Raw genomic sequence first — 57671 nt, forward strand, 5'->3', positions numbered from 1 at the left:
ACGGCTTGCACATGCTCAATGCTTAATCGGCACAGCTCATCACTGCGAAACCCGCGCCAGAAGCCCAGCAGAATCAGCGCAGCATCGCGCTTGGCCCGCAGCAAGCGCGGCTGATCGTGATGCTCGCTGGCCTGTTTGGCTTCAACGTCCAGGGCAGCGATTACTTGCTCCAAGTGCGAGAGCTGCAAAGGCTCGGCCTGCCGCTCCCGCGCCGGGTGCACGGCGCGGATGCCCTTGAGCACCTTGCGCACCACCGGCGCCTTCGTCGGGTCGGCAAACCCTTGGCTGGTATGCCATTGCGCCAATGCCGAGAGCCGCAGCTTCAAGGTATTGACCGCCAACACTCCGGCATGCGCCACCAGGTAACGCGCCACGCTGTCACTGGTGGCCGGCAGGAACCCTCCCCAACTGACTTCGAAATGCTCGATGGCCGCGCGGTAGCTGCGGCGCGTGTTGTCACGGGTGGCGGCGTTGAGATATCGGTCCAGGTCGCTCATAGGCGTCTTTTCGTACTGCTGACAGGTGGATGGCGGAGGAAAACACAGATAACACGGGATAATACGCCAATATCCCATCTGTTAAATCATGAATTTAAACGAGTTTTTAATCATGATATGGTACGTATCTACATACTATGTACCACATTACTAAATCGACGGAGACCCCATGGCTCGCGGCGGCATAAACAAAGCAGTAGTGCAGACGGCACGCCTGGCGATCCTCGCCCGTGGCGAAAACCCCAGCATCGATGCAGTGCGTATCGAAATGGGTAATACCGGCTCGAAAACCACGATTCATCGCTACTTGAAAGAGCTGGACGAAAGCGAATCACGACAAACCATCACCCAGGCGCCAATTGACGATGAGCTTGGCGAACTGGTCGCACGCCTGGCGCAACGCCTGAAAGAGAAGGCCCAAGAACCGATCGACCTGGCCCTGGCGCAATTCGAGCAACACAAAGCCGCCCTGCTCGCCCAAGTAGAAACCCTGGAAGAGGCGCAGACCCAGCTCAAACAGCAATTTGATATCCAGGCCGCAGCCCTCGCCGAAGAAAGCGCGGCGCTGCAAACCGCCAGTACCAGCCTGCAGACCGAGCAGACCCGTAACGCCGGGCTGAGCCAGGCGTGCAGCGACTACGAGCTGAGGCTCAAGGACAAGGACGAGCAGATTCGCTCACTGGAAGAAAAACACCTGCACGCCCGCGATGCGCTTGAGCATTACCGCAACGCCATCAAGGAGCAGCGCGAGCAGGAACAGCGTCGCCATGAAGGCCAGTTACAGCAGGTTCAGGCCGAATTGCGCCAGGCACAGCAAAGCGCGCTGGTGCGCCAGGATGAAATCACCCAGCTGCATCGCGATAACGAGCGTCTGCTGAGTGAGCAGCGAGTGACCGCCAAGGAATTGAATGCGCTGCAGGAGCAAACTCGTCAGGACCAGGCTCTACAGCTGAAACTCAAGGAGCAGCTCAGCCAGATCGACAGCGAACGCACCCTGCTCCAGGAACGCCTGCGCGTGGCCGTGCAGGACAGCCAATCACGCCAGGCAGCACTGCTGGAACACCAGCAGCACAACAAAGCGCTTGAGCTGGACCTGGTCAAGGCCCAGGCAAGCATCGAAGCCCTGCGCTTGGCGGCCGTCGTTGCAACGGCGCCAGAGGCAGCAGAGCCAAGCTGATCAATCCGCCACAGGCGTGCGCATGGTGACGAATTCTTCCGCCGCCGTAGGATGCACGCCGATGGTTTCATCGAAATGCTGCTTGGTCGCGCCCGCCTTGAGCGCGATCGCCAGCCCTTGCACGATTTCACCCGCATCCGGGCCGACCATGTGGCAACCCAGCACTTTGTCGGTGTCGGCGTCGACCACCAGCTTCATCAGGGTCTTTTCCTGGCAATCGGTGAGGGTCAGCTTCATCGGCCGGAAACGGCTTTCAAAGATCTGCACGTTGTGGCCGTTCTTGCGTGCATCTTCTTCTGTGAGACCGACTGTGCCGATATTCGGCAGGCTGAACACCGCCGTCGCGATATTGGCGTAATCCACCGCGCGGTATTGCTCGGGCTTGAACAACCGCCGCGCCACGGCCATGCCTTCAGCCAGGGCCACCGGCGTCAGCTGCACACGACCAATCACATCGCCAATTGCCAGGATCGACGGCTCAGCAGTCTGGTAGAGATCATCCACCGCGACGAAACCGCGTTCGTCCAGTTTGACCCCGGTGTTTTCCAGGCCCAGGTTATCCAGCATTGGGCGGCGGCCGGTGGCGTAGAACACGCAATCGGCCTCCAGCACGCGGCCATCCTTCAACGTGGCTTTGAGGCTGCCATCGGCTTGCTTATCGATGCGTTCGATGTCGGCATTGAACTGCAAGTCCAGGCCGCGCTTGGTCAGCTCTTCTTGCAGATGTTTGCGCACCGAACCGTCAAAGCCGCGCAAGAACAAGTCGCCGCGATACAGCAATGAAGTGTGTGCACCCAAGCCGTGGAAGATGCCGGCGAACTCAACGGCGATATAGCCACCACCCACCACCAGCACGCGCTTGGGTAGCTCTTTGAGGAAGAATGCCTCGTTGGAACCAATGGCGTGCTCGCGCCCTGGAATCTCAGGGATCTGCGGCCAGCCGCCGGTGGCGATCAGGATGTGCTTGGCAGTGAAGCGCTCACCGTTAATCTCCACCTGATGGGCATCGACCAGGCGTGCATGCCCTTCATGCAGGGTCACGCCACTGTTGACCAACAGGTTACGATAGATGCCGTTGAGGCGGTTGATCTCGCGATCCTTGTTGGCGATCAAGGTCGCCCAATCAAAGTTCGCCTCGCCCAGGGACCAGCCAAAGCCACTGGCCTGCTCAAAATCTTCGGCAAAATGCGCGCCGTACACCAACAGCTTCTTTGGTACACAGCCGACGTTCACACAGGTACCACCCAGGTAGCGGCTCTCCGCCACGGCCACCTTGGCGCCAAAGCCAGCGGCAAAGCGCGCCGCGCGAACACCGCCGGAACCGGCGCCAATTACATACAGGTCAAAATCGTAGGCCATTTCACTCTCCTCGGCAGGACACCAGCATACCGACTTACATGGGGCTGAAAAACGAAAAAGCCACCCGAAGGTGGCTTTCGCTTAAAACGTACCGGCAAGCGTGAATCAGTAAGCCTTGCCCGTCTTGTAAAAATGCTCGTAGCAGAAGTTGGTCGCTTCGATGTAGCCCTCAGCACCGCCGCAGTCGAAACGTTGGCCCTTGAACTTGTAGGCAATCACGCAACCGTCTTTGGCTTGCTTGAGCAGAGCGTCGGTGATCTGGATCTCGCCGCCCTTGCCTGGCTCGGTCTCTTCGATCAGTTTGAAGATGTCCGGGGTAAGGATGTAACGACCGATGATCGCCAGGTTCGACGGTGCATCTTCCGGCGCTGGCTTCTCGACCATGTCGCGTACGCGGATCAGGCCATCGCCAATATCGTCACCGGCGATAACACCGTACTTATTGGTTTCGGTTGGGTTGACTTCCATCACGGCAACGATGGTGCAACGGTATTTCTGGTAGAGCTTGACCATCTGGGTCAGCACACCGTCGCCTTCCAGGTTGACGCACAAGTCATCCGCCAGGACCACGGCGAACGGTTCGTCACCGATCAGCGGGCGGCCGGTAAGGATGGCGTGGCCGAGGCCTTTCATTTGAGTCTGACGGGTGTAGGAGAACGAGCACTCGTCGAGCAATTTACGGATACCGACCAGATATTTTTCCTTGTCGGTGCCTTTGATCTGGTTTTCCAGCTCATAGCTGATGTCGAAGTGGTCTTCCAGCGCGCGCTTACCACGACCCGTGACGATGGAGATCTCGTTCAAACCGGCATCCAGAGCCTCTTCCACACCGTACTGAATCAGTGGCTTGTTCACCACTGGCAGCATTTCTTTGGGCATGGCTTTGGTCGCTGGCAAGAAGCGAGTGCCGTAACCGGCTGCTGGGAACAAGCATTTCTTGATCATATGAGTCCTTACAAAGGGCTGTGCGTACGGAATTCGGCGCAGTCTAATCAGGCCGCAGTCACCTTACAATGGGTCCTGCTGGCGTTGCGATGTCATCATAGAGAAAAAATGTCGGCGTAAGTTCCGCTGATCCTGCAAAGGGTGTCACCAGCGGTCAGTCAGAACCCGACTTGGCCCCTTGTTTAAAAGGGCTGCAATGGTTTTAGCACGCTTTTGCCCCTCAGGCACTGGCCCGCAACAACTTGCGCCCTGCCCCGGCATTTGGCGCTATCATGAGCGCCTTGAACCAAGACCACGAGATTGCCAACAGATGTCAGAACCCAAAGGTGTAAACGGCTACCTGATCACGAAGCGAGCAGACGGCTGGCACTTGATCAATTTTCACGGCGACAGCGTTGCCGGTGTATTCGAGACCGAAAGCATGGCGATTGCCGTCGCCGAGGTGTTTGTGGATGAAGCCGGCCATGCATCGAGCAAGCGGCCGAAAACCAAGTAAGCCTGGTTGCACTGCTTTGAAAGCCCCGTTAAGCGGGGCTTTTTTGTGGCTGTTGCCCAGGCCTCATCACCGCCACCGCCCGAAGCCCGGCTAGTTGTTTCGCGCTATTAATGTCTATTGATTTTCACGGTATGTCATCTCATTCTTACAGCCATAACCCCAACTAAATTATTCTCATTTAGCAGCATGTAGTTCATTTCTTACAGCCAAAATAAAAGTTTTGGCAAAGTGCCATATTCTTCCTATAAGTCGTGATACTGCCTGCCCACACCAATAAGCGAATGTGACGACTTACTTTTTAAAGCCGCCATCACACAATCGCTTCCGCCTCAAACGTGCGCCCCAATGGCAATACAACTAGTTGGAAAGTTTTAACTTCTGACTGGTACTCGACTGACGATCAGCCGAGTTTGCTGCCGGCCACTCTTGAGGTGAAACGTCAGCCCCACGCCAACAGGTGGCGGGGCTCTTCCATGACATTTTTATGTGGGCATCTGCAAATGAAAACTACGTTCAAAACTGCACTGTTAACCATCGGCCTGTTCGCGGGTTCCATGTCCGGCGCTCAGGCGGCAGATGGAACAGTTACCTTTCTGGGATCGGTCCACTCAGGTGCCTGCTCCATCAAGCCTGAATCGGTAGATCAGACCATTCACCTGGGCGCCATCGCCAAGCATCAATTGCAGGCAGGCGGTAAGTCCGAAGCTCGCCGTGTGCTTATTGAGCTGGAAGGTTGCGACCTGACGGACCTGACCGATAACACCGTGACCACGACCTTCACCGCAGCCCCTTCGACCGACGTGCCTGGGGCCATCGGCACCGTCGGCACCGCAGGCCGCGTCGGCATCATGATGACCCACGGCGGCAGCCCTATCCAACTGGGTGTGGCAACCACTCCCCAGGCCATTTCCACCGGTGACAACACGCTGGAATTCGGCGCCTTTGTTCAAGGCGCGGCGACCGGCGACATCGTGCCGGGTGACTTCAGCGCGGTCACCAATTTCACCTTGGCTTATCAGTAAGTAGCCCCCCCGCCACTTCAGGGTGGCGGGGGGAACGGGTGGGAGATAACGGTGAAAAAACTCATAAGTCTGGCGATGAGCTCGTCATTGGCGGTGGCCATCAGCCCTTGGGTGTTCGCGCAGGAGCCTGCGCAAGGTGAAGGTGTCATCACGCTCGGTGGCAGGGTCGTTGACTCCGCGTGCGGGTTGGAACTAACCAGTGCCGATCAAACCATCGAGATGCCCGCCGAGCCCATTGGCCGGCTCTTGCGCAATGCGCTGGGCGAACCACACCCCTTTGACTTGCGCCTGGTCAACTGCTCATTGACGCGCCCAGACCCTTCACGCCCGGGTGCAACGCTACCCGACTGGGAGCATTTGCGGGTCACGTTCGACGGCCCGCGCGACCGGGACGGTCGCTCTTTTGCTGCCTTCGGCGATTCACAGGGCGTTGCCTTTCACATCTGGGATTCGGCCGGCCAGGAGAGCGTGCCGGGCGAGCCGATGGCGCCGCACCCCTTGGCCGAAGGCGACATGACACTTCACTACACGTTGCGGCTGGTAGGTAACGGGCTGCCCTTGGCGCCGGGCGCTCACCGCGTCGCCGTGCGGTTCAAGTTGGAATACTTTTGAACATTGATGGGTTGCTTTCATGCTGAATGCGTCGAAGATCAAACATACGCTGCGCCCCACGCTGGTTGGCGGGCTGATGTCACTGGCAGGCACAGCCTTGGGTGCCGGGGATATCGAATTCAATACCGACGTTCTTGACCTGAATGATCGCACCAATATCGATTTGTCGCGGTTTTCGCGCAGCGGTTTCATTCTGCCCGGCACCTACACGATGCTTGTGCAGCTCAATGGCCAGGCGCTTTCCGAGCAGTCGGTGGCGTTTTATCCCCCCGATGATGACCCGAAGGGTAGCCAGGCCTGCTTGTCCGCAGAGCTCGTGGCGCAACTGGGCCTGAAGGCGATCGAAGCAGCCAGGCTCACAGGGTGGAAAGGCGACGAGTGCCTGGACCTTCAAGGCTTGCCAGGTGCCGAGGTGACTGCAGACCTGGCCACCTCAACATTGAGCATCAACCTGCCCCACGCCTACCTTGAGTACAGCGCCCTCAACTGGGATCCGCCTGCACGCTGGGATGAAGGCGTACCGGGACTGTTGATCGACTACAACCTGACGGCGCAGTCCAACGCCCAGAAAAACGAGCGCACCCGCAACCACCTCAGTGGCAACGGAACGCTGGGGGCCAATGCCGGAGCCTGGCGCCTGAGGGCCGACTGGCAAGGTCGCGTCGACAGCGCAAGGGACCGTTCCGCCGGGGAACAGAAGCTGGAGTGGAGTCGCTATTACGCTTACCGCGCCATTCCTTCACTGAAGGCGCGGCTGGTGGTTGGCGAAAACTACCTGTATTCGGACCTGTTCGACAGTTTCCGCTTTACCGGTGCCGCGTTGACGTCGGACGAAAGCCAGTTGCCGCCCAACTTGCGCGGTTACGCCCCTGAAGTGGTGGGGTTGGCCAAGACCAACGCCAGGGTGGTCGTCAGCCAGCAAGGGCGCGTGTTGTATGAAACCCTGGTGGCCGCTGGCCCCTTTCGCATCCAGGACCTCAATGACGCTGTCACCGGTACGCTGGATGTGCGGGTAGAGGAGCAAGACGGTTCGGTACAGACCTTCAAGCTCAACACCGCAGGCGTCCCCTACCTGACGCGCCCTGGGCAAGTTCGATACAAGCTGGCGAGCGGGCGGCCTTCGGACCTTCAATATGGCGCTGACGGTAACTTTTTCGGCACTGGGGAGTTCTCCTGGGGTGTGAGCAACGGCTGGTCGTTGTTCGGCGGCGCCATCACCGACAACAACTACCGGGCCGCCACTATCGGCGCAGGCCGCGACCTGTTGGCATTGGGCGCGTTATCCCTGGATATCACCCAGTCCCGGGCTGAGGTGTGGAATCAAACGCTCTCGGGTAAATCCTACCGCCTGCAATATTCAAAGAACTTTGAACAATACGACAGCCAGGTCACCTTCGCCGGTTATCGGTTCTCCGACAAGAACTTCTTGAGCATGAGTGAATACCTCGACGCTCGTCATTACGGCAGGAACGGCGAACTGGCGGGCCGCGGACAATACGACGAATTCGGTCAATATGCCGGTGAATTCAAACCTATTGGTGGCAGCAAAGCGCTGTATACAGCGACTGTTAACAAACAATTTCGCGACTTGGGCGCCACGGTCTACGCCAGTTATAACAAACAAACTTACTGGTCGCGGCCAGCTACCCAGCGCTGGAACTTGTCGGTGTCCCGCTACTTCAATGTGGGCACCGTCAAAAACATGAGTTTGTCACTCAATGTTTATCGCACGCTGGATTACAACTACAAGGATAACGGCATGGCGCTGACGGTCAGCCTGCCGTTGGGACGCAGCGGCACGCTGTCGCTGGACGCCAACCGGGCCGCAGGCAAAAACGGCTTTTCCACGCGCTACAGCGATCGCCTCGACGAGCGCAACAGCTACCAACTGACCGCCAGCGATAATTCGGCCAGCGGCTATCTGAGCCACATGGGTGATCAAGCAGACCTGACGCTCGCCGCCAGCCGGCAACAAGACAGTCGCACCAGCCTCAGCCTGTCAGCCCGCGGCGGTGGCACGCTCACGTCTCACGGCGCAGCCCTGCATCGCACCAACAGCATGGGCGGTACCCGTTTGATGGTGGATACCGGCGGCGTGCCTGACGTGCCGGTGCGTGGTTACGGCTCGCCGACCCGCAGCAACGCCTTTGGTAAAGCCGTCATTGCCGATCTGAGCAGCTACCAGCGTACGGCGGCCAGCGTCGATCTGGAGAGCCTGCCGAGCAATGTCGAAGCCACTCAATCTGTCACCCAACTGACCCTTACCGAAGGCGCCATTGGTTATCGCGCTCTGGACGTGATTGCCGGTGAAAAAGCCATGGCGGTGCTGCGGCTGCCCGATGGCAGCTCGCCGCCCTTCGGTGCGACGGTCCAGAACGCCAAGCAGCAGGACACCGGCATCGTGAATGACGGCGGCAATGTCTACCTCAGCGGCATTCAAGCCGGCGAACAGATGGTCGTCAGTTGGGGCGGGAACGAGCGCTGCACCCTCACCCTTCCGGATGTCTTGCCTACTGACGGCCTGAGCAACGCCCTGCAACTGGACTGCCGAATCGCAGCCACCGACCAACCCTTGTCCGCGCCGGCAGAGCTGACCGGCAAGCCCACCGCTACGGAGACCACATCCTCATGACCCTGTGCAAACGCGTCACCCTCTCGACCCTCACCCTGCTGACGCTCGCCTTGAGCCACAGTGCCAACGCCGCGATCGGCCTGGACCGTACCCGCGTGATTTTCGACGGCGGCAAGGACGCCACCAGCGTGAACATCACCAATAACAATACCCAATTGCCCTACCTGGCCCAGGGCTGGATCGAGAATGAAGAGGGCCAGAAACTCACCACGCCCTTGATCGTGCTGCCCCCGGTGCAGCGCCTGGAGCCGGGCAAACAGAGCCAGGTAAAAGTCCAGGCCCTGCCGGCGGCCAAGTCGTTGCCCCAGGACCGAGAGACGGTCTACTACTTCAACCTGCGGGAAATTCCGCCGCGTACTGACAAGGCCAACACCCTGCAAATCGCGCTGCAAACCCGGATCAAATTGTTCTACCGGCCTCAAGCCATTACGCCCAGCCAGCAAGACCTGTCCAACCCCTGGCAGGAAAAACTGACCCTGACCCGGCAAGGCGAGCATTACCGGGTGAATAACCCGACGCCCTACTACGTGACCCTGGTGGATGCGCGCAGCACCAAGGAGGGCAAGACCGTGGCCGGTTTCGAGCCGGTGATGGTGCCGCCCAAAGGTACGTTGATCCTCGGCCCCACCGCCAAGGCCCTAGGCCCTACCCCTCACTTGGCCTACGTCAATGATTACGGCGGCCGTCCGCTGCTGGCCTTCACCTGCAGCGGCGAGACGTGCAAGGTCAACCTGCAAGCAGCACCGCCCAAACAGTAAGCCTGCCGCTGGAGTCAGCCATGAAGTTTCATTACATAAAGGCATTGGGCGGCCTGTTACTGGCCTTTGGAGGGAGCGCGCAGGCCGAGGATATCGAGGGCATGAATGGCGTGCTGAATATTTCCGGGTCCATGCACGAAACCCCGTGCAGCCTGGAAATGACCTCACTGCATCAGACCATTGAACTGGGCGACGTCTCCACCAGCCAGTTACGCCGGCCTGGCGACCAGGCCAACCAGGTGGCTTTTCAGTTGCGCTTTACCGAGTGCAACCGCACCGCCGGCAGTATCCGCAGTGAACGCACCGGCAACCTGACGTGGAGCGCCTTTCAACCGGTGCTGTCGGTGGCGTTCCTCGCGCCTGCCGATGACGACGATTCGCGCCTGGTCAAAGTGCAAGGCATCACCGGCCTGGGGCTGCAGTTGACCGACGCCCTGGGGCGGGACGTACAACTGGGCCAACGCGGCGAACCGCTGTTCTTGCCCCTGGGCGGTAATACCAAGACCTGGAACGTTCGGCCCACGCGCACCGCTGCGCCATTGACCAGCGGGGCGTTCCGGGCCGTGGTGGATTTCAGGCTCAATTATGAGTAAGGGCAGAACCATGGCTAAGTCATACGGCCCCTGGGCCGTGTTAATGGGCAGCGGCTTGCTCTGGGCGCTCAGCCTGGGGGCGCAGGCCGAGACCAATCTGACCATCCGCGCGGTGATCATCGCGCCGCCGCCGTGTGTCATCAACAGCGGCAGTACGCTCGACGTGCCTTTTGGCAACGACCTGCTGACCTCGCGAGTCGACGGGGTCAATTACCGCCGTGGCGTGCCGTACACCGTCACCTGCAGCGCCCCTTTCAGCAACGCGCTGACCCTGGAACTTCGGGGCACCGGTGCCGCATTCGACAGCCGCGTGCTGGTCACCCGCAAGCCGGATCTTGGGGTAAAGCTGTTCGTCAATGGCGCCGATTGGCCACTGAACACGGCGGTGAACTTCACCTACCCCAACGTGCCGGTGGTGCAGGCGGTACCCGTCAAACGCCCGGGCAGCACGCTGACGGGAGGCGCATTCGATGCGGCCGCCACCCTCGTGGTCGATTATCAATGAAGAGGAATGACCAATGATCTGTTGGCCGCAGCGAGCGTTGCTCGCCTTGTGCTCCATGGGCCTGTGCAGCGCTGCATCGGCCAACCTGACGTTCAGCGGCACACTGAATGAGCCTCCCCCTTGCACCATCGATGCGGGCAACACCATCGAGGTGGATTTTGGCGATGTCGGGATCAAGCGCGTCGACGGTGTGCAGTACCGAAAAGGCGTGGGCTACACCATCAACTGCGGCACCGACACGCTGCCATGGGCGTTGAAATTGAGTGTCAACGGCACGGCAACCACGTTTGACGGCGCGGCGGTACAGACGAGTGTGCCGGCGCTGGGCATCCGGGTTTTCCAGAACAACCTGCCTTTTTCACTCAATACGCCACTGGATATCAGCCTGTCATCGCCACCCGTATTGGAAGTAGTGCCGGTCAAACAGCCCGGCGCAACCCTGGCGCCCGCAAGGTTTAACGCGGTGGCCACGCTGTTGGCCGAATACCAGTAGGAGTCGAATCAATGGGACATACACACCGTGCAGCGCTGGTATTGGCCTTGAGCCTGGCCGCCGACACCAAAGCAGCGGACAACCTGAGTTTCAAGGGCAACCTGGTCCAGGAGGCCTGCACCCTGCGACCGGGCGACGAGGCCGTCACCCTGGAGCTCTGGGACGTTACCAGCAAGCACCTTTATCTCAACACCCGCTCACAGGGCAAGGATTTCAACCTGCACCTGGAGAACTGCGACACCACCATTGGCGCCACGGTCAGCATCACCTTTGGCGGCAGGGAAAACACCGCGTTGCCCGGCATGCTCGCACTGGATGGCGGCAGTGGCGCCTCAGGCATCGGGGTGGGCATAGAGACGCCGAGCAACAAGCCACTGCCGCTGAATTCGCCCAGCGATGCGCAGGTATTGATAGATGGCAGCAATGTGATCGCGCTGAAAGCCTTTGTGCAGGGCGAGCCGCAGGCCATCAGCGACCAGACCATCGGCCGAGGCGCGTACAGGGTGACCTCGACTTTTACGTTGGACTATCCGTAGCCGTTGTTGGGCTTGAACGGCTTGGGCAAACCTTAACTCTCTTCCGGATGGTCACCCACAGTGACATCCGGATAGAGGAGCAATGAGAGATCAAAATGAAACGACTCTATGGAGCGATAGTGCTTCTCGTCCTGCTGAGTGTGACTACGACCGTGCGAGCAGCGGATTGCCGCATTAATGGCGGTGCATGGAAATACGTCGGCGACGGCGGGATCCTGAACCTGGAGGTCCCCGTCAACGTTAGCCTCGGTTCGGACAGCACTCGTATCCTTCTCGAAGGCGCATGGCTGGAATGCCGATTTACGCCCTCCCATGCTCACCCTACGCGCATAGACTTTTGGGGGACCTCTGCACAAGCCGGGAACCCCTGGGTACCCGGGCCGAAATTCAACAATCAGGGCACCGGCCTACGCATAAACGGCGCGTTTTATAACACCCCGGTGCCGTTTAACATCCGGATCGCGACCATGCCTAACAACTTTGTGGCGTATCCCATCTATGTAACCCCCTATATCCTGCTGCGCAACGACCCCAGCAACCCGATCAGCGTGGTAATAGGTGACATTCTGGGCGCGCTGAATCTGCACCAGACGAATAATTACAGCTTTGGAAGCACGCGCCTCGTCCTCACGTACAAAGCCGCCAACAACTTCGGCATCTCGCCGTCGACCTGCACCATCAACAATAACAACCCCATCGAGATCAACTTCGGCAATGTGCAACAGCGGGCCATCGGCACCGACCCCCTTACCACCTCGGTGCGCGCCAACCGCAGGCTCACCTATTCATGCCCCAATGGTGGGATCAACACCGACATCACCATCACCTACAAAGGCATTTCGACGTCGTTCGACGACAGGCTATTGGTGATGAGCAACCCGAACGTGGGCACCGCCCTCGTGCGTGCGGGCTCAGCGGTGAAGGTCAACGGTTCATTCCGCACCCGCATCACCAACAGCATGGGAGGCGATGATGTGACCTTTTCGCTCGTACGACGAGCGGGCGACTTCCCTGCTGCCGGAGCGATCAGCGGAAGTGGCGTGCTGGTAATGGGCGTGCCATGACTATTACTGGCTGACTTATAGGGTGTGCAAACGCAGTACGGGTAACCTGCCACTGCACACCCGATGGCAGTTCGCTATAATCGCCGCCAACGCCCCACGACAGTGTCAGCGCCCTCTATTTCCTCTCGACGAAGATCCCTTATGAACAAAATCCTGGCACTGACCGCAGTACTGGCACTCGCCGGCTGCACCACCGCTTCCGACACCTTGCTGAAAAATGGCGAACAAGGCTTGACCATCGACTGCTCGGGCGAGGCCAATTCATGGGCCAGTTGCTACGAGAAAGCGGACGCATCCTGCGCGGGCACCGGTTACCGCATCGTCGGCACCAATGGCACGCCGGCGCTCAAGGAAAGCGACAAGACCCTGGGCCAGGACGTGGGCAACTTCAAAGGCCGCAGCGTGGTGGTGGTCTGCAAGTAACGCTGCTACAGATGCACTTCGGCGAACTTGATCCCCAAGCCACGCAGGATGTCGATCAGGTCATCCAGGCGCGCGAATGACTCGACCTCATCCTGCTCGTCCACCAGGAAGTAGCTGCGCCCGCCGCTCTTCTTGAAAAATACGATCCACTCGCCCAAGTCGGCGGGGTTCTGGATGACATGGGTGGCCGAAATCTGCCCTTCGGCATGGCGGGCTTTGACGTGTTCTCGTTTCATAACGGGCTTTCCAGAAAAACAAATGCCGCTCAAACCCAGGGTTTGAGCGGCATCTTTGTAGTGAATGCCCGACAGTTTAACGGATGCAGGCCGTCCCTGCAGGGTGATGGCTTTTTTATCGGGTTTACGGGGTGGGCCTGTGGCTCAACCGGAAATGCACTCTTCCCCTGCCTTCTTCACGTCGCCCGGGCGGATGGGCACATTGGACATGCTTTCATAAAGCTTGATGCTGCTACCGCTGGAGCGGTCTTCGATTTCAAAGATTGCCGAAGGGTCTGCCGAGAATTTCTGCGGCACGATCACCTGAATGCCGTCTTTATGAGGCTCGATCTGGGGCGGCCGACGGGTCGCCTCCAATTTGCGCACCACACACGCCGCATATTCCTGCGGCTTCTTCCCTGAGATGACCACCAATGTTGGCGGGGTCTGCTTGATATCTGCAACCGAAGCACACCCACCTATCGCCAAGGCCAGCACCAACACACTCCACTTCATACAAAAACCTCCGATAAAGACCCTACGACAGCGGGGATGGTAATTTTCTCCCACCAACGTAGGATTTATCTGTGATAACTCGGTAAATAACTGTTTTAAATTGTCGAAGTCGTCGACGACGGCCCGATAATAAACGCGCTGGGGCTGATAAACTCCATCTTAACCTACGTATCGTTCTGATTTTTCAGAAAAAGCCCTTCTGGAGACACCCCATGAAATTCATCCACCAGCGTGAGCACCTCAACGAGGGAGACATTGTCGTTATCGAATGCTCGCAGACCTGCAATATTCGCCTGATGAGCGATGCGAATTTTCGCAGTTTCAAAAATGGTGGCCGCCATACCTACCACGGCGGCGCATTTGATAAATTCCCGGCCAAGATCACCGCGCCGAGCACCGGCTTCTGGAACATCACCCTGGATGTGGTGACCCGTCGCGCCATCAGCGTGACCCGCAAGCCAGCGTTGTCCCACAAGATCCGCATCGTTCGTCGCACCAGCAGCAAGCTGAGCTGACCCGAACACCTGACAGGAAAAAAGCTGTGACCACCCCAACCAAATACGTCATCAAGTACAAGCTCAACGGCGAGCGCCGCTTTGAATTTGCCCAGTTGCACAGCAACAGCGTCGACGAAGCCAAGCAAGCCTTGGCAAAAATTCATGATGCCAGCGACGAAATCACCGACATCAATGTGAGCAAGGCGCTGTAAGCCATGCCGGGCCCTACCGCCGATTTGTTTGCCGATGATGCCCTGCAACAGCCTGCCGGGCGCGAGCAAATTGGCGAAGAATCCTATGTGCTGAGGGGCTATGCCCTGCCCTGGATCGAGCGGTTATTGCCTGAACTACGACGTGTCCTGGCCCAATCACCGTTTCGGCAGATGGTCACCCCCGGCGGCTTTACCATGTCGGCGGCGCTGAGCAGTTGCGGCGAGCTGGGCTGGACCACCGACGCCCGTGGCTATCGCTACAGCCCACTCGACCCGCGCAGCCAGCAACCCTGGCCCGTCATGCCCGACACATTGCGCCAGCTGGCGGTGGCAGCGGCTACCGAGGCCGGTTTCAGCGGTTTTCAACCCGATGCCTGCCTGATCAACCGTTACGTACCGGGGGCGAAAATGTCCCTGCACCAGGACAAGAACGAGCGCAGCTACAGCGCGCCCGTGGTCTCGGTGTCCCTGGGGCTGCCAGCGATTTTCCTGTTCGGTGGCCATGCGCGCAGTGACAAAACCCAAAAGGTCTCGCTGTTTCATGGTGATGTGGTGGTGTGGGGCGGCGTTGATCGCTTGCGCTTTCATGGCGTGATGCCAATCAAGGACGGCGTGCATCCGATCATGGGCCCGCAGCGCATCAACCTGACCTTTCGCACCGCTGGCTAATTTGACCGCAAGCTTCGGAGTGTCGGGCGCGAGCGGCAGGCTTAATCTGCTCCTGAACCGTCAAGAGTGCAGGCCATGAACAACGAACACGATCCGCGCTGGGCTGCCATTATTGCCCGTGATGCCAAGGCTGACGCGCTATTTGTCTATGGCGTGAAAACCACGGGTATTTATTGCCGTCCCAGCAGCGCCTCGCGCTTACCGCGCCCGGAAAATGTCGAGTTCTTTGACACGCCGGCGCAGGCCGAGGCCGCCGGTTATCGCCCGAGTAAACGCGCTGCTGGCGACCAGACCCAATTGGCCGCACACCATGGACAGTTAGTGGCCGAGGCCTGCCGGCAAATCGAACAGGCCGAAACCCCGCCTAGCCTGGACATGCTTGCCCGATGCGCCGGGTTGAGTCCGTTTCACTTTCACCGCGTATTCAAAGCCAATACCGGGTTGACCCCCAAGGGTTACGCCAGCGCCCTGCGTTCGCGCAGAGTGCGCGACGGCCTCAAGGGCCAGCATTCGGTGACAGACACCCTGTACGACGCGGGCTTCAACTCCAATAGCCGTTTTTATGAAGCCGCCGACCAAGTGCTCGGCATGAAACCGCGAGACTACAAAGGCGGCGGCGCCAATAACTCCATCCGCTTTGCCGTTGGCCAGTGCTCGCTGGGCGCGATTCTGGTGGCGCAAAGCCAACGTGGTGTGTGTGCGATTTTACTGGGCGATGATCCGGACAAACTGGTGCGCGACCTGCAAGACCTGTTTCCCAAGGCTGAGTTGATCGGCGCGGATCAGGGTTTCGAACAACTGGTCGCCCATGTCGTCGGCTTTGTCGAGGCTCCTGCCCTAGGCCTGGACTTGCCCCTGGACCTACGCGGCACGGCCTTTCAGGAACGGGTGTGGCAGGCGTTGCGGGAAATCCCTGCGGGCAGCACCGCCAGCTATGCGCAGATTGCCGAGCGCATCGGTGCGCCCTCCTCCTTTCGCGCCGTGGCCCAGGCCTGTGGTGCCAACCACTTGGCGGTGGCGATTCCCTGTCATCGCGTGGTGCGCAGTAATGGTGAGCTGTCGGGCTACCGTTGGGGCGTGGAGCGCAAGCGCCAGTTACTTGAGCGCGAAACCCAGCCACACAAAATGCCGCTTCCGTCCAGTGAATAAAACAGACTGGCCGGGCGCCGATTGCCCTGCTAAAACAGCGAAAAGCCCTACTAACGCTGGAGAAGCACCCCATGAGCACCTGGCCAGACACCCGCATTCTTGACCTGTTGGGCATTGAGGTGCCGATCATCCAGGCGCCGATGGCTGGCGCCACCACCACCGCCATGGTCATCGCCGCCCAGCAAGCCGGCGCCCTGGGCTCCATGCCCGCCGCAGCCTTGAGCCTGGAGCAACTGCGCGACGCCTTGGCCCTCATTCGCCAGGCCAGCAACGCGCCGCTCAACGTCAACTTCTTCTGCCATCAACCGCCCGATGCCAATGAAGCGCGGGACCAGGCTTGGAAGGCCTTGCTGCAACCCTACTACCACGAACTGGGCGCCGACTTCGATGCGCCAACCCCGGTGTCCAACCGCGCGCCGTTCAATGACGCAGCTTGCCAGGTGGTGGAAGAGTTTCGGCCAGAAGTGGTGAGCTTTCACTTTGGCTTGCCAGACAAATCCTTACTGGACCGAGTAAAAGCCACCGGTGCCAAGGTGCTGTCATCGGCCACCACCGTCGAGGAAGCCGTGTGGCTGGAACAGCACGGCTGTGACGCGATTATCGCCATGGGCATCGAAGCCGGTGGGCATCGCGGCCTGTTCCTCAGCGATGACCTCAACAGCCAGATCGGCTTGATGGCGCTGTTGCCACAGATTGTCGACGCGGTCAACGTGCCGGTGATTGCCGCCGGCGGAATCGGCGATGCGCGTGGCATCGTCGCCGCCTTTGCCCTCGGCGCTTCGGCGGTGCAGATCGGCACAGCCTACCTGTTCACGCCCGAAGCCACGGTAAGCGCTTCCCATCACCACGCGCTGCGCCATGCCCAGGCCAGCGAAACCGCGCTGACCAACCTGTTTACCGGCCGCCCGGCGCGGGGCATCGTCAACCGCGTGATGCGTGAACTCGGCGCCATCCACCCGGCGGCCCCGGCGTTCCCCAAAGCCGGAGGCGCATTGATGCCGCTCAAGGCCAAGGATGAAGCCGGTTTCAGCAACCTGTGGGCAGGCCAGGCCCTGAGGCTGGGAAAAGACCTGTCCACCTATGACCTGACACGCCAATTAGCCGAGCACACGATAGCCAGATTCACCCGCGACTGATCTGAGCAGCAACTTGGCACTGTACCGGCAATGACCAACCGCTATATATTCCCATACATAGCGGTAAGCCCTCTTTCCTACACCCTGCCGTACACCTTCAAGGAGTTGCCTCATGATGACCCGCGTTTCACGCCTGGCCCCCCTGCTTGCCGCCTTTGCCTTGGGTACGGCCCATGCCGATGAAGTGCAGGTGGCCGTGGCCGCCAACTTCACCGCCCCGATCCAGGCGATTGCCGCCGACTTCGAGAAAGACACCGGCCATAAACTGGTCGCGGCTTACGGTGCTACCGGGCAGTTCTACACCCAGATCAAAAATGGCGCGCCGTTTGAAGTGTTCCTCAGCGCCGATGACACCACCCCACAAAAACTCGAAAGCGAAGGCGCTACCGTCAAGGGCTCACGCTTTACCTACGCGGTCGGCACCCTGGCGCTGTGGTCGGCCAAAGAGGGCTATGTGGATGCCAAGGGCGAGGTGCTGAAGAAAAATGAGTTCAAGCATTTGTCCATCGCCAATCCCAAGGCTGCACCCTACGGCTTGGCTGCCACCCAGGTGCTGGCCAGAGAAGGCTTGACTGACAAGGTCAAGGACAAGCTCGTCGAGGGCCAGAACATCACCCAGGCTTATCAGTTTGTTTCCACCGGCAACGCCGAGCTAGGCTTTGTCGCCCTCTCGCAGATCTACAAGGACGGCAAAGTCACCGGCGGTTCGGCGTGGATTGTCCCGGCCGCCCTGCATGACCCGATCAAACAGGACGCCGTGATTCTCAACAAGGGCAAGGACAGCGCCGCCGCCAAGGCCCTGGTGGACTACCTCAAAAGCCCGAAAGCAGCTGCCGTTATCAAATCCTACGGTTACGAGCTGTAAATGCCCCTGTCGAGTGCTGATTTTTCTGCGATCTGGTTGACCATCAAGCTGGCCGCACTGACCACCCTGATCCTGTTGATCATCGGCACACCGATTGCCCTGTGGCTGTCGCGCACCCACTCCAAGTGGCGCGGCCCCATCGGCGCAGTGGTCGCACTGCCGTTGGTGTTGCCGCCAACGGTCATCGGCTTCTACTTGTTGTTGGCCATGGGGCCCAACGGTTACGTCGGCCAGTTCACCCAGTGGCTGGGCCTGGGCACCCTCACCTTCAGTTTCGCCGGGCTGGTGATTGGCTCGGTGATCTACTCCATGCCCTTTGTGGTGCAGCCGCTGCAGAACGCGTTTTCGGCCATCGGCACGCGCCCGCTGGAAGTGGCCGCGACCTTGCGCGCCAACCCGTGGGACACGTTTTTCACGGTGATCCTGCCGCTGGCACGCCCTGGGTTTATCACCGCCTCGATCCTGGGCTTTGCCCATACCGTCGGTGAGTTCGGCGTGGTGCTGATGATCGGCGGCAATATCCCGGACAAGACCCGTGTCGTCTCGGTGCAGATCTACGACCACGTCGAAGCCATGGAATATGCCCAGGCCCATTGGCTGGCCGGGGCCATGGTGGTGTTCGCCTTTCTCGTGTTGCTGGCGCTCTATTCCAGCCGTAAAACCAAGATGGGCTGGAGCTGATTGCAATGATGGATATACGCCTGCACCTGAACTACTCCGCCTTTGCATTGGATGTGGACCTGCAATTGCCCGGCCGTGGCGTGAGCGCGCTGTACGGGCATTCCGGCTCCGGCAAGACCACCTGCCTGCGCTGCATCGCAGGTTTAGAACGCGCCGAACACGGCTTTGTGCAAATCAACGATGAGGTGTGGCAAGACAGTCGCAAAGGGCTGTTTGTGCCGCCGCATAAACGCGCCCTGGGCTATGTGTTCCAGGAGGCGAGCCTGTTTCCGCACCTGTCGGTGCGCGCCAATCTGGAGTTCGGCCTCAAGCGTATTCCACGCCCGCAGCGGCGCGTGGACATGGCCCAGGCCACCGAACTGTTGGGCATCGGGCACTTGCTTGAGCGCCACCCGCAACACTTGTCTGGCGGCGAGCGCCAGCGCATCGGCATCGCCCGTGCCTTGCTCACCAGCCCCAGGCTGCTATTGATGGATGAACCGCTGGCGGCCCTGGACAGCCAGCGCAAAAGCGAGATATTGCCTTACCTGGAACGCCTGCACGACGAGCTGGATATCCCGGTGCTCTACGTCAGCCACGCCCAGGACGAAGTGGCGCGGCTGGCTGACCATATCGTCTTGCTCAGCGACGGCAAAGCCCTGGCCAGCGGCCCTATCGGCGAAACCCTGGCGCGCCTCGACCTGCCCCTGGCGCTGGGCGACGATGCCGGCGTGGTGATCGCCGGCAGCGTCGTTGCCTACGATGCGCACTATCAGTTGCTCACCCTGCAACTGCCCGATTGCCCGTTGCAGATGCGCGTGGCCCATGCCCCGCTGGCGGTGGGCAAACCGCTGAGGGTCAAGGTCCAGGCGCGGGATGTGAGCCTGAGCCTGCTGGCCGAAGAACACAGCAGCATCCTCAACCGCTTGCCGGTGACCGTCACTCAAACCATCGGCGCGGACAACAGCGCCCATGTGCTGGTGCGCCTGGACGCCGGCGGCACGCCGTTACTGGCGCGCATCACGCGCTTCTCCCGCGACCAGTTGCAACTGCATCCGGGCCAGACGCTGTGGGCGCAAATCAAGGCGGTGGCGGTACTGGCTTAAGCATTTGGCACGACCGCAGGGCGCTGCGGTCAATCAGACATACCGGCCTGATTTGTTGCCAAGGAACCCGCCCCATGCCTGACTCTTCGCTACCCGCCGACCTGCCCCGCGACCTGCATTATGTGGATGACACCCAGCCCGGCATCCGCCGTAAAAAAGTGCGGGGCACGTTCCAGTATCTGAACGCCAAGGGCGAGCGCATTACCGACGCGGATGAAATCAAACGCCTGAATGCGCTGGCGGTGCCACCCGCCTACACCGATGTGTGGATCTGCGCCGACCCTCGCGGCCACCTGCAAGCCACCGGCCGCGACGCCCGTGGCCGCAAGCAGTACCGTTACCACCCACGCTGGCGCGAAGTGCGCGACAGCGACAAATATGCGCGCTTGCAGGCCTTTGGCGCCGCCTTGCCCAAATTGCGCAAACAGCTCGAAGCACAAATCGCCGAGCCGGGGTTTACCCGCGAAAAGGTATTGGCAACGGTGGTGATGTTGCTGGACGCCACGCTGATCCGCGTCGGCAATACCCAATATGCCCGCGAAAACAAATCCTACGGCCTGACCACCCTGCGCAACCGCCATGTGGACATCAAGGGCAGCGAGATCCAGTTCCAGTTTCGTGGCAAGAGTGGCGTGGAGCACCAAGTCAGCGTCAAGGATCGGCGCCTGGCCCGGGTGGTCAAGCGCTGCATGGAATTGCCGGGGCAAAACCTGTTCCAGTACCTGGACGAAGACGGTGAGCGTCATACCGTCAGCTCCCAGGACGTCAATGACTACCTGCACCGCCTGACCGGCGAAGATTTTACCGCCAAGGACTACCGCACCTGGGCCGGCACGGCGATGGCGCTGGCGGTGTTGCGCGAGTTGGCGTGGCAGCCCGAATCCGACGCCAAGCGGCATGTGGTGGCGATGGTCAAGGATGTCGCCCGGCAGTTGGGCAACACGCCGGCGGTGTGCCGCAAGTGCTATATCCACCCGGCGGTGCTCGAGCATTTCAGCCTCGGCCAATTGTCGACGTTGCCCAAGCCGCGGGTGCGCAAAGGCCTGAAAGCTGAGGAGGTCGCGCTGGCGATGTTTCTGGAAAAACTCGCCGAAGACTTGCCGCACAAAGTTAACGTGGGTTAGGCTCTGCCTCCCTTCTGACTCACGGGATGACCGCCGACGTGAACAACTAAGCCTTCCAAAATGTATCTGCAACGAGCCGCCTGGCGCGCTTGTTGGCCTGTTCGACATTTTTTTGGAGGTGCTGATGACTGACGTCAAACGGCTGCCCGCGCTTGTTTCCCTGCAACACCTGTCTTTCCAGTTCGCCAATGGCGAAACCTTGCTGGCGGACGTAAACCTGTCCATTGACCAAACGCCTACCGGTATCGTCGGGCGCAATGGACGGGGCAAAAGTATCCTGGCGAAGTTGATGGCCGGCGTGCTGCTGCCCTCCTCCGGCACCCTGAAAAAACCCGCCAATGTTGCCTATGTGCCCCAGGCCATCGCCGTTCAACCAGGGCAAAGCATCGCCGATATCACCGCAACTGCCGCGGCCTTGGCTGCCCTTGAGCGAATGGCCCAGGGCGATGCACGCCTGGGTGACCTGGAGCTGATTGACGATCGCTGGGACCTCGCCGAACGGCTGCGTCACGCGCTGGATACAGCGGGTTTGCCAACCCTCAGCGCCAGTACCCCGGCCGATCAACTCAGCGGCGGCCAACTTGCCAGGGTCGCGCTGATCGGGGCGTTGTTGGCGGCGCCGCAGTTGCTGATTCTGGACGAACCCAGCAACCACCTTGATGCTGCCGGGCGCGATTGGCTGTTGCGTGTGTTGCGCGATTGGCGCGGCGGCCTGGTGGTGGTCAGCCATGATCGACAGTTGCTCAACGTCATGGGTCGCATCATTGAGCTGTCGCCCCTGGGCATTCAGGCTTATGGCGGCAACTACGATACCTATCGCCAACAACGCGATACTCACCAGCAGGCCGCGATTGCCGCGTGGGAACAGGCGCGTCTGGCCCGCAGCCGCGAACGTCGGCGCCTGCAAAAAGATCACGACGACCTGCAGCGCCACGCCGCACGCGCACGTAAACAGGCCGAGACCGCCAACGTCGACCGTTTTACCAGGGCCCGCTGGAAAAGCGCAGCCAAGGAGATTGTCAGCACGGTACGCAGTGCCCATTACGATCACAAAAACCAACTCGAAGTCCAAGTGCGCCAAGCTTACGAGCGCGTGGTGGATGAGACGCCCACACTGCTCGCATTACCAGGCTCAACCGTCCCGAATGGCCGCCAGGTGCTGGTGCTGGAACAGGCGCAATTACCCTGGCTTGATCCCCAACCACCCGCCAGCTACCTGACGCTCAACCTCACAGGCCCGGCTCGCGTTGCCGTACGTGGGCCGAACGGTTGCGGCAAATCGACCTTGCTCAAACTGCTCGCCGGCCAATGGCGGGCGGTCAGTGGCGAGTGCAACGTCGCGTTGCCCAGCGCCTATATCGATCAGCACCTGGCGCTGCTGGACGACCGACGCAGCCTGGTCGAACAACTCAACTTGCTCGATACGCCATTGGCCGAAGCCGAACTGCGCACACGCCTGGCGTTGTTGCAATTGGACGCGCTGCGGGTTACGCAGCCGGCAGGGCACCTCAGCGGCGGCGAGCGCTTGAAAGCCGCGATGGCGGTAGCCTTGTGGCGTGAAACACCGGCGCAGTTGCTCCTGTTGGATGAGCCCACCAATCACTTGGACCTGGAGTCGGTGCTGGCGTTTGAGCAGGCCTTGAAGGGCTTTACCGGCGCACTGCTGGCCGTGTCCCATGACGAGGCATTCTTGCAGGCGATCGAGCCGACTCACCATCTGACGTGGCACGCCACCGGCTGGCAACTGGAGCGTGTCTGAGGTCATTGCGCGGACAGGCAAAGGGTCCTACGGTAGTGGCCGGATAATCTCACCGAGGAAACCGGCCCCATGCTGCCTTCGTCCCGCAAGCCTTACGCCAATGCCACGCTCGCCCATCGACAGCGCTGGCGTGGCCGCGTGGGCTTGATGCTGGTGGCCTGCCTGTCGGTGCTGGCGGGCATGACCGATGCCATCGGTTTTATGGCCAGCGGCGATTTCGTCTCGTTCATGAGCGGTAACACCACGCGCCTGGCGGTGGCCATCAGCGCGGGCGACCTGGGGCTCACCGGGCGGCTGGTATTGCTGATCGCCACCTTCGTGGTCGGCAATGCCTTGGGCGTATTGGTCAGCCGTTTCAGCAAGCGCCATGCGTTGCCCTTATTGCTGTGCATCGGCGCCTTGCTCTGCGCTGCGGCGTTGTGGCCTGCCACCGACACCTTGCCTGCGTTGCTCGCAGCGATTGTTGCCATGGGCATGCTCAACGCGGCCGTCGAGGAGGTGAACGGATTACCGGTGGGGCTGACCTACGTCACCGGGGCGCTGTCACGTTTTGGTCGCGGGCTGGGCCGCTGGTTAATGGGCGAGCGCCGCAATGGCTGGCGCGTGCAACTGATTCCGTGGGCCGGGATGTTTATCGGCGCGGTGATCGGCGCCCTGCTGGAACAGCAAATGGGCCTGCGCGCACTGTGGGTCAGTGGTGCGTTGGCTGGGGCCTTGGGGGCGGCGACACTGTTGATTCCGCGACGCTGGCACTTGGGTTTCATGCCCCGTTGAGGTTGGAGTGGAGGAGCTCGTTCGACGTTTAAGCCTCGACATCCGTGTACCGGTAAAGAGCCATCACGTCGAACGAGCGAGTGAATCATAAGCCAATGCCCGGCGGCTGTCCCGCCAGGCGTTTCGGAATATGACTAAGGCAACCGACTTACAGACAAGTGGCCAGTGCTGCCAGGCGACGTTTAGCCGGCATAGTGTCCTGGGCAGCATAGTAGTTGACCTTGGAACCCGCGCCGGAGCTGAGTACATCGACAAAGTAATCGCCACCGGTGGTGTACACCGTGAAACCACCCGCCTCGGTCGCTTCCTTGAAGCCGCCGGCATCGACGCCGAACACGCTTTCATCTTGCCAGCCGAACTGGATGCACTGGGCAACCACCAGGGTGGCCTTGTCTGACGCCAGGGTTTTGTACGGGCTGCCTGCGCGCGCCTCTTTCATCTTGGAACCTGCGCAACCGGCCAGTGCCGCCAGTATCAATGCGCCCATTACCACTTTGTGCATGGCATTGCTTCCTTGGAAAAACCGTGACTCTACCATTGTGCCGGGGCCAACTGACGCGCCCATGAAGTTTGTTTCACTGTGAAGGGCAAACACGCCGCCTATAGTGGCCAAGCTCATTTTTTAGAAGTCTCCCTTCTGCCCGCCACCCCGCGGGCTTTTTTTTGCCTGGGTATCAGAACCACCAACGCAGCAGATAGAACAGCGCCATGCTCAGTAGCACGGTGGTCAATACGCTGCGTGTCCAGTACATCAACGCCACGGCGCAGATGCCGGCCAGCAGGTAAGGGTTGGTCGGGCTCAGGTTGAGCTGATGGTCCGCCAGGAAAATAATCGGCCCGCAGATCGCTGTGAGCATGCCCGGCACGGCGAAGCCCAAAAATTCACGCGCACCACGATTGAGCCGCACCGGCAGTCGTGGCTCGATAAACAGGTAACGGTTGAAGAACACCACCAGGCCCATGGCCACAATCATCAGGTAAATCATCGTTGCCCCACTCCCAGCCGCTTGCAGGCAAACCCCACGCTCATCCCCAGCACACCCGAGACCACCACCGCCGATTCCCAGTGCAGATAACTCAACCAGACCGAGCTCAGCAACGCGACCGCCACGCAGACCACCGTGGGCACATCGCGCACCACCGGGGTGATCAAGGCGATAAAGGTGGCGGCAATCGAGAACTCCAGCCCCAATTGATCCAGGCCGGGAATGCTCTTGCCCAGCACGATGCCGGCGAGGGTGAAGAGGTTCCAGATCAGGTAAAACGTCAGGCCGACGCCCAAGGCGTACCAGCGATTGAAGGTCTGGCGGTCATAGTGGTTGACCAGGGCGAAGAACTCATCGGTCAACAAAAAACCCAGGCTCATGCGCCAGCGGGTGTTGAGCGAAGACAGGGTAGGACGCATGTGCATGCCATAAAGCAGATGCTGGGAGGTCAGCAGCAAGGTGGTCAGCACAATGGAAATCAGGCTGGCACCGCTCTTGACCATGCCAATGGCTACCAATTGTGCGGCACCGGCAAACACAATGGCCGACAAACCTTGGGCTTGCAGCGGGGTAAATTGCGCGTCGATGGCCATGGATCCGGCCAGCAACCCCCAGGGCGCACAGGCCAGGGACAAGGGAATGACGGCGATGGCGCCGCGGGTGAAGGCGTAATGAGGTAATGCAGTGGGCATGGAAACGGCTCATCGACAGACAGTCGACAAGCATGCCAGCACCAACGAAGGCGTGTCTTGAACGATCTTGCTCAGGCGAGCTTGACCGACACCTGCTCCACCGAATCCCGCGCTTCGCGCAATTCGTAGGCATCCTGGTTCAGTCGGTGGATGGTATTGAGCAGGCGTTGGCGCAGCACTTCATCGCCGAGTTTTTCCACGGCGCGCATCAGGTCAAACGCCGCGGTTTCGTTATTTTCCGCGACGGAATCCAGGGTCTTGCGCAGGTTGCGGGTGGCTCGGGTCACGCGGGGTCTTCCTTCATCAGCAATGGGCAGGCACGTTAGGACATTTGTGTTTCATTTTAATTTCAATCAGTTGTGGCGGTTTCACAGGTGTTTGATCCATATCAATTGAAACAAGGTTTGACCGATATATATGGAAATACGTATATTAGAATATCTCTGCTTGAAAAGTCCTTGACCATGTCAGATCTCTTCTCCCCCCCCACCCTGTTCAAGTGCCTGGCCGATGCCACCCGTGCACGGGTGACCTTACTGATCCTGCGCGAGGGCGAACTTTGTGTGTGTGAGTTGATCCATGCCTTGGACGACAGCCAGCCAAAAATCTCCCGCCATCTCGCGCAATTGCGCAGTTGCGGCCTGCTGGTGGACCGTCGTCAAGGGCAATGGATCTACTACCGCATCAATCCGGCACTGCCCGCCTGGGTCACTCAGGTGCTGGACACCACCTTACAAGCCAACCAGCCATGGTTGCAGGATGACGCACTGCGTCTGAATGCAATGGGCGACAGACCACAACGGGCCAGCACCTGCTGCTGAGCCATCGGAGCTTTTATTCATGCTTGTCGCCATTGCGATTTTCCTCGTCACCATCGTGCTGGTCATCTGGCAACCCAAGGGCCTGGGCGTCGGCTGGAGTGCCACGTTGGGCGCAATCCTGGCGCTGGCCTGCGGGGTGATCAGCCTGGCGGACATCCCGGTGGTATGGCACATCATCTGGAACGCCACCGGTACCTTCGTCGCGCTGATCATCATCAGCCTGTTGTTGGACGAAGCCGGCTTCTTCGCCTGGACGGCCCTGCATGTGGCGCGCTGGGGCCGTGGTCTCGGGCGGCGGTTGTTTGCCTATATGGTGCTGCTGGGTGCGCTGGTATCGGCGCTGTTTGCCAATGACGGTGCGGCGTTGATCCTGACGCCTATCGTGATGTCTATGTTGCTGGCCTTGCGCTTCTCTCCGACGGCGACCCTGGCCTTCGTCATGGGCGCGGGGTTTATCGCCGACACCGCGAGCCTGCCGCTGGTGGTGTCGAACCTGGTGAATATCGTCTCGGCGGATTATTTCAAGATTGGCTTCAACGAATACGCAGCGGTGATGGTGCCGGTGAACCTGGTCAGTGTCGCCGCCACGCTCGCGGTGCTGCTGTGGTTTTTCCGCCGGGATATCCCGCAGACCTACGACCCGGCCGATCTGGATGACCCCGCCAGTGCCATCCATGACCGTGCGACCTTTCGCGCCGGCTGGTGGGTGCTGGGTATTCTGCTGGTCGGCTGTTTTGCCCTGGAACCGCTGGGTATTCCCATCAGTGCGATTTCGGCGGCCTGTGCGGTGTTGCTGCTGGTGATTGCTGCCAAAGGTCATCAGATTTCCACGCGCAAAGTGCTGAAAGAAGCCCCGTGGCAGATCGTGATTTTTTCCCTGGGCATGTACCTGGTGGTGTATGGCCTGCGCAACGCCGGCCTGACCGACTACCTGGCCACCTGGCTCGACACCTTCGCCAGCTACGGTATATGGGGCGCGGCCATGGGCACCGGGGTGCTGACGGCGCTGCTCTCTTCGGCCATGAATAACCTGCCGACCGTGCTGATTGGCGCGTTGTCCATCGAGTCCAGCCATGCCGTGGGCGTGGTCAAGGACGCGATGATTTACGCCAATGTGATCGGCAGCGACCTGGGCCCGAAAATCACGCCTATCGGCAGCCTGGCCACCTTGCTGTGGCTGCACATCCTGGCGCGCAAAGGCATCACCATCACCTGGGGTTACTACTTCAAGGTCGGGATCGTGCTGACCCTGCCCGTGCTGCTGATCACCCTCGCCGCCCTCGCCTTGCGCCTGAGCTTTTAAAGGAACACACCATGAAAGTCCTGTTCATGTGTACCGCCAACAGTTGCCGCAGCATCTTGTCCGAAGCGATGTTCAATCACTTGGCGCCGTCGGGCTTCAAGGCGGTCAGCTCTGGCAGCTTCCCCAAGGGGCAGGTATTGCCACGCAGCCTGACGACGTTGCAGGCGGCGGGCATCAGTATTGAAGGCTTGTGCAGCAAGGGCAATGACGCCTTTAAAGACAGCCCACCGGATGTGGTCATCACCGTGTGCGATAAAGCGGCCGGAGAAGCGTGCCCGGTGTATTTCGGCCCAGCGGTGAAGACGCATTGGGGCTTGGAAGACCCTTCCGAGGTACTGGGTGATGAGGCGCAAGTAGAGGCGGCATTCAACGCCACCCTCGACATTATCGCTGCACGCTGCAAGGCGTTTTTTGCACTTCCCTTTGCGAGTTTATCGTCGGATGAATTGAAGGCTGAACTCCACCGCATTGCCTCAACACCACAGCCTTTGTAGGAGCGAGCTTGCTCGCGAAAAACTCATAGACACCGCGCTCATCCAGAAAACACGCGTTATCGTTGACGTTTTTCGCGAGCAAGCTCGCTCCTACAGGGGATCTGCGCCAGGCGCTGATTCTGTGGGCAATGCATGACCAATGTGGGAGCTGGCTTGCCTGCGAAAGCGGTGGTTCAGTTAAAGATTCAGTGGCTGACACACCGCCTTCGCGGGCAAGCCCGCTCCCACAGGGGATCTGCGCCGGGCGCAGATTTGGTGGGCAATACATAACCAATGTGGGAGCTGGCTTGCCTGCGAAGACGGTGGTTCAGTTGAAGATTCAGTGACTGACACACCGCCATCGCGGACGTTCCTACACAGGACGTGGTATCCCCCTCCCGGACTGACGTATGCTCTGGCACTTTCTCGAAAGGAGCTGAGCATGCTGTCGATCTTTGTTTATGCGCTGGTATTCGGCTTCGTATTTTGCCTCTCCCCCGGCGCCGTACTGGCAGAGACTCTGCGCCGCGGCTTGCTCCATGGCTTCACACCGGCCTTGCTGGTGCAGTTCGGCTCGCTGGTGGGCGACGCCGTCTGGGCCGTGATTGGCCTCACCGGTATCGCACTGCTGATCCAGCATGATGCAGTGCGGGTGCCACTCACAATCGTCTGTGCGCTCTACCTGGCCTGGCTGGGCATCCGCAGCCTCATTGATGCCTGGCAGCTACCCGCAACCGACAACGCCCCTGCCAGCTCAGGCAAAAACGCGTTGGCGGTTGGCGCAGCGATCTCCCTGGCTAACCCGAAAAACATCGTATACTGGGGCGCCCTGGGCAGCGCCCTGTCGGGGATTGTCGGCACCACCCCCAGCCACGGGCAAACCCTGATGTTTTTTGCCGGCTTCATGCTGGCGTCGGTGCTCTCGTGTTTTCTTACCGCCGCCTTGGTTAACCTGCTGCGCAAGAACGCATCACCGACTTGGCAGCGCGTCAGTTATGCAGCCTGCGGTTTGGTATTGATATATCTGGCACTACTCGCCGCGCACGGTATATGAAGTCCGTAACTTACGCGTACCTCTTGTCTGAACAAACTCTGAACACGGATTAATTTAATTAATCATACGTTGACATTCACTGATGCCCTGAGTAGATTGCCCGTGCCCGCAACTGGGGCCTTTTTTAAACCTCACAAAAGAAGCCAATGGACACAGTATCTAGTCGCTGTCCGAGCACCGCCTCTGCGGGCATCGGGCGCCAAACCCAGAAGATGACAGGACTCGCGTTCCAGGTCCGGTAAGCTGCGCTAGAGCTTGATGCTCCACCGTAACTACCTCACCGGTCGCCCGTCCGGTCCCGAGGTGTGTTATGACCTTCCAACTCCTTGTTTTATCCGATCCACGCACCCTGGCCGCAGCCCTGCGTGCCAAGCTGTGCCGCGCGTCGGCTGGCTTTTCGCCAACCCGCTCGACCTTTGCCACACCCTCCCCTCATGTGCGCCCGGCATCGCCGCTGGCGCACTGGCGTATCTGCCCTGAAAGCGGCCACCTGGTGCAGCACTGGGATCACGCCGACCCTCAAGACCCTCAGAGACCCAAGGTTTCCAGCCTGTCGCAAGCGCGCTTGCTGTTCGGTCTTTACTTGAGCGCTCGCGCCGCCTGACCTGGCTGGAAACAACAACTTTCTTATTGATGACCCTGGAGTTCGTTATGAACAGGTCCAGTAGTAGCCCGCTGCACGCTAGTTAACTAACGCGCTGTTAGCGGGCCCTTCAGAAGTTATGTGAACATCTTATTTAAACCGATCGCAAAGTTTGCGGCTCGGCATGCTTTCGCTCGCCTGTCTGCAGGTAAGTACCGGGTATGTTTTGTCGAGAATTGGCGACAGGAGTACAGACAATGAGCGCCGTAAAAAACACGCCTCTGCACAAGAAAAATGGCACCGCTGCCGACACCAAGCTGTCGATGCGTGCCGCCCGTGAAGCCCACAATGGCCTGGCGGCCACGCTCGCCAATGTACGGGCCACCCAGAACGGCCTGACCGAACTGGACGCCTCGGCGCGCCTGCAACGGGAAGGCTATAACGAAGTCGCCCATGACAAGCCGCCGCACGCGATCATCCAGTTCCTGCAGGCCCTGAACAACCCGTTCATCTACGTGCTGTTGACCCTGGGCGGCATCAGCTTTGTGACTGACTGCTGGCTGCCGATGCAGGAAGGCGAAGAAGCCGACCCAACCAAGGTCGTCATTATCATGACCATGGTGTTGCTCAGCAGCCTGCTGCGTTTCTGGCAGGAACACCGTTCGGCCAAATCCGCCGAGGCCCTCAAGGCCATGGTCCGCACCACCGCCACCGTGCTGCGCCGCGAGCAGGTTGGCGCCCAGCCCACCTTGCGCGAAGTGCCGATGCGCGACCTGGTGGCCGGCGATATCGTGCAGCTATCGGCCGGTGACATGATCCCCGCCGATATCCGCCTGATCGAGTCCCGCGACCTGTTTATCAGCCAGGCGGTGCTGACCGGTGAAGCCTTGCCGGTGGAGAAGTACGACACCCTGGGCGATGTCACGCAAAAATCCGCCTCCACCCTCGCCGCCGACCAGAGCAACCTGCTGGACTTGCCGAACATCTGCTTCATGGGCACCAACGTGGTCAGCGGTCGCGCCAAAGCGGTGGTGGTAGCAACGGGGCCGCGCACTTACTTCGGTTCCCTGGCCAAGGCGATTGTCGGCTCGCGGGTGCAAACCGCCTTCGACCGCGGGGTGAACAGTGTCAGCTGGCTGCTGATCCGCTTCATGCTGGTGATGGTGCCCATCGTGTTCTTCCTCAATGGCTTCTCCAAGGGCGATTGGGGCGATGCCTTCCTGTTTGCCCTGGCGGTAGCCGTCGGCCTTACCCCGGAAATGCTGCCGATGATCGTCAGCGCCAACCTGGCCAAGGGTGCTACGGCGATGGCCAAGCGCAAGGTGGTGGTCAAGCGCCTCAATGCGATCCAGAACTTCGGCTCGATGGATGTGCTTTGCACTGACAAGACCGGCACCCTCACCCAGGACAAGATCATCCTCGAGCATCACGTCAATGCCTTCGGCCAGCGCGATGACGCCGTGCTGTCCCTGGCCTGGCTCAACAGCTTTCACCAGAGCGGCATGAAAAACCTGATGGATCAGGCGGTGGTGCAGTTCTCGGAACAGAACCCCAAGTTCCAGGTGCCGTTTGCCTGCAGCAAGGTCGATGAATTGCCATTCGACTTTGTGCGCCGCCGCCTGTCGATCGTGGTCAAGGATGCCGCCGGTGACCATCTGCTGGTGTGCAAGGGCGCGGTGGAAGAGATGCTGAGCATTGCCACCCATGTCATGGAGGCCGGCGAAGCCTTGCCCCTGGATGACCGCCGTCGTGACGCCCTGCTGGCACTCGCCAATGACTACAACGAAGACGGTTTCCGTGTACTCGTAGTGGCGACCCGCAATATCCCCAAAGCACTGGCACGCCAGCAATACACCACCAGCGACGAGCGCAACCTGGTGATCCAGGGCTTCCTGACCTTCCTGGACCCGCCGAAGGAAACCGCAGGCCCGGCGATTGCGGCGCTGCAACAGATTGGCGTGGCGATCAAGGTGTTGACCGGTGACAACGCCGTGGTCACCAGCAAGATCTGCCGCCAGGTTGGCCTGGAGCCCGGCCAGCCGCTGCTGGGCGTGGAAATCGAAGCCATGGACGACGCTACCCTGCTGCGCCGCGTGGAAGAACGCACGGTGTTCGCCAAGCTCACGCCGCTGCAAAAATCCCGCGTGCTCAAGGCGCTGCAAACCAACGGTCACACCGTCGGCTTCCTCGGTGACGGTATCAACGATGCGCCGGCGCTGCGCGATGCCGATGTGGGTATTTCGGTGGACAGCGGCACCGACATCGCCAAGGAATCGGCCGACATCATCCTGCTGGAAAAAAGCCTGATGGTGCTGGAAGAAGGCGTGCTCAAGGGCCGCGAAACCTTCGGCAATATCATGAAGTACCTGAACATGACCGCCAGCTCCAACTTCGGCAACGTGTTCTCGGTGCTGGTGGCCAGTGCGTTCATTCCATTCATGCCGATGCTGGCGATCCACCTGCTGCTGCAAAACCTGATGTACGACATCTCCCAGCTGGCCCTGCCGTGGGACAAGATGGACAAGGAATACCTGGCCAAGCCGCGCAAGTGGGATGCGAAAAACATTGGCCGCTTCATGATCTGGATCGGGCCAACCTCGTCGATCTTCGACATCACCACCTTTGCGCTGATGTGGTACGTGTTCTCGGCCAACAGTGTGGAAATGCAGACCCTGTTCCAGTCCGGCTGGTTTATCGAGGGGCTGCTTTCGCAAACCCTGGTGGTGCATATGCTGCGCACCCGCAAGATCCCGTTCTTCCAGAGCACAGCCGCCTGGCCGGTGTTGATGATGACCTGCATCGTGATCGCCCTGGGCATCTACGTGCCGTTCTCACCGCTGGGCACCCTGGTGGGGCTGCAACCGCTGCCGCTGGCGTACTTCCCATGGCTGGTGGGCACCTTGCTGGCTTACTGCTGCGTCGCCCAACTGATGAAGACGATCTACATCCGCCGCTTCAAGCAGTGGTACTGACCCTCCCCGCCGTTCAAACGCTGGAGGCCGCCCGGTCGCCAGCGTGCAAGAAAAGGATTTACTCATGCGCGTGTTGATCTGTGCAGGTCGTCATTACGCCGACACCAAAAAGTCCCGCCATGTGCTGGACGCTTACCACCGCCTGCGCCCGGTGCAGGTGCTGATCCACGGCGGCAACCAGTTCCTGGGCAGTGAGATCGAGGAATGGGCGCGGGAAATCGGTATCGACGTGGTGCGTTACCCACCCAATTGGCAGCGCCACGGCAAACAGGCGGAACGCCAGCGCAACCATTTCATGCTGGCCGACAGCCGCCCCGACCTGATCATCGCCCTGCCGGGTGGTGACGATACCTCGGAGCTGGTCTGCCAGGCCAAAGCCAGCGGCATTTCGGTGCTGACCGTAGAAAGCTGAATTCAAGCGAGGTGCATCATGCACAAAAAACACACGCCGGCACGCCGCGACGGGTTTGCCAAATATCGCGCGCGCCACTCTCGCGGTGCTCACCACACACTGCTGTTACTGCCGCCAGCGAAGCGTCGTGCATTGCAGCGCAACCTGATCTTTATCGGCATGGCCCTGGGCCTTGTTTTGGTGGTCGCGTTGGTTTCAAAAGCGCAAGCCGCAGGCGGCGCTTATGTGGTTGATGACGGTGCGATCAACGCGCCGGGGGAATGCAACGTCGACGCCTGGTACAGCGCCCATCGGCACGCGGGCAGCACCCACAACCGCAGCGTGTCGCCCGCCTGCACGTTCAGCGCCATGCCTGCCGTGCAATGGGGCGCCGCGTTGTCACGGGCCGTGGATGCAGGCAAAGGCGAGACACAGATCAGCCCGCAAGCCAAGGTGCAGGTGCTGTCACGGCAAGACTTGGGCTTGGAACTGGCGGTTGCTATCGGAGCGCATGTCGCGCTGGATCGCCATCACGGGTTTGATGGCGCAGACCTGAACGTCCCACTCACGTGGCAACCCCTGGCACCCCTGCGCCTGAACCTGAACGCCGGTTGGAGCCACGCCTACAACGAGGGTGATCAACAGCATCGCCTGACCTGGGGCACGGGGTTCGAATATCAGTTGGCAGAGGCGCTCACGCTGATTGGCGAGCGCTATGGCCAGGAAGGCGGCGAACAGGCCTGGCAGGCTGGTCCGCGTTTGCACATCGGCGAATTTGTCGACGTGGACCTGCTGGTCGGGCGCAGCCTGATTGGCGATCGCGCCCAGTGGCTGACCACTGGGGCGACGCTGAGGTTCTAGGCTTTGGCCTGCTGCTCCAGATGCACCTGCAATTGCGGATCGATTTGCAACTGACCGGCCAGGTCGTCGAGGTAATTGCGCTCGGCGTCCTGCTGATCATTGACCAGCATCACGCTGGCCAGGTAAATCTCCGCAGCGAGTGCCGGGTCATTGGCATACTCGGCAAAATCGGCGGCATCCAATGGCTTGGCGACTTCGGCGTCGAGCCACTGCTGCAATTGTGGGTCGTCGGTATGACGGCCGATTTCTGTAGAAATCATCTGCTGCTCTTTCGCATCGATTTTGCCATCCGCCTTGGCCGCCGCGATCAACGCACGCAGTACGCCGTGGCTATGGGCTTCGGCTTCAGGCCCTTCAAGCTGGTCAACGGTCTGGATAGCTTGCTGCGGCGCCGAGGCCTGTTGGCGTTGCCAGGCTTGGTACGCTTGGAACGCCGCCATGCCCAGGGATGCCAGCGCCGCGTAGTTCATCCCACCGCCGCTACGCGTCTGGGTAGTACCACCTGCCGGCGCGCCGCCCAATAAGCCACCCAGGCCACCTAATAAACCACCCAAACCGCCGCCCGCCGAAGACGCATTGCCGGTGCCGGCGCCCTTCAACAACCCTCCGAGCAACCCGCCCAGGCCGCCGCCCGAAGCCCCGCCGCCTTGCTGCCCTGCACGCAACAGTTGTTCCAGTAGATCGCTGGTATTCATGGTGTCGCCCTCCGGGGCGCAAATAGTGGCGTTGATCAAACATAGTCCTCCCCTGATGGAACACCATGACCGTCGGGCGGGCAAGCTTTATGATGACGTCATCACGCCGACAAGGGAGAACCGCGGTGAATCGCATCGAGCATATTGCGTTGATGGCCACCTACAACCAATGGATGAACCGCAAGGTCTACGACGCCGCCAGCACCCTGACGCACGCACAATTGACCCTGGACCGCCAGGCGTTTTTCGGCTCGATCCTCGGCACCTTGAACCACCTGATGCTGGGCGACACCGTCTGGCTCAAGCGCTTTGCCGAACACCCGGCCAACTTTGCGGCCTTGGCGCCACTCAACGGCATTGCTACGCCCGGTGACCTCAAGCAATTGGCCTTCGCCAACCTTGCTGAATTATCGGCCCATCGCGCCTGGCTGGATCAACTGATCATTGATTGGGCCAGCAGCCTGCACGAGTCCCACCTTGATCAACGACTGCGTTATCACAACATGCGCGGCGTGGCTGCCGAGAAACCCTTCTTCGGCCTGCTGGTGCACTTTTTCAACCACCAGACCCACCACCGCGGCCAGGTGACAACGCTGCTGAGCCAGGCGGGTGTGGATGTGGGGATCACCGACTTGCTGGCACTGATTGACTGAAGGCCGACACGGTCAATGTGGGAGCTGGCTTGCCTGCGATGGCGGTGTAACAGGCGCAACCCCTGTGACTGACACATCGCCATCGCAGGCAAGCCAGCTCCCACGGTTGCCCTATATTGCCCACAGTATCAGTGCCGTCACTTCACCTTGCTGCTCAGGTTATCCACGCTGCGCTTCAAATCGTCCAGGCTACGCTTCAGCCCGTCGATCTCGCCTTTCTGCCGCTCTATCGTGCTCTTCTGCTCATCCACCGTCCGCTTGAGACTCGACAGCTGGCTGTCACTGCTACTGGCACTCGAACCATCCTTGCGCTTGAACTCATCAAACGCACGCTCCTGCCCCTCCACCTTGCTTTTCAAGCTTTGCAGTTCGCTTTGACTCTGTTTCTGCCCAGCTTGCAGCGCCTCGACATCACCCACGGAAACACCCGACGGCTTCAACACATAGGCACCGCCCACGTCCATCGAGCCGGCCGTTAACTTGTCTGAAGACGACGCACCAAACTCACCCCACCGCACCGCACTCCCCGCCTGCGCCGGGCTGAGCATCGCAGTGCTTAACAAACCCGCCACACCCACGGCCATGATCCAAGCCTGCTTACGGACACTGAGCATCAAACGACTCCTGGCGAAATGCCGAAATGGCATATCGCTATGACTGTCATTTATGGGGCTTGTTCCTGGGTTGCTTGCGTTCATCAGGACTTGACACAAAGGCCCTGTAGATCACTGATCTTCCACGCTTTTTCCTGCGCATCTTTATGCGGGAAAACCGGCCTGGAGGTTGCGCTGAAGCGGCTGGATCTATATATTCCCAACCCTGTTACACCGCGCTACCGCCCGAATGGCGAAACTGGTAGACGCATGGGACTTAAAATCCCCCGCTCGTAAGGGCGTCCCGGTTCGATTCCGGGTTCGGGCACCATAGATATCAAGGGCTTGCCGGGGAAACCTGGGCAGGCCCTTATCTTTTCCGCTCCGCAATTTTAGAAACCGCTCCGCAATCCCCCTCGCCCGGCGTCCTGCCGAACGAATATCCCACCTCTTTATTCAGACCGAAGCCCGCCGATGCCGTTGTCTTGGTGATAATCGACGTACAGACCATGCCGACCGCCCTCATGCACCTTCAGGCCCACCATCCTCACCATCAACCATGCGGACCTGCGTCTCACCCCAACGGGCGACCTTCCGATTCCTTGAGACTTTGGCGCCTCGCTTAGGCAGGACTTGAAATGGTGGGGGGTTGCCGGTATTGGTTGGAGTCATTTGGCGCAAGGAGCAAAAGAGTGATCACGATTCGAGAGGCAACGATTGAAGACCTTCAAACGCTCCGAGACATCGGCATAAAGACCTACAAAGAGCACTTTTCTGATATCTGGACCGCCGCAGGACTACAGAACTTCCTAAGCGAGGACTTCTCGGTTTCTGAACTGCAGAAATCTATCGGTTCACCTATCAATCACTACTGGCTCATCGCGTTCGACGACAAAGGCCAGGCAGTAGGATTCTCAAAAGTCAATTGGTCCAAGCCGATCCCAATGTCTGATCATTTTGGCGCCGAACTCCAGAAAATTTACTTCCTCGAGTCTCAGGCGGGCAAGGGCTATGGGAAGCAGCTTCTCCAATTCATTCAAGACGCAGCGCAAAACCGCAATGAAGGTTTCTTATGGCTAGACGTACTGAAGACCAATTCAAACGCGCAGCGTTTCTATGAGAACTTCGGATTTCGGTCATTGGGAGAAATCCCCTTCAGTACCGATGTAGCCGAAATCGGTATGGTCGTGATGTGCCGTGACCTTTCCCGGTAGGCGCGCTTGATTGCCTCCCATACGGGTTGCTTGGTTATTACTGAAAGAAAAAAGGGGACAGATTTATTTTCCGGAGACTCATTCGTCATATCTAAAAGGACTCGTCAATCCTATAAATAATCTGCCCCCTTTTTTACAAGCCATGACTAAAGCGAGCAGTGAAGGGCGGAGATTTTGCAATAAACAGATAAAACAACACCGGCGGGATCTGGTGCTGAGTGAAGTCTATGCAAAACAATTACTCGTAAACTTTCGACGCACATAAAATCTTTGCGAAGGTGCTCCAACTAGGGCTAATAACTTCATTGTCGCCAGAGTTTTTTGCATACATATCTATTGATCTAATCCAGGCTTCCATTGCAGCTAAAAACCTTTCTAAGTCCGGATTCTCCCAGTCATTTGGATTAAGCACCAACCCCTCTCTGAACTCACCAACAAAATCCGCAAGATCTTCTTTTGTCTGTATATCTCTAACTCGCTCAAAACTCATACAGTCCTCACTTACAAATACCTCGAACACAGATAATCGAACCATTATTGGGGGTAGTCATTTTCCATCCTTCCTTAGCAACCTCTGCTGGCGTAGCCGGAACAACTTTGATTGGAACTCCCGCCTCAGACGCAGCAAGCAAACGTCTGTTGTCCAAGCTGTAGACCGCCCCGTCCTTCTCAAATACCCGGATAGGAGGCAAGTCATCTGGAGAAATTTTCCCTGACTTCAGCCCGTCAATTGTTGACTGGAGAGAAAAAAGGGGACAGATTTATTTTACAGAGACTCATCCGCTACTGTTCAAGACCTTCACAAAACCCAAACTTCAAAAATAAATCTGTCCCCTTTTCTCCGTAGTCCCCTTTTTCATTCGACGGGCTCGGCGGCAAGGGTCGAGCTCAGGAAAAATGGTCACTCGAAGTAAATTAAGTAAGTGCCATTCGGGACAGCTTTATTAGTTACAGACAATAACCAAATAAATCTGCCGCATTCTATACCGCCATCTTCTTATGCCGCGACTTAGCGCTCGGGAAACTCCCTTATGGCCTCTTCAACAGAACGAATCAAATTAGCCAAGCCTTTATCATCAACATTGAAAGGCAATGAGAACTCTCTGTCACTTGAGTAATCATACGCTGCGCCCTTAGGGTGGAAATTAAAGTCAAGTATCACTGCCAGCTGCATATCACCCAAATACGAAAATGCCAATTCCCCTTCCGTGAATGCAATCCTTGAAGGTTGCACTCCAGCTTTTAAACTTCTCAACCATCTCAACAGCCTTAATAGTTCATTAGTGCGCAGATAGGGCCCACACGCTCTCCATGGCTCCCCGGCCTTATGTTCGACATCTATACTGACAACCAACCAATTAGCATCTAACTCATCCTGCGCACCGGGAAATTCATACCCTTTCACTTTGAGTGAAAACTTATTACCCTTATCGAATAAGTCAATCATATTTCACTCCCTATTTTTCGCTGGCCTAAAGGTAACAATCTTCTTTGTTACTGGGTTAATAATCACCTCAAGCCCTTTGTACCCATATCCAACGGCACCATTACCAGCATCAAATTTAGTGCCATCATTGAATATTTTTGCAATGTCATTGGGTGTTTCAAAACCAATATTTTTCGTTCGAGAATCCTTGAGCCTAGTAATGGCATGGTTGGATAGATCAATCCCCGCTGTACCGAAAATCCCAAGCAGCTCCTGATGAGTAAGATCTTGCAAAGGTCTATTTTGTGCTAAACCTTTCAGCTCCACTCTATCACTGTACATATTCCCCGGATCAAGTCGATGCTCCGGCGTCACATACTTGCCATCATCCTGTCGCCCGTCCAGCTGCGTCCCACCGGTATGAACCGTCGGAGCAACCACACTGCCATCACCAAATCCGCCACTGCTCGGATGCACGGCGATGTCAGTGAGGATCGGATTGACCAGACTGCGATTGCTAGGGTCAAGCAGGTGGATCGGGAATGCCGTACCGACAATTACATCCCAGATCAATATGCTGCTTTTCATACTTTGCGCAGCATTCTCTCCAGTTTTGGCTGCTGCCTCAACCATGGAGTTTGCCGCAATACGCAAGTTTTCCTGAGTGGTTGGGTTAGCTGCAACTAACGCGCCTCCTATGGCTGTGATGCCCGCCATGGCGAGAGGTATCGCCGGTAAGAAGTTATTTTCTCCATGACCGCTTTTATTCAAGCTCGTTAGCAACGTCAACACTTGCTGAGCTTTTTGCGGGTCGTCTCCTGCTATCTGAGTGATCTTATCTGCCAGTGCTTGAGTTTCAGGAGAGTGGTCGTTATTTGTGATATTGCCAAGCACTCGGTTGACGATAGCGGACCTTTCCTCTACGTGGCGACTACCCAGCTGCCTAAAAGCAGCCTTGCCTTCCATCATGCGACCAACCCAATCAGGGTTTGTGCCTTGCGCAATCTCCGAACCAGCGCCAAGCAGGTCCACCATCTGAAAAATCGTCTCTTCGGTTTTGTCACCTAACTTGGCTGCGTCGGTTTTCCATTGTTCTAATGTTGCCTTTGGGGATGTCACCGCTTTCAACGAGGAGTCAGTTACATACAGATCCGTACGTTTTTCCTGGTCCTTGGTAACTTCGTAGGCTTTATCAACATCGCGATTGAGCCCCGTCACTGCAGATGTAACATCGCCCACATCACGCACAACGATCTCACCCGCGCCCACCGTCGCGCGGACTGATTGCTCGCGTTCCTTATCGTACTTCCAGCCAGTAACACTCCACCCCGTCTGCCCCGTCTTGCCTTTATCGACCTGGCTCGGGTCTTGGGTAGTGCTTTCACCGTTTTTATAGGTGCCACCGACGTTCAAGTAGTACCCGTGCTCTTTATCTTCTCCAGAGATGTCTCTGAACCCCAGCGTGCCGGTGTCCAGTTTCAAGTTGCCAGTGTCTGAAGCGATTAAAGCGCCATCGAGTTGTGTGTGCTTCTCCGTACGGATATCCACTTTGTCGCTGGCGGTGATCCGCGTCTGGTCTTCGACCCAATTGGTTTTTCCAGAAGTCTGACCGTAACCAACCGAACCGCTGACACCGGCACCCGGACCGATGGTGACGGTGACACTCAGATCAAATTCTTTGCCTTTGACTTTGCCGGTGTCGGGGACAGAAGAAACATTCAGGTCACCGCCGACCCGGCCAATGACTTTATCTGCGCGCAAGTCGGCACCTGCAACCTGGGTATCGCGGCCGCTCTCGAAGCCCAAACGATCGGCAGCATAGAGATAGGCATCCTGTTGACGCTGCCCTTCCCGTTCCAGGTTCCCTTTGCCCATGCTGACGCTGGCATAAACGCCGACTCCCTCGTTGCCAAAGGTAAACCCGACTTCTCCACCGCCACTGTTTCTATTACTGTCGCTTGAACTGTCGTTCTGCGCAGCACGAATGCTCAAGTCGTTTCCTGCCTTGAGATCGATGTCGCGACCAGCCTTGGCTTGAGTACCTACCAGGCTCAGGTCATTGCTCGCGTTCAGGTTAATATCGCGCCCGGCCTGCGCTGTCGTGACAGTAGAAGTACCGTTACTACCCTTCTCGCTAGCAACGCCATGGCTCCCACCTACGCCTAACTTTATGCCGCCACTGCTACCGCCATGGATGCCACCCCAGCTCTGACTCTCACTGTCATTTTGGTTAATGCTGCCCTTGGCTACATCAAGCGAAACATCCCGACCTTTGATGTTGATATCCCGGCCGGCATTTAACTGGCCGCCGCTGATCGCCACATCATTCCCGGCGGCTAAGTTGAGATCTTTACCCGCCTTGAGGGTCGATGAGCGATTGGTCTCTTCAATCAGCTGTGTGCTGGTACTGTGCTTGCTATTGCCGAATTTTACGTCCCCAGTAGGACCAGCAAGGAATTGGCCGACTGCATCAACACCTTTGAGCGTGCTGGAGCCCTTGCTGATATTGTCCTCTCCCTTCCCGGCCCCGCTCACCGCATCCTTGGTGTTGCCATAGTTATGGTTGATAGCCACGCTCAACCCGTTACGCTCTGTCTCCCGCTGCTGCTCCATCAGCAAACGTTCACGCGCCGCATCGATATTTATATCTCGCCCGGCCGTCAGCTCAGCATCATTGGCAGCCGATAGGTCAGACCCGCGCTGGTTGATATCTCGCTTGGCATTGATCGTCAGGTCTTGCCCTGCATTGATCTGGCTCGCGGCTGCTGTTTGTTGCTCAAGTCGATTTTTCTCTGCGCTTTTATCAGCCCCCACAAACAAGGTCACACCATTGGCGTCGCTCGATACGCCAATACCGGCTTGTTTGCTTTTTTGCCAATCGCGCTCGCTGCTACTGCTTTGGCCCGCAAGTACATTGACATCGCGCCCCGCATTGAGGCTGACATCACGTCCAGCACTGACGCCACTGCCTACCAAGTTAATATCTCGCTCGGCTTGCAAATTCGCATCACGATCCGCGGACACCTGGCTACCCACGCTGGTGCTGCTTTGGGCTTCCTGGCCAGCTTTTTTGGCCGAAGAGATTGCAATAAATCCACCCGAGATCGAGCCGGTTCTCTTCTCGTATTTTTCACTACGGCTATAGGCCGTGTCGTTTGCAGAAATCAGGTTGATGTCGCCTGTCTCCTTGACCAGGCCGGCCTTTAACTCGACGTCGTTATCAGCGCTTATCTCACTGGCCCGCACCCGCACATCATTACCCGCAGCCACCACCACATCATTGCCCGCCTCCAACTCACTGCCCACTTGACTCGCAGTAGTCTTCAACTGGCTCTTGCCGCTTTTGGACAGCCCCAGGAACCCGGACTTGGTCTTCTTGCTGTAGGAGCCATGTTCCTCGACACCCGACAACACCGCGACGTCACCCGTGGCCCCCAGCAACATGTCCCCACCAGCCTTCAACTGGCTGCCGATCACGGTGACGTCACGCCCGCCGTCGATGCTCATCCCGCCATCAGTCTTCTTGGTGGCATTGATGGTCAGGTCTTTACCGGCTTCGACGACCGAGACTACGTTGGTGCTGTCGTAACTTTCCCGCTGCTGGCTTTTGCTGCGACCGAACGAGCCTTTGCTCTTTTTCGAGTAGAACGAAGCGTCTTCGTCCAGGGCCGAGAGGATGCTCACATCGCGCTGTGCATCGAGAGCCACGTTGCCGCCGCCGGCGATTCGGCTGGCGGTGAGTTCCAGGTCTTTACCGGCATTGAGCGACACGTCGCCGCCGGCCGTCAGCACGCTGGAAACCTGGCTGATGTGGTCCTTGGACTGGGTGACTTTCTTGGACTTGCTGGAGGAATGCTGTTCGTCGGCGGCCGACGAAATACTCAGGTCCTCAGTCGTCGTGATGCTCAAGTCGCGCTTGGCGTCGATACGGCTGGCGATGGCGCTGAAGTCTCGCCCTGCCGATACCTTGAGGTCGCGGCCGGCCTCCACACTGGCGCCGTTTTGCGTCACGGTTTCGGTGCGCAGGCGGTTGCCCAGGTCCAAACCATTGCGTTGTTCAACGGCATCGATGTGCACATCGCGGCCAGCGACCAATGTGGTGTCACGCCCGCTTTGCAGCACGCCACCGGTATTGGCGATGTCACGGCCTGCATTCATTGTCAGGTCATTGGCAGCCTCGATGCGTGACGCACTGTCGAGATAGTCGCGGCGCTCAGCGGTGCCGTTACCAGTACTGGTCACGGCACGTTCGTTGATCACATCCCCCTTGATCGCCGTCAGCGTGACGTCGCGTCCCGCGATGATGCCGCCGGACTTGTTGACGATGTTGTTACCCGCCAGCAGGTCGAGGCGGTTGCCGGCTTCGATCAAGCCGCTGTTGATCAGGTTATTGCCCGCTTTGGCGGACAGGTTGTTGGTGGCACGCAGGGTCCCGGCGTTCTCTAGGTTTTCGCCGGCGATCAGGTTAAGGTCGTTGCCTGCGATCAATGCGCCGTTGGGTGCAAGACGATTGTCGGCCTGGGCCATGTACAGCACCGGCACCAGCACCTTTTCACCGTTCACTTCGTGCTGTTCGAGCCAGACGATGTCGTGGGTCAGCGCCGCGACCTGTTGCGAGGTCAAGGTAACGCCCACTGCCAAGTTCAGTTGCTGCTTGCTCTGGATCGCATTGTCCATCAGGTACTTGAACAGCTTTTCGTCGGTGTTCTGGCCGTCGATAAAACGCTGCCCTGTGCGCGCTTGCACGGCCTGCTGGATCAAGCGTTGCTCATAGAGCCCGTCGCCCAGGCGCTTGGCACTTTCGTCCGGGTTGTAACCCAGCCCCGCGAGCAAGTAGTCGGAGCTCATGAACTGCTTGAGGTCGGTGAGCACCGGGTTGGTTTCGATCAGGTATTTATGCGGTTGCGACGTTGGCGCGGTAGGCGTGAAGCCTTGCACGCGGTTGATGGTCTGGCTGGCGACTGGAGTGGTTTGCGCCAGCGCATTGACCGGCTGGGCAATCACCTCTGCAAGCTGGATTGGGCTACTGCCCGCACCTTGTGCAACGGGTGTGCTCACCACCGGCTGCACGCCTGGCATAACCGGCGTCACGCCAGGGATATTCAACGTCGGCCGAGCGGGCTCGCCCGGTGTGGCGACCTGAACGTGGGTGTCCCTTTGGGTCAGCGCCAGGTCTGGCTGATCCGTCGGCCCTGTGACCTTCGCCACTGGCGGCGTTGAACCGCTGGACGGATCTTGGGCGTTGATACCGTCGCCCCGGGCGATTTCACCTGGAGTGATCTGGCTGGGCGTCCAGCCACTGCCGTTGGCCACATCGCCGGCCCCGGCAACGTTAAGCGCTCTGGTGGTGGCGGTGACACCACTGACCTGCCGTGCAGTGGAGTCCACCTGACGAGTAGCTGCGCCCTGTTGAGTGACGCTTTTGAAATCGAAGGTGCGCGTTTCAAGCGCCGGCTGTGCATCCTGGCGTTGAGCCAGGCCGAGGGTCGCACCGCCCATGGTCCAGCTCTGTGGGCCACTGGTGGCTTGCGTGGCCTGGGTATCCTCACCCGCCCGGCTACTGAGGCGGAACAGGCCGTGGGTGCCGGTGGGCAAGGTGAACCCGCGTAGCGTCAAGGGGTTGACTTGTTGTTGGGCCAAGTCCGGTGGCAGTTGTGGAGTGAGTTGCACGACCACCGTTGTCGGGGCGCTGGCAACACCCGTGTCCTCATTGCGCGCAGCGCGCCCGGCCAAGGCGGTGAAGGATGTCTCGATACTGTTGATCAAGGATTTGGTGGCCGTGATGTTCACGGTACCGGCTGCCTGGATGATCGCGGGCGCCAATGACGCGCCAGCGGTCGATACCAAGGTATCGCCAATCAGCCTGAAGGCTGACAACGCACTGACCGGCAGGCTTTTAGGTCCGGGCTGAGCGTTGTAGGGGTCCATGATGTTACGTTTGAAACGCCAGTAAGTACCATTGGATGATTCCATTCGCCAAGTACGGGTACGCGTTCCGGAGCCAGACGCTGCACCTTTGTTAGTCAGCGTATCAGCGGTGATATTCATGTTCGCGCCGGAAGCGATGACGCTGTATTCATTGAGCACATTATTTGCCGCGACATCCATACGGCCGCCCGCCTGGATAGTCGAAGCGGCCGATGTTTTCAGCAGCTCACTTTGATAGTTCTCGGTACCAATAAAATCGACGACAAAACTGCCCCCGCTACAGTCCCAGCAGATATTTGTAAGCGACCCGCCACTACCGGGTGTTTCTTTGGTCGAAAATTCATCCCGACGGTTAGTCAGGCTGGCAACCTTGAGGGACATGTCTCGGCTGGACTCAATGCTCCCCGATATGTTCTCCAGGCTGACCGCCTTACTCGTACCATCAAAACCGCTTACATCCAGGCGCCCTAGGCTATAGATATCGCCGTACTGGTTCGTGATGGTGTTGCCATGCAAGGTCATGTCGTTGCCGCTGAACAACAAACCATGATCGTTCAACAAGGCTGCACTGGTGACTGTCACATTCTGTGCGGCACCCAACGTCCCGTAGTTGTTCAGCGTACCTGCCGAGAGTTCGAGATGGGTCGCAGAGGTCAACCGTCCATAGTTGTTCAATTGCCCATCGACGGTGATCAGCGTGTCGCCACCGCCGGTAATCTTGGCGTTATGACTCAGGTCCAACTGAGCCGCATGCAGGTTGAGGACACCCTGGCTGGTGACTCGCCCATTACCGCTGTAGGTGCCCGTGAGGTCGATAGTTGAACTGCCATCACTGGCAATCAACCCATTATTGACCCAGCTCCCCCCCTTCCCTTCCAAGTGCGTCGACGCCAGCAACTGCCCGGTTTCGGTCTGGGTGAAGTTATTGACGTTAACGTTCAAACGCCCCGCCTGAATGACGCTGGTATTGGTCCAGGTATCCGCGTTCAGGGTCAGGCCGCCACGGGTGACAACGGTGCCGCCAGCGCCGGTAACGTTAGGCAATGAGATGTCGAATGTGCCCTCACCCACATGCAGCAACTGCCCGCCGTTGTTCTGGAAGCTGGCGGCCGCCAGGGTCAGGTCCTGGTTGGCGGTTTCCACCGCGCCGTTGCGGTTATCGAATACACCGCCGATCTGGAACTCGGTCTTGCCCGAGCGTCCCAGGGCGCGCAATTTGCCGCCCTGGTTATCGAGGGCATTGGCAGCCACGGTCAGGTTGTTGGTGCTTTCGATCAGGCCGTTGTGGTTGGTCAGTTGGCCATCGAGGCCGAGCGCGATCTGGTCGCCGGCGATCTGCCCGGCGCTGTTATCCAGGGCGCTGCCATTGATGCGCATCAGGCCTTTGGCATACAAAGCGCCCTGCTGGTTATTGAGGGTTGCAACCGTGAGCAATGCATCGCTGGTTTGCGCGCCAAGATAGCCGCCCTGGTTATCGAGCTGACCGGCATTGAGTAGCAGGCGCTGGCCTTGAATCAAGCCGCCCTTGGGGCTGCCATTGAGGTCATGGCCATTGCGAAGCACTCCCACCACGCCGGCCTCGATGGCGCCTTTGAGGCTGGCGAGCACACCGCTGCGGTTGTCCAGGTTGCCGGCCTTGAGGTACATATCACCGGTCTGGCTGATGATATTGCCGCCTTGGTTGTCGAGATCACCATTGACCTCGACCCGCAGGCCATTGTGCCCCTGCAGCTTGCCTTGCGCGTTGACCAGGCCAAAGGCGTTGAGGTGCAGGTCGCCTTCCTGGCTGTAGATCAAGCCGTCAGCGCTGTTTTGAACGATGGCGCTGGCATCGATGGCCAGCGGACCTTTGGCCGCGACGGTGCCGCCTTGGCTGTTGTTCAGGCCGCCCATGGCCAATGACAGGCGTCCCTGGCTGGCCAGTTGACCGCCGCGGTTATCCACCTCGATGGCACGCTGGAGTAGCAACGACCCAGTGCCTGCGATCTTGCCGTTGACGTTGCCAAGGTTGCCTTGCAGGTTGAGCACCAGTTGGTCGTTACCCATCAACGAGCCACCGGTATTGAGCAGGTTGCCACCCGAGACGTTGAGGTTACGCTGGGCGGTGATGTTGCCGGCACTGTTGTCGAGGTCGGCCGCACTCACATCCAATGTCGCACCACTGTCGATCAAGCCGCCCTGGGTGTTGTTCAGCGCGCCAAGCACGCTCACGGTCTGCTGCGCGCCGCTGGAGATCACCCCGCTGGCGCTGTTATCCAGGCTGGCGGCGCTGACCGTCAATCGCCCTTGGCTGGCCAACGCGCCTTCGCCACTGTTGAGCAAGCGCCCACCGAGGCGCACATCCAGGTCGCCGTTGCGACTGGACAGCGTGCCTTTGTCACGGTTATCCAGGTGAGTGCCGATCAGGTTGAGGCCCTGCCAACCCGAGATCAGGCCGCCGCGGTTGACCACGTCGCCCGCGTTAAGCGTGAGTAATTGTTGGCTGATAAGCGTACCGGCGCTGTTGTCCAGGTTGCGCCCCGTCAGGCTCAGGGCATTTTGACTGGACAGTTCGCCGCCCTGGTTTTGCAGGTCGCGCACGCGTTGCAAGGTCAACGGGCCTTTGGCGAAGATCAGGCCTTTGCGGTTATCCAGATCACCGTTTGCCAGGTCCACGCTCAGGCGCTGCTCACCTATCAACCGGCCGCCACGCAAGGCCATGGACGTGAGTGTGAGGTCCATGTCCCCCTTGGCCGACACCTCGCCGCCGTCACTGGCGTCTAAATTCTGGGCATTGAGTTCCAGGCCACCCTGGCTGTTGATCAGGCCTTTGGCGCTGTTTTCCACGGCCAACGCATTGAGCGTCAGGGCGCTGGTACCCAGCAGGCTGCCGCCCTGGTTATTGAAGTTGCCCGCATTGACTGTCAATGCTTGCGCGGCGTTGATCAAACCTTGTTGCCCGTTGCTCAGCAGCCCAGTGCTGGTCAATTCAAGGCCACCCCGGCTGGTGAGCGTACCGCCGCTGTTGTCGACCGCGGCCGCTTGCGCACTCAGGCTTGCACCGGCAACCAAACCCTTGACGTTAGTGAGTACCTGGTCGATACGCAGCGTCAGGCCCTGGTTGCTGAGAAGGCGGCCACTGCTGTTATCCAGGTTGCGCGCCGCGACAGTGAATGCCTGGCCACTGGAAATTTCACCGGCCTGGTTATTCACACCGTTGAGCCGGCTCAGCACCAGCGGGCCGGTCGCGTTGATCAGGCCTTGCTGGTTGTTGAGCTGGCCATGGTTCAGGTCCAAGGTAAGTCCGGCGTTGCTGAACAGCTTGCCGCCTTGTTGGTCGAGCCCATCGACGCTGGCCGTCAGGGCCTGGGCGCTGCCGATGCTGCCAGCGCTGTTGTTCAGTAACCCAGCTTTCAGCGCCAGCGTGTCGCCGCTGATCAGACGACCGCCCGCGTTATCCAACGCGCCAGTGGTGACCCCGACCGCACCTTTGCCACTGAGCACACCCTTCTGATTGCCCAGGCTGGCGCTGCGCAATTGCAGGCTGCTGTCAGTCACCAGCTCACCGCCCTCGTTGTCCACTGCCCCTGTCAGACCCAGCTCCAACGCCTGGGCACTGGACATGCGGCCCTGACGGTTGACCAGGCTGGCGGCATTGGCGCCCAAGCGTCCTTCACTGTTGATCACGCCCTGGGTGTTATTCAGCTCGCCTTTGAGCTCAAGTTGCACAAGCTGTTGAGCGAGCAGCTTGCCATTGCTGTTGTCCAGGTCCTGAGCCCTCAGCATCAGCCGCTGTGTGTTGAGCTGGCCTTGGTTGCGATTCAGCAGTTGGGTGAGCGTAAGGTTCAATGATTGACCCGCCAGCACACGACCCGCATCGCTGTTATCCAGGGTTTTCCCGGTGACGGTCAGGTCGGCGTTAGTCGACAGTTCGCCACCACGGTTGTCGATACGATCGACCCGCAGTTCCAGCGCTTTATCGGCGCCAACCAGGCCCTTGCGGTTGTCCAGGGACGCAGCACGTATATCCACCGCTGTAGTGCTGATGAGTTGACCGCCGCGGTTATCGACCTGATCGACATCAGCAGTCACCAAGGCCTTGCCCGATACATCACCGCCACGGTTGTCGAGCCGCGCGGACGACAGCCCCATGGCCCCGTCGGCAATCAGCGTGCCGCGTTGGTTATCCAGCGCCTGGGTGGCAGAGACGTGCATGACGCCACGACTGTTGAGCAGCCCATCCGTGTTGTCCAGGCGGGCGCTGTTGGCGTTGAGCGAGGCTGCGCTGATCGCACCTTTGGCGTTGCCCAAGACGTCTTGAATCTGCAGGGTCAGGCCTTGGTTACTGATCAGCTTGCCGCCGCTGTTATCCAGGTTGCGAGCCGCCAGCGTGAAAGCTTGCTGGCTGGACATTTCGCCACGCTGGTTGTTCACCTCGGCCAGGTTTTTCAGCATCAGCAATGGGCTATTGATCAGCCCGCCCACGTTGCTCAGTTGGCCGTGGTTAAGGTCCAGATCGAGCTGGGTGTTGCTGAACAGCTCGCCGCCCTGCTGATTCAGCCCGGTGAGAGTGGCGGTCAGGTTTTTGCTGCTGGCGATACGTCCGCTGTTGTCCACCTGGGTGGCGGCCAGCTCCAAGCGATCGGCGCTGGTAATACGACCATTGTTGTTCAGCGTGCCGGTGGCCAGGGTCAGCGCACCACGGCTGTTGAGCAGGCCTTTGGGGCCGTTGTCCAGGCTTGCGCTGGTCAGGTCAAGGCTGGCATCGGTCTCGATGATGCCGCCCTGGTTGCTGATAGCACCGCTGGCAGCCAGTATGAGCGCCTGCGCCGAAGAGATTGCACCCGCGTTGTTGTTGAGCGTCGCGCCGGCCAATTGCAGAGTGCCTTCGCTGCTGATTGTGCCTAGTTGGTTATCCAGCCGCCCATCCAGTTCAGTGCCGGGAATGGCTACCAGCGACATGCTCAGCGCTTGCTGGCCCGCGAAAGTGCCTTGGCCGTTATCCAGGCGCGCGCCGTTGAAGCGGTTGTCCTGGGCGAAAACCATCCCTTGGGCCTGGTTGATCACATGGGCCACGGCCAGTTCCAATGCGGTACCGGCGATCAGTTTGCCCGCGCTGTTATCCAGGCGCTGCGCCTTGAAGTCGATGCTGCTGCGGCTGGAAATCTCGCCCGCACGGTTATCAACGGTGTCGACCGTCAGTTTCAGCGCTTTTGTGGCGCCTACCAGGCCGCCCTCGCGATTGTCCAGGGAGGTGCCGCTAAGGCTCAGCTCAGTCTGGGCGACCAACTCACCGCCTTGTTGGGCCAGTACACCGATAGTTGCCTGCAGATCCGCCTGGCTGGCGATGCGGCCGGCCGCGTTCTGTACAGTGTCGGCCGTCAGGCGCAGGGGCCCCACGGCACTGACCAGGCCCTTCTGGTTGCGCAGCTGTTGCCCGGCGAAGCCCAAGGCCGCCTTGCTGCTGAGCGAACCGTTTTGGTTGTCCAACTCACCCAAATTGAGTTGAAGGTCCTTCTGGGAAAGGATCACGCCTGAGCGGTTGTCGACAGTCGCACTGTGCACCGTCAACAGGTCCTGCCCGGTCAGTTGCCCTTCGCGGTTATCCAAACGACCGGCACGCAGTTCCATCGCGCCCTTGGCCAACACCTGCCCTTTGGCCTGATTGTCCAGTAACCCATCAATCGTGGCCTTGAGTTGGCCGTCACTGCCCAATTTCCCGGCCTGGCGGTTATCCAGGCTGGCGGCCTGCACGTTCAACGAGGTGCCGGCCCCGAGTGTGCCGGCCTGATTATTCAGTGCGCCCTTGACCTTCACGTCCAGGCTGACATCACCGAGCACTTGCCCGGCAGTGTTACTCAAACTGGCCGCCTTCAGCTGCGTGTGGCCTGCGCTGACGATTTCGCCCTGGTCGTTAAGCAGGTCCGCATTGACCGCCAGGCGCGCATCCCGAACGCTGCTGATCTTGCCTTCGCGGTTGTCCAGGCGCGTGGCATCAAGCTCGACACCAACGGCTGAAATCAGCCCCTTGACGTTAAGCAGCACCTGTTCGATTTTGAGGGTCAAGCCTTGGTCGCTGAGTACGTTACCGCCACTGTTGTCGAGAGTGCCGGCACTCAAGGCAAAGGCCTTGGCGCTGGAGATTTCACCGTTACGGTTGTCGACGCTTTTGAGGTTTTTGAGCAATAACTGCCCTGGCGCATTGATAAAGCCATCGGCGTTATTCAAGTGCCCATGGTTCATGTCCAGGGTCAGTTCGCTGTTGCTGTAAAACTCACCGGCTCCACGCTGGTCAAGGCTGGTGAGGCTGGCGTTAAGCGCCTGGCCACTGGCAATGCGGCCCTCGAAGCGGTTGTCTACGTCGGTCGCTGTCAGGTTGAGGCGGTCAGCGCTGGTGACACGGCCTTGATGCTGGTTAAGCAATACGCCTGTGGTCAGCTGCAGGGCACCGTCAGCAATAATGCGCCCTTGACTGTTGTCGACACTGCCGGCATTCACCGTCGCCGTATCAGCGCTGAGCACCTCGCCGTTCTGATTGGCAAGGCCATTGGCGGCGCTCAACAGTAACGCCCCGCCGCTGCTGATACGCCCGCCGTTGTTACCCAGGCTGGCGCTGCGCAGTTGCAAGGCGGCGTCGCTGCGCATCACGCCTTGGCTGTTGTCAGCGTGCCCGGCCAGGGTCACATTGAGGTTGCGTTTGGCGTAGAGACTGCCTTGGGCGCTGTTATCCAGGCGCATCGCCTTCAGGCTCACATCCTGTTGCGCAGAAACCAGGCCCTTGAGCTGGTTGTTCAGCCTGTCGAGCGTCAACTGGAGCGTACTGTTGGCCAGTACGCGACCGGCATTGCTGTTGTCCAGCTCACGGCCCGTCATCGTCAGTTCGGTAACGCTGGAAACTTCACCCCCTCGGTTGTCCACTTTGCCAATGGACAGGTTCATGGCCTCGCCCGAATTGAGCAACCCGGCCTGACGGTTATCCAGCTCGTCACCCTTGACCTGCAACTGCCCGACCGAAGTGATGCGGCCACCTCGGTTATCCAGGCGCCCCACTTCAAGCTGTGCTCCGGCCTTGCTCGTGACGCGACCGTTAGCCTGGTTGTCCAGGCTGGCAGCATTGAGTGTCAACGCTTGGTCGGCGGCAAACAGCCCGGCCTGATTCAACAAACCGGCTGAAATCTGCGCCGTCAGCGTGCCGTCACTGGTCAGCTTGCCGGCGCTGTTATCGAGGCTGGCGACAGTGACCGTCAATGCTTGACCGGCGGCCAATGTGCCCTTGCCATTGTCGACGGCGCCGAGGCTGCTCAAGGTCAAGCGGTTATCGCCCTGGATGCGCCCTTGACGGTTGTTCAGGGCAGCCGCGTTGACTGCCACCTGCTGACCCAGCAGTTCACCCATGCGGTTATCCAGCGCACCTTCCACGCTGAGGTTCAGGCCAGAAGCGGCACTTAATTTGCCGCCCTGGTTGTCCAGGCTGGCGCTGCTGACCTGCAAGGCCGCAGCGGAAATCAGCCCACGGGTGTTATCCAGTGCCTGGGCGATTCGCAGGGTCAAGGCTTGTTGGCTGAGTAACTTGCCGTCCGCTGTGTTCAAGGCGGTTGCCGCCAGCTCAAAGGCGTGGGCGCTGGAAATTTCACCGGCCTGGTTATCAACGCTGCCCAGTTGCTTGAGCAGCAATTGCCCCGGCGCGTTGATCAAACCACCGTTATTGTTGAGGTGACCACCTTGCATATCCAGGCTTACATCGGCTTGGCTTGAAACATGCCCGTTACGGCTGTTGTCCAGTGCAGTAACGGTCATCCCCAACTGAGTGGCACTGCGCAGATCTCCGCCTTGGTTGCTGAGGTTGCCCGTGGCAATCTTCAGCTCGCCGGCACTCGACAGCGTCGCGTCATCGTTGGTTAAACCACCAGCATTGATGGTCAGGCGAGCATCGCTGCGCAACGTGCCTTGGGCGTTGTTCAACTGGCTGCCAACATCCACACCCAGCTGCTGTTTGGCGTACAGGCTACCGCCCGCGCGGTTATCGATGCCTTGTGCGCCGATCTGTAACTGCTGAGCGGCAATGCGACCGTTGAGCGAGTTGTTCAAGTCAGCGACGTTCAACAGCAAGTCAGTGCCGGCGCTCACCAGCCCCGCTTGGTTGAGCATATTTCCAGCGATACGCGCCGTCAGCGCCGCATCGCTGGTCAGGGTGCCCTGACGGTTATCCAGGCTGGCGCTGTTGACGGTCACGCTTTGCCCGGCGGCCAATGTGCCGGCCTGGTTACTGATCGCGCTACCCGCTTGGAGCAGCAGCGTCCCATCACCCTGCACCAGGCCCTCATCGTTATTGAGCGTCCCAACCCCAAGCACCAGGTGCTTGCCGAGCACCTTCGCGCTGCGGTTATCCAGTTCGCCATCGACTTGCAGGTTCAGGCCCTCCACCGCTGCGAGTCGACCGGCCTGGTTAATCAGTGTGCCCGCGCGTACCTCCAGGGCCTTGGCGGTTAACCCGCCTTTGGTATTGTCCAGTGCGCGGGCAATGCGCACGCTCAAGGCTTGCTCGCTGAGCAGTTTGCCGGCACCGTTATTGAGCTGGTCCGCGACCAGCTCGAAGGCCTGGGGGCTGGAGATTTCGCCGCCCTGGTTATCGACGCTGTTAAGTTGGGTCAGCAACAACTGGCCTGGGGAGTTGATCAAGCCGCCCTGGTTGTTGAGGTGACCCCGATTGAGGTTCAGGCCCAAATCGCCTTGGCTGAATAGTTGGCCATTGCTGTTGTCCAGGCTGCCCACGGTCAACTGTGCGCCTGCGTCGGCACTCAAACTTCCGCCTTGATTGGCAAGCAAACCACCCACCCGGGCGTTAAGCCGATCACGGCTGTGAACTCGACCGCGTTGGTCGTTGATCAAACTGGCAACGTCAATGTCCAGGCCGCTGGCTCCAATCAGCCCTGCACCGTTGTTGAGCGTCTGTATGATTTTCAGGCCCAAGGCCTGGTCGCTGAGCAGCTTGCCAGCGCGGTTGTCCAGGCTGTTGGCAGTGAGCGTGAAGCCGTGAGCGCTGGAAATTTCGCCGCTGCGGTTGTCAACGCTATTGAGCTTGTTCAACGTCAGTTGGCCAGCGGCGTTGATCAAACCACCGTCGCGGTTGTCGAGGTGGCCGTTGCCCAGATCCAGGACTGCATCGCTATTGCTGTAAAGGCGCCCCTGCTCATGCTGGTCGAGGCGGGTGACACGGGCAGTGAGGGCCTTGGCACTGGAAATGGATCCACCTTGGCTGTTGATCACCGAGCCGGCCGTCAGTTCGAGGGCGCCACCGCTGGAGAGCACGCCATGTTGCTGGTTGTTGAAGGTGCCGGCGTTGACCTGTGCGGTGGCACCCGATTCGATGCGGCCCTGCTGCTGATTATCCAACGTGCCGGCAGTATTCAGCCCCAGGTCGCCCTGGCTGGTGAGGATGCCTGACTGGCTATTGTCCAGTTGCCCCGCGTTGACCTGCACCCTCTGCCCGGCCACCAGGCGACCGCTTTGATTGTTCACCGCCGCGCTGGCAGTCAAGCGCAGCGCCTGGCCCGCAGATATCAGGCCGGCGACGTTGTCCAGGCTGTCGACCTGCAAGGTGACGTCAGCAAGGCTTGAGAGCTCGCCCTTGCGATTGACCAGCTGCCCGATGCGGCCGCTGAGCCCCCGGTCGCCCACCACCAGGCCTGCGTCAGTATTGAGCAACCGTGCGGCATTCAACTCAATGCCTGCGGCGCTCAACACGCGGCCTTGCTGTTGGTTATCCAGTTTTTCGGTGGTCACCTTCAGCTGGTTTTGCGCGCTAAGGGTGCCGCTGCGGTTGTCGAGAGTGCCATCCACATTCACGGTCAGGTCACGACTGGCGATGACGGTTTTGCCGTTGTTATTCAACTGGGCGGCAGTGACGTGGATATCGCCCTGAGCATTGCGCGTCTGATCAGCATTGACGCCCGCTTCGATCACGCCGTTGTTGGTCAATACCCCACCGCTTTGCAGCGCCACGCGATCACGCGCAGCCAGGCTTTTTTGATTGAGCAAGTCACCTTGCGTCTTCATCTCAAGCACACTGCCCGCCGCGACCACGCCTTGGGCTTCAACGCTGCGGGCTTTCACGTCAATGGCGCCGGCCGCCGTTGTCTGGCCCATGACCACATGGCCACCGGCATCAATCTGAATATCACCGCCAGCGACCATGTCCCCTGACAACTTCACGCCGACACCTGCCTCAGTCCCCACCAGCTTGACGGCGCCCACATACATGCCGCCCAGCGCCGACGAGTCAATCGCCAGATCCGGCGCCTGGCTGCCATCTGCGGCTCGCGCAGTGGCATTCAAGGTGCGTGCGTCCACATCATTACGACCTGCGACGACCGTGAGTTTTTTCGCCTGGATCTGCGCGTTGAGGGTGGTGGCGCGGGTGATGATTTCGAACTGATCGACGTTGCTGGCGTTCAGGCCGGCGCCTTCGATGGCAACACTGCCCTGGTCGACCTGGTAACGAGTGATCTGGCCGTTTTCTATCACGGCTTTACCGGTGGTGAGCGTCGCTTGCGGGGTGTTGATAAAGCCGCAACCGTTACAGCTGATGCCATATGGGTTGGCAACGATTACATGGGCCGATTGCCCGGCCACTTCGGTGTAGCCGCGCAGTTGGCTGGGGCTGCCGCCGTTGACTTCGTTGAGAATGATATTGGCCGCGGTGCCATGGAGATTGGGGTTGCCGACAATGATGCCGCCCAGTTGTGTGGACTGGGTACGGTCGGTGGCGTTATTGAGGATGACCCCGTTGGCGCCGACGTTGTAGTCATGAAATTGGTTGTGCGAGAGTCCGTTGGCATTCGGCGTGGCGATGTTGACGATGGGCACGCCGTTGCCCGCTTGTCCAACCGTCGTACCCGGCGCATTCACCACAATACCGTCCGCCTGGGCCAGCAACGGGTGCCAGAACATGGCGTTGGCCAGAATTAATGCCAATCCACGTTTAGGCAGCCCCAGGAAATGGGATCGGCTTTTTACGGCAGCAGAAGGCTGACGCGCGAGGAATGCGTACTGGCGAACGTCCATGTCATGTCTCGAAGCCCGAAGGCGGTCAAAAATTTAAAGGAAAAAGTCCAGGCGGAAATAGATCGGCGCTTCACGGTCCGTGATCGCTTCCGGTCGTTCCAACGAGTGTGCAAAGGTCACGCTGGCCGCGACGTTCTTGCCGCGCGCAAACAACTCCACCGAGTTGCTGCTCATGCGCCCATGCTGCTCGGCGTTGTAGCGGCCATGGCTGATCACGCCCTGGTCATAGCCAAGGCTCGTGCCGTATTCAATGAACACCGGCTGCATCCAGGCCCAGGTCACCGGACGGCTCCAGCGCAGGTCGTTGCGCCAATAGCCGCCGCTGTCGCCGGCGAGCATCTGGTCTTTGTAGCCCCGAATCGACGACTGCCCACCCAGGCTCATGCGCTGGGGGCTGAACAACACGTCTTCGCTGTGCTGACCGGTCATCAAACTGCTGAAGCTGAAGGACTCGCCCCACAGTTTGAATGGATACAAATAGCTCACCGTGGCGGTGTACTTGCGATAGCGCGCATCCGGCTGCCCAGGCTTTGGATCGTGATTGGCCTGGGCATCGAATGCGCCGATGCCGTTTTGCATACCGAGGTCAACGTTGAGAAACGAACCGCCGATCCGTCGACCATGGTTGATACCTACTTGCGCTTCGCTGAGGCGGTTGCTGCTCAAGGCAAGCTTGCTGTCTTCAATGAAATTATTGGTGCGAAGATAGGCGATGCCAGTGTTCAGGGACGTTTTGCTCAAGGCATCACGATGGATGACGCGCTCCAGGCGCAACTGGTGAGTCTGGCTGTCGCCGGTCTGCTTGAATTTGAAGTTGTTGGCCTCGGCTCGCGAGCGGTATTCACTGTCGATATAGCTGTACGAGAGGTTCCACCAACCGAACGGCAGGCTGTAACTGAGCATCGAATTGCGTGAAGTTTTCTGGTGATCGCTCACGGCATCGTGGCCGCCACGCAGCGAAAATTGGTCGGCCAGGCCCAACGGATTGTCCCAATCCAGGCTGGCGCCCCACTGCTGCTCACCGGTGCTACGCTGGCCGCCGTTGTGTCGCGACAGGCCGACACGCCAGGGTTTTTGCGCGGTGTTTTTGACCAGTACATCACTGCCCCCCACGGCCTTGCCCGGCGCCAGCTCCATCTGCGCCTGGTTCGACGGCAAGCGATTCAGCTGATCGACCATCTGCTCGATTTCGCGCAGGTTGAGCAGGTCGCCCTGCTTGCCGGGAAAACTCATGGTCAGTTGGCGGTCAGTGATGCCGCTGCCTTCGGCAGCCTTGAGACTCTCCAGCTTACCTTCGACCACCTGGATTTTAAGGTTGCCGCTGGAAAGGTCCTGCTGCAGCAAGTAGGCGCGACTGGTGACCAGGCCTTTGGCCAGATAACGGTCGGTGATCACCTTGAGTACGGCGTTGAGCTGCGGCACACCTAGACATTGGCCGAGATAGGGCTTGATCAGATCAGTGCGCTCGCCTTCGCTCAGCGCATCCGCACCGCCCAGCTCGATGGTGTTGATCGCAAAGCAGCGCGTATCGACGGGGGTTGCCGGGGTTGCCGGCGCGGCGGCTTTGCCGGGCAGGTCTTTGAGTTCTTCAAGCCGCCGTTGCTGCTCTTCGAGCAGGCGGTCCTGGCGGTCACGGATCAGGTCGGTGATGCCGGGAGCGTTCTGCGGCGTGGCCGCTTGCGCCCATCCGCAGGTGCCCAGGCAAAAAAAAGCGGACAGCAGGTTTAACCTGGTCCGACGCGGTAAACGCCACACTTTATAGATCCCTCTATATGGCTTTATGCCATCCAATGAGGCGATGATAAGATGTCATTTTGATGGCGTCAATTAAGGGTGCAAATTCGTTCAATCCTTCATGCAGAGCTGCTCAGGCTTGAAATGTAGAGTTTTTAGGGGTTGAGCCCTACCGCTAAACAATGACGCTGCGTGTGGTATCGAGCCGTTGCGTTAATCAGCAAGCAATAAAAAACCCCACAGCATCAGAGGCCCTGTGAGGTTTTTACCGTCCGTTTCGCTGGTGCCGCGTCAAACCACGCTGATCATCTCTGCACTCAACTGCGCCGCATTGAACCCCACCAAGGTGACACTGCTGTCCCCCGCCAGGATTACGCTGTCACTGCCATGCTGGGTAGTGGCACCCAGCACAGCATCGGCGTTGGCAAACACCGACTTGGCGAACACCAGCAGGT

49 protein-coding genes and 1 tRNA gene (2 of these 50 cut by a window edge) are annotated in these 57671 nt (G+C 59.3%); 34 read left to right on the forward strand and 16 right to left on the reverse strand.

Features of this window, described 5'->3' with window-relative positions; translation table 11 throughout:
- A protein-coding gene (locus tag V8689_RS14655) for a site-specific integrase (protein WP_056783280.1) crosses the window boundary here: on the reverse strand, positions 1-497 show its 5' portion. 436 nt of this gene lie to the left of the window's left edge; 497 of the gene's 933 nt are visible here — the first part of the coding sequence; it begins with the start codon at positions 495-497; its stop codon lies off the left edge, out of view.
- 169 nt (positions 498-666) lie between these two features.
- Here V8689_RS14655 and V8689_RS14660 point away from each other — a divergent pair, with 169 nt between their 5' ends.
- Positions 667-1674 (forward strand): DNA-binding protein, encoded by a 1008-nt coding sequence (locus V8689_RS14660; RefSeq protein ID WP_056783282.1) that lies wholly within the window; start codon positions 667-669, stop codon positions 1672-1674.
- On the opposite strand, the gene gorA is transcribed toward V8689_RS14660, so the two are convergent.
- On the reverse strand, positions 1675-3033 hold the full coding sequence (gorA, locus tag V8689_RS14665; protein WP_056783284.1) for a glutathione-disulfide reductase: 1359 nt from the start codon (positions 3031-3033) through the stop codon (positions 1675-1677).
- Between the two features lie 105 nt (positions 3034-3138).
- A complete protein-coding gene (galU, locus tag V8689_RS14670; protein WP_003173830.1) occupies positions 3139-3978 on the reverse strand; it encodes a UTP--glucose-1-phosphate uridylyltransferase GalU in 840 nt (279 codons plus the stop codon).
- Positions 3979-4288: 310 nt separating this feature from the next.
- Between galU and V8689_RS14675 the strand changes: the two genes are divergently transcribed.
- The 11 genes from V8689_RS14675 (at position 4289) to V8689_RS14725 (ending at position 13112) form a co-directional block, all read left to right on the forward strand.
- Positions 4289-4474, forward strand: coding sequence for a hypothetical protein (locus V8689_RS14675; RefSeq protein WP_003191311.1), 186 nt, complete (start codon positions 4289-4291; stop codon positions 4472-4474).
- A gap of 500 nt (positions 4475-4974) precedes the next feature.
- A complete protein-coding gene (locus V8689_RS14680; RefSeq protein ID WP_056783286.1) occupies positions 4975-5496 on the forward strand; it encodes a fimbrial protein in 522 nt (173 codons plus the stop codon).
- Positions 5497-5547: 51 nt separating this feature from the next.
- Positions 5548-6108, forward strand: coding sequence for a fimbrial protein (locus V8689_RS14685; protein ID WP_056783288.1), 561 nt, complete (start codon positions 5548-5550; stop codon positions 6106-6108).
- A gap of 19 nt (positions 6109-6127) precedes the next feature.
- Positions 6128-8740, forward strand: coding sequence for an outer membrane usher protein (locus tag V8689_RS14690; protein ID WP_081089382.1), 2613 nt, complete (start codon positions 6128-6130; stop codon positions 8738-8740).
- The gene (locus tag V8689_RS14695) at positions 8737-9498 is read left to right on the forward strand and encodes a fimbria/pilus periplasmic chaperone (protein ID WP_056783290.1); all 762 of its coding nucleotides are present in this window, start codon (positions 8737-8739) and stop codon (positions 9496-9498) included. Before V8689_RS14690 ends, V8689_RS14695 begins: the two co-directional genes overlap by 4 nt.
- 20 nt (positions 9499-9518) lie before the next feature.
- Positions 9519-10091 carry a fimbrial protein gene (locus V8689_RS14700; protein ID WP_056783292.1) on the forward strand — a complete coding sequence of 191 codons (573 nt, stop codon included), beginning with the start codon at positions 9519-9521 and terminating at the stop codon, positions 10089-10091.
- A 10-nt stretch (positions 10092-10101) separates the two neighbouring features.
- Positions 10102-10596 carry a fimbrial protein gene (locus tag V8689_RS14705; protein WP_056783293.1) on the forward strand — a complete coding sequence of 165 codons (495 nt, stop codon included), beginning with the start codon at positions 10102-10104 and terminating at the stop codon, positions 10594-10596.
- Positions 10597-10609: 13 nt separating this feature from the next.
- Positions 10610-11089, forward strand: a complete 480-nt coding sequence (locus V8689_RS14710; protein ID WP_056783295.1) for a fimbrial protein — start codon at positions 10610-10612, stop codon at positions 11087-11089.
- Between the two features lie 11 nt (positions 11090-11100).
- Positions 11101-11625: a fimbrial protein gene (locus tag V8689_RS14715; protein WP_056783297.1), complete on the forward strand. Its 525-nt coding sequence runs from the start codon at positions 11101-11103 to the stop codon at positions 11623-11625.
- 95 nt (positions 11626-11720) lie between these two features.
- Positions 11721-12689, forward strand: a complete 969-nt coding sequence (locus tag V8689_RS14720; protein WP_056783299.1) for a fimbrial protein — start codon at positions 11721-11723, stop codon at positions 12687-12689.
- A 141-nt stretch (positions 12690-12830) separates the two neighbouring features.
- Positions 12831-13112, forward strand: coding sequence for a hypothetical protein (locus V8689_RS14725; protein ID WP_032897198.1), 282 nt, complete (start codon positions 12831-12833; stop codon positions 13110-13112).
- A 5-nt stretch (positions 13113-13117) separates the two neighbouring features.
- Here the strand turns inward: V8689_RS14725 and V8689_RS14730 are convergent, their stop codons facing one another.
- Both V8689_RS14730 and V8689_RS14735 read right to left on the reverse strand, forming a co-directional pair.
- A complete protein-coding gene (locus V8689_RS14730) occupies positions 13118-13348 on the reverse strand; it encodes a hypothetical protein (RefSeq protein ID WP_056783301.1) in 231 nt (76 codons plus the stop codon).
- Positions 13349-13492: 144 nt separating this feature from the next.
- Positions 13493-13843 carry a hypothetical protein gene (locus V8689_RS14735; protein WP_003191317.1) on the reverse strand — a complete coding sequence of 117 codons (351 nt, stop codon included), beginning with the start codon at positions 13841-13843 and terminating at the stop codon, positions 13493-13495.
- 212 nt (positions 13844-14055) lie between these two features.
- Here V8689_RS14735 and V8689_RS14740 point away from each other — a divergent pair, with 212 nt between their 5' ends.
- From V8689_RS14740 to V8689_RS14790, 11 genes are all read left to right on the forward strand, one after another.
- Positions 14056-14358 carry a DUF1883 domain-containing protein gene (locus tag V8689_RS14740; protein WP_003191319.1) on the forward strand — a complete coding sequence of 101 codons (303 nt, stop codon included), beginning with the start codon at positions 14056-14058 and terminating at the stop codon, positions 14356-14358.
- Between the two features lie 26 nt (positions 14359-14384).
- Complete coding sequence (locus tag V8689_RS14745) at positions 14385-14552, forward strand: hypothetical protein (RefSeq protein ID WP_177342989.1); 168 nt, start codon at positions 14385-14387, stop codon at positions 14550-14552.
- A 3-nt stretch (positions 14553-14555) separates the two neighbouring features.
- Entirely contained in the window at positions 14556-15221 is a 666-nt protein-coding gene (alkB, locus tag V8689_RS14750) for a DNA oxidative demethylase AlkB (RefSeq protein ID WP_056783303.1), read from the forward strand.
- Between the two features lie 75 nt (positions 15222-15296).
- Positions 15297-16370: a bifunctional DNA-binding transcriptional regulator/O6-methylguanine-DNA methyltransferase Ada gene (gene ada / locus V8689_RS14755; protein ID WP_056783305.1), complete on the forward strand. Its 1074-nt coding sequence runs from the start codon at positions 15297-15299 to the stop codon at positions 16368-16370.
- Between the two features lie 71 nt (positions 16371-16441).
- Complete coding sequence (locus V8689_RS14760) at positions 16442-17506, forward strand: NAD(P)H-dependent flavin oxidoreductase (protein WP_056783306.1); 1065 nt, start codon at positions 16442-16444, stop codon at positions 17504-17506.
- 112 nt (positions 17507-17618) lie between these two features.
- On the forward strand, positions 17619-18371 hold the full coding sequence (modA, locus tag V8689_RS14765) for a molybdate ABC transporter substrate-binding protein (RefSeq protein WP_056783308.1): 753 nt from the start codon (positions 17619-17621) through the stop codon (positions 18369-18371).
- Positions 18372-19052, forward strand: coding sequence for a molybdate ABC transporter permease subunit (gene modB / locus V8689_RS14770; RefSeq protein ID WP_044273925.1), 681 nt, complete (start codon positions 18372-18374; stop codon positions 19050-19052). It begins immediately after the preceding gene.
- 5 nt (positions 19053-19057) lie between these two features.
- Positions 19058-20137, forward strand: coding sequence for a molybdenum ABC transporter ATP-binding protein (gene modC, locus V8689_RS14775; RefSeq protein WP_056783310.1), 1080 nt, complete (start codon positions 19058-19060; stop codon positions 20135-20137).
- Positions 20138-20211: 74 nt separating this feature from the next.
- Complete coding sequence (locus V8689_RS14780) at positions 20212-21261, forward strand: DNA topoisomerase IB (protein WP_056783312.1); 1050 nt, start codon at positions 20212-20214, stop codon at positions 21259-21261.
- A 124-nt stretch (positions 21262-21385) separates the two neighbouring features.
- Positions 21386-23020, forward strand: coding sequence for an ABC-F family ATP-binding cassette domain-containing protein (locus V8689_RS14785; RefSeq protein WP_056783314.1), 1635 nt, complete (start codon positions 21386-21388; stop codon positions 23018-23020).
- A 69-nt stretch (positions 23021-23089) separates the two neighbouring features.
- On the forward strand, positions 23090-23794 hold the full coding sequence (locus V8689_RS14790) for a YoaK family protein (protein WP_056783316.1): 705 nt from the start codon (positions 23090-23092) through the stop codon (positions 23792-23794).
- A 148-nt stretch (positions 23795-23942) separates the two neighbouring features.
- On the opposite strand, the gene V8689_RS14795 is transcribed toward V8689_RS14790, so the two are convergent.
- The 4 genes from V8689_RS14795 to V8689_RS14810 form a co-directional block, all read right to left on the reverse strand.
- The gene (locus tag V8689_RS14795; protein ID WP_056783319.1) at positions 23943-24296 is read right to left on the reverse strand and encodes a hypothetical protein; all 354 of its coding nucleotides are present in this window, start codon (positions 24294-24296) and stop codon (positions 23943-23945) included.
- A 172-nt stretch (positions 24297-24468) separates the two neighbouring features.
- Positions 24469-24780, reverse strand: a complete 312-nt coding sequence (locus V8689_RS14800) for an AzlD domain-containing protein (RefSeq protein ID WP_047710921.1) — start codon at positions 24778-24780, stop codon at positions 24469-24471.
- Positions 24777-25472 carry an AzlC family ABC transporter permease gene (locus V8689_RS14805; RefSeq protein ID WP_056783321.1) on the reverse strand — a complete coding sequence of 232 codons (696 nt, stop codon included), beginning with the start codon at positions 25470-25472 and terminating at the stop codon, positions 24777-24779. Before V8689_RS14805 ends, V8689_RS14800 begins: the two co-directional genes overlap by 4 nt.
- 71 nt (positions 25473-25543) lie before the next feature.
- A complete protein-coding gene (locus V8689_RS14810; RefSeq protein WP_003191339.1) occupies positions 25544-25759 on the reverse strand; it encodes a hypothetical protein in 216 nt (71 codons plus the stop codon).
- A gap of 177 nt (positions 25760-25936) precedes the next feature.
- Here V8689_RS14810 and V8689_RS14815 point away from each other — a divergent pair, with 177 nt between their 5' ends.
- The 8 genes from V8689_RS14815 to V8689_RS14850 all read left to right on the forward strand — a co-directional run bounded on the left by V8689_RS14815 (position 25937) and on the right by V8689_RS14850 (position 33930).
- The gene (locus V8689_RS14815; protein ID WP_034127507.1) at positions 25937-26293 is read left to right on the forward strand and encodes a metalloregulator ArsR/SmtB family transcription factor; all 357 of its coding nucleotides are present in this window, start codon (positions 25937-25939) and stop codon (positions 26291-26293) included.
- A gap of 19 nt (positions 26294-26312) precedes the next feature.
- Positions 26313-27596 (forward strand): arsenic transporter, encoded by a 1284-nt coding sequence (locus V8689_RS14820; protein WP_060766040.1) that lies wholly within the window; start codon positions 26313-26315, stop codon positions 27594-27596.
- An 11-nt stretch (positions 27597-27607) separates the two neighbouring features.
- A complete protein-coding gene (locus tag V8689_RS14825) occupies positions 27608-28090 on the forward strand; it encodes an arsenate reductase ArsC (protein WP_056783322.1) in 483 nt (160 codons plus the stop codon).
- Positions 28091-28511: 421 nt separating this feature from the next.
- Entirely contained in the window at positions 28512-29123 is a 612-nt protein-coding gene (locus tag V8689_RS14830; RefSeq protein WP_056783325.1) for a LysE family transporter, read from the forward strand.
- A gap of 310 nt (positions 29124-29433) precedes the next feature.
- Positions 29434-29727: a hypothetical protein gene (locus tag V8689_RS14835; RefSeq protein ID WP_056783326.1), complete on the forward strand. Its 294-nt coding sequence runs from the start codon at positions 29434-29436 to the stop codon at positions 29725-29727.
- 236 nt (positions 29728-29963) lie between these two features.
- Positions 29964-32678, forward strand: coding sequence for a magnesium-translocating P-type ATPase (gene mgtA / locus V8689_RS14840; RefSeq protein WP_056783329.1), 2715 nt, complete (start codon positions 29964-29966; stop codon positions 32676-32678).
- A 64-nt stretch (positions 32679-32742) separates the two neighbouring features.
- Positions 32743-33090 (forward strand): DUF2493 domain-containing protein, encoded by a 348-nt coding sequence (locus V8689_RS14845; protein ID WP_003191350.1) that lies wholly within the window; start codon positions 32743-32745, stop codon positions 33088-33090.
- An 18-nt stretch (positions 33091-33108) separates the two neighbouring features.
- On the forward strand, positions 33109-33930 hold the full coding sequence (locus V8689_RS14850) for a hypothetical protein (protein WP_056783332.1): 822 nt from the start codon (positions 33109-33111) through the stop codon (positions 33928-33930).
- On the opposite strand, the gene V8689_RS14855 is transcribed toward V8689_RS14850, so the two are convergent.
- On the reverse strand, positions 33927-34625 hold the full coding sequence (locus V8689_RS14855) for a tellurite resistance TerB family protein (protein ID WP_056783334.1): 699 nt from the start codon (positions 34623-34625) through the stop codon (positions 33927-33929). The genes V8689_RS14850 and V8689_RS14855 overlap by 4 nt on opposite strands.
- A gap of 125 nt (positions 34626-34750) precedes the next feature.
- Here V8689_RS14855 and V8689_RS14860 point away from each other — a divergent pair, with 125 nt between their 5' ends.
- A complete protein-coding gene (locus V8689_RS14860; protein ID WP_056783336.1) occupies positions 34751-35278 on the forward strand; it encodes a DinB family protein in 528 nt (175 codons plus the stop codon).
- A 137-nt stretch (positions 35279-35415) separates the two neighbouring features.
- Here the strand turns inward: V8689_RS14860 and V8689_RS14865 are convergent, their stop codons facing one another.
- Positions 35416-35892, reverse strand: coding sequence for a hypothetical protein (locus V8689_RS14865; RefSeq protein WP_056783338.1), 477 nt, complete (start codon positions 35890-35892; stop codon positions 35416-35418).
- Between the two features lie 223 nt (positions 35893-36115).
- Here V8689_RS14865 and V8689_RS14870 point away from each other — a divergent pair.
- Both V8689_RS14870 and V8689_RS14875 read left to right on the forward strand, forming a co-directional pair.
- Positions 36116-36202 (forward strand) — tRNA-Leu (locus V8689_RS14870).
- 361 nt (positions 36203-36563) lie between these two features.
- A complete protein-coding gene (locus V8689_RS14875; protein WP_056783339.1) occupies positions 36564-37085 on the forward strand; it encodes a GNAT family N-acetyltransferase in 522 nt (173 codons plus the stop codon).
- A gap of 238 nt (positions 37086-37323) precedes the next feature.
- Here V8689_RS14875 and V8689_RS14880 read toward each other — a convergent pair whose 3' ends face one another.
- From V8689_RS14880 to V8689_RS14900, 5 genes are all read right to left on the reverse strand, one after another.
- Positions 37324-37575 (reverse strand): DUF7660 family protein, encoded by a 252-nt coding sequence (locus V8689_RS14880; protein WP_056783616.1) that lies wholly within the window; start codon positions 37573-37575, stop codon positions 37324-37326.
- Positions 37576-38094: 519 nt separating this feature from the next.
- Positions 38095-38532 carry a WapI family immunity protein gene (locus tag V8689_RS14885; RefSeq protein ID WP_056783341.1) on the reverse strand — a complete coding sequence of 146 codons (438 nt, stop codon included), beginning with the start codon at positions 38530-38532 and terminating at the stop codon, positions 38095-38097.
- A gap of 3 nt (positions 38533-38535) precedes the next feature.
- Positions 38536-55482 carry a hemagglutinin repeat-containing protein gene (locus tag V8689_RS14890; RefSeq protein ID WP_056783343.1) on the reverse strand — a complete coding sequence of 5649 codons (16947 nt, stop codon included), beginning with the start codon at positions 55480-55482 and terminating at the stop codon, positions 38536-38538.
- 33 nt (positions 55483-55515) lie between these two features.
- Positions 55516-57237, reverse strand: a complete 1722-nt coding sequence (locus V8689_RS14895) for a ShlB/FhaC/HecB family hemolysin secretion/activation protein (protein WP_081089510.1) — start codon at positions 57235-57237, stop codon at positions 55516-55518.
- Positions 57238-57507: 270 nt separating this feature from the next.
- On the reverse strand, positions 57508-57671 hold the end of the coding sequence (locus tag V8689_RS14900; protein WP_056783346.1) for a calcium-binding protein. Its footprint extends 1696 nt past the window's final position; only the last 164 of its 1860 coding nucleotides appear in the window; its start codon lies off the right edge, out of view; the stop codon is at positions 57508-57510.

It is taken from the genome of Pseudomonas sp. AK181 (genome assembly GCF_051122975.1).
GTDB classification, from domain to species: Bacteria; Pseudomonadota; Gammaproteobacteria; order Pseudomonadales; family Pseudomonadaceae; genus Aquipseudomonas; species Aquipseudomonas lactis.

Coding starts and splice junctions, on each gene's coding strand:
- V8689_RS14865 (WP_056783338.1), bottom strand. CDS start 35,892: ATGCTCAGTGTCCGTAAGCAGGCTTGGATCATGGCCGTGGGTGTGGCG.
- V8689_RS14790 (WP_056783316.1), top strand. CDS start 23,090: ATGCTGCCTTCGTCCCGCAAGCCTTACGCCAATGCCACGCTCGCCCAT.
- alkB (WP_056783303.1), top strand. CDS start 14,556: ATGCCGGGCCCTACCGCCGATTTGTTTGCCGATGATGCCCTGCAACAG.
- V8689_RS14850 (WP_056783332.1), top strand. CDS start 33,109: ATGCACAAAAAACACACGCCGGCACGCCGCGACGGGTTTGCCAAATAT.
- V8689_RS14735 (WP_003191317.1), bottom strand. CDS start 13,843: ATGAAGTGGAGTGTGTTGGTGCTGGCCTTGGCGATAGGTGGGTGTGCT.
- V8689_RS14805 (WP_056783321.1), bottom strand. CDS start 25,472: ATGCCCACTGCATTACCTCATTACGCCTTCACCCGCGGCGCCATCGCC.
- V8689_RS14705 (WP_056783293.1), top strand. CDS start 10,102: ATGGCTAAGTCATACGGCCCCTGGGCCGTGTTAATGGGCAGCGGCTTG.
- V8689_RS14690 (WP_081089382.1), top strand. CDS start 6,128: ATGCTGAATGCGTCGAAGATCAAACATACGCTGCGCCCCACGCTGGTT.
- V8689_RS14660 (WP_056783282.1), top strand. CDS start 667: ATGGCTCGCGGCGGCATAAACAAAGCAGTAGTGCAGACGGCACGCCTG.
- V8689_RS14730 (WP_056783301.1), bottom strand. CDS start 13,348: ATGAAACGAGAACACGTCAAAGCCCGCCATGCCGAAGGGCAGATTTCG.
- gorA (WP_056783284.1), bottom strand. CDS start 3,033: ATGGCCTACGATTTTGACCTGTATGTAATTGGCGCCGGTTCCGGCGGT.
- V8689_RS14725 (WP_032897198.1), top strand. CDS start 12,831: ATGAACAAAATCCTGGCACTGACCGCAGTACTGGCACTCGCCGGCTGC.
- V8689_RS14845 (WP_003191350.1), top strand. CDS start 32,743: ATGCGCGTGTTGATCTGTGCAGGTCGTCATTACGCCGACACCAAAAAG.
- V8689_RS14740 (WP_003191319.1), top strand. CDS start 14,056: ATGAAATTCATCCACCAGCGTGAGCACCTCAACGAGGGAGACATTGTC.
- galU (WP_003173830.1), bottom strand. CDS start 3,978: ATGATCAAGAAATGCTTGTTCCCAGCAGCCGGTTACGGCACTCGCTTC.
- V8689_RS14835 (WP_056783326.1), top strand. CDS start 29,434: ATGACCTTCCAACTCCTTGTTTTATCCGATCCACGCACCCTGGCCGCA.
- V8689_RS14880 (WP_056783616.1), bottom strand. CDS start 37,575: ATGAGTTTTGAGCGAGTTAGAGATATACAGACAAAAGAAGATCTTGCG.
- V8689_RS14830 (WP_056783325.1), top strand. CDS start 28,512: ATGCTGTCGATCTTTGTTTATGCGCTGGTATTCGGCTTCGTATTTTGC.
- modC (WP_056783310.1), top strand. CDS start 19,058: ATGATGGATATACGCCTGCACCTGAACTACTCCGCCTTTGCATTGGAT.
- modB (WP_044273925.1), top strand. CDS start 18,372: ATGCCCCTGTCGAGTGCTGATTTTTCTGCGATCTGGTTGACCATCAAG.
- V8689_RS14760 (WP_056783306.1), top strand. CDS start 16,442: ATGAGCACCTGGCCAGACACCCGCATTCTTGACCTGTTGGGCATTGAG.
- V8689_RS14855 (WP_056783334.1), bottom strand. CDS start 34,625: ATGAATACCAGCGATCTACTGGAACAACTGTTGCGTGCAGGGCAGCAA.
- V8689_RS14675 (WP_003191311.1), top strand. CDS start 4,289: ATGTCAGAACCCAAAGGTGTAAACGGCTACCTGATCACGAAGCGAGCA.
- V8689_RS14710 (WP_056783295.1), top strand. CDS start 10,610: ATGATCTGTTGGCCGCAGCGAGCGTTGCTCGCCTTGTGCTCCATGGGC.
- V8689_RS14825 (WP_056783322.1), top strand. CDS start 27,608: ATGAAAGTCCTGTTCATGTGTACCGCCAACAGTTGCCGCAGCATCTTG.
- V8689_RS14815 (WP_034127507.1), top strand. CDS start 25,937: ATGTCAGATCTCTTCTCCCCCCCCACCCTGTTCAAGTGCCTGGCCGAT.
- V8689_RS14800 (WP_047710921.1), bottom strand. CDS start 24,780: ATGATTTACCTGATGATTGTGGCCATGGGCCTGGTGGTGTTCTTCAAC.
- V8689_RS14720 (WP_056783299.1), top strand. CDS start 11,721: ATGAAACGACTCTATGGAGCGATAGTGCTTCTCGTCCTGCTGAGTGTG.
- modA (WP_056783308.1), top strand. CDS start 17,619: ATGATGACCCGCGTTTCACGCCTGGCCCCCCTGCTTGCCGCCTTTGCC.
- V8689_RS14885 (WP_056783341.1), bottom strand. CDS start 38,532: ATGATTGACTTATTCGATAAGGGTAATAAGTTTTCACTCAAAGTGAAA.
- V8689_RS14715 (WP_056783297.1), top strand. CDS start 11,101: ATGGGACATACACACCGTGCAGCGCTGGTATTGGCCTTGAGCCTGGCC.
- V8689_RS14695 (WP_056783290.1), top strand. CDS start 8,737: ATGACCCTGTGCAAACGCGTCACCCTCTCGACCCTCACCCTGCTGACG.
- V8689_RS14795 (WP_056783319.1), bottom strand. CDS start 24,296: ATGCACAAAGTGGTAATGGGCGCATTGATACTGGCGGCACTGGCCGGT.
- V8689_RS14820 (WP_060766040.1), top strand. CDS start 26,313: ATGCTTGTCGCCATTGCGATTTTCCTCGTCACCATCGTGCTGGTCATC.
- ada (WP_056783305.1), top strand. CDS start 15,297: ATGAACAACGAACACGATCCGCGCTGGGCTGCCATTATTGCCCGTGAT.
- V8689_RS14890 (WP_056783343.1), bottom strand. CDS start 55,482: ATGGACGTTCGCCAGTACGCATTCCTCGCGCGTCAGCCTTCTGCTGCC.
- V8689_RS14780 (WP_056783312.1), top strand. CDS start 20,212: ATGCCTGACTCTTCGCTACCCGCCGACCTGCCCCGCGACCTGCATTAT.
- V8689_RS14700 (WP_056783292.1), top strand. CDS start 9,519: ATGAAGTTTCATTACATAAAGGCATTGGGCGGCCTGTTACTGGCCTTT.
- V8689_RS14785 (WP_056783314.1), top strand. CDS start 21,386: ATGACTGACGTCAAACGGCTGCCCGCGCTTGTTTCCCTGCAACACCTG.
- mgtA (WP_056783329.1), top strand. CDS start 29,964: ATGAGCGCCGTAAAAAACACGCCTCTGCACAAGAAAAATGGCACCGCT.
- V8689_RS14680 (WP_056783286.1), top strand. CDS start 4,975: ATGAAAACTACGTTCAAAACTGCACTGTTAACCATCGGCCTGTTCGCG.